The 57,671-nt window shown below is 60.0% G+C and carries 48 protein-coding genes and 2 tRNA genes (2 of these 50 cut by a window edge); 33 read left to right on the plus strand and 17 right to left on the minus strand.

Annotated elements, in window-relative coordinates:
- The 9 genes from mutL to V6Z53_RS05000 form a co-directional block, all read left to right on the plus strand.
- Positions 1-924, plus strand: partial view of a DNA mismatch repair endonuclease MutL gene (gene mutL, locus V6Z53_RS04960; RefSeq protein ID WP_338586450.1) — the end only. 975 nt of this gene lie to the left of the window's left edge; the window shows 924 of its 1,899 coding nt (coding positions 976-1,899); its start codon lies off the left edge, out of view; it ends in the stop codon at positions 922-924.
- Positions 924-1,895 carry a tRNA (adenosine(37)-N6)-dimethylallyltransferase MiaA gene (miaA, locus tag V6Z53_RS04965; RefSeq protein ID WP_338586451.1) on the plus strand — a complete coding sequence of 324 codons (972 nt, stop codon included), beginning with the start codon at positions 924-926 and terminating at the stop codon, positions 1,893-1,895. The genes mutL and miaA overlap by 1 nt, the downstream gene beginning before the upstream one ends.
- A 93-nt stretch (positions 1,896-1,988) precedes the next feature.
- On the plus strand, positions 1,989-2,249 hold the full coding sequence (hfq, locus tag V6Z53_RS04970; RefSeq protein ID WP_007902656.1) for an RNA chaperone Hfq: 261 nt from the start codon (positions 1,989-1,991) through the stop codon (positions 2,247-2,249).
- A 12-nt stretch (positions 2,250-2,261) separates the two neighbouring features.
- The gene (hflX, locus tag V6Z53_RS04975) at positions 2,262-3,563 is read left to right on the plus strand and encodes a ribosome rescue GTPase HflX (RefSeq protein ID WP_338584427.1); all 1,302 of its coding nucleotides are present in this window, start codon (positions 2,262-2,264) and stop codon (positions 3,561-3,563) included.
- Positions 3,564-3,659: 96 nt separating this feature from the next.
- Complete coding sequence (hflK, locus tag V6Z53_RS04980) at positions 3,660-4,832, plus strand: FtsH protease activity modulator HflK (protein ID WP_338584428.1); 1,173 nt, start codon at positions 3,660-3,662, stop codon at positions 4,830-4,832.
- Complete coding sequence (gene hflC, locus V6Z53_RS04985) at positions 4,832-5,701, plus strand: protease modulator HflC (RefSeq protein WP_046039827.1); 870 nt, start codon at positions 4,832-4,834, stop codon at positions 5,699-5,701. Before hflK ends, hflC begins: the two co-directional genes overlap by 1 nt.
- A 310-nt stretch (positions 5,702-6,011) precedes the next feature.
- Positions 6,012-7,199: an ATP phosphoribosyltransferase regulatory subunit gene (locus V6Z53_RS04990; protein ID WP_338584429.1), complete on the plus strand. Its 1,188-nt coding sequence runs from the start codon at positions 6,012-6,014 to the stop codon at positions 7,197-7,199.
- 54 nt (positions 7,200-7,253) lie between these two features.
- Positions 7,254-8,543, plus strand: coding sequence for an adenylosuccinate synthase (locus V6Z53_RS04995; RefSeq protein ID WP_110657998.1), 1,290 nt, complete (start codon positions 7,254-7,256; stop codon positions 8,541-8,543).
- A 150-nt stretch (positions 8,544-8,693) separates the two neighbouring features.
- Positions 8,694-10,628, plus strand: a complete 1,935-nt coding sequence (locus tag V6Z53_RS05000; protein WP_338584430.1) for a methyl-accepting chemotaxis protein — start codon at positions 8,694-8,696, stop codon at positions 10,626-10,628.
- Positions 10,629-10,715: 87 nt separating this feature from the next.
- Here the strand turns inward: V6Z53_RS05000 and V6Z53_RS05005 are convergent, their stop codons facing one another.
- The 4 genes from V6Z53_RS05005 to V6Z53_RS05020 all read right to left on the minus strand — a co-directional run bounded on the left by V6Z53_RS05005 (position 10,716) and on the right by V6Z53_RS05020 (position 13,815).
- Positions 10,716-12,275, minus strand: a complete 1,560-nt coding sequence (locus tag V6Z53_RS05005; RefSeq protein ID WP_338584431.1) for an iron ABC transporter permease — start codon at positions 12,273-12,275, stop codon at positions 10,716-10,718.
- Positions 12,275-13,285: an extracellular solute-binding protein gene (locus V6Z53_RS05010; RefSeq protein ID WP_338584432.1), complete on the minus strand. Its 1,011-nt coding sequence runs from the start codon at positions 13,283-13,285 to the stop codon at positions 12,275-12,277. The genes V6Z53_RS05005 and V6Z53_RS05010 overlap by 1 nt, the downstream gene beginning before the upstream one ends.
- A 189-nt stretch (positions 13,286-13,474) precedes the next feature.
- Positions 13,475-13,561, minus strand: a tRNA-Leu gene (locus V6Z53_RS05015).
- A gap of 167 nt (positions 13,562-13,728) precedes the next feature.
- Positions 13,729-13,815: transfer RNA gene (locus tag V6Z53_RS05020), tRNA-Leu, on the minus strand.
- Between the two features lie 224 nt (positions 13,816-14,039).
- On the opposite strand from V6Z53_RS05020, the gene rnr reads away from it, so the two are divergent.
- The 12 genes from rnr (at position 14,040) to V6Z53_RS05080 (ending at position 32,366) form a co-directional block, all read left to right on the plus strand.
- Positions 14,040-16,676, plus strand: a complete 2,637-nt coding sequence (gene rnr, locus V6Z53_RS05025) for a ribonuclease R (protein ID WP_338584433.1) — start codon at positions 14,040-14,042, stop codon at positions 16,674-16,676.
- Entirely contained in the window at positions 16,673-17,440 is a 768-nt protein-coding gene (gene rlmB / locus V6Z53_RS05030; protein WP_007995003.1) for a 23S rRNA (guanosine(2251)-2'-O)-methyltransferase RlmB, read from the plus strand. Before rnr ends, rlmB begins: the two co-directional genes overlap by 4 nt.
- A gap of 143 nt (positions 17,441-17,583) precedes the next feature.
- A complete protein-coding gene (locus V6Z53_RS05035; protein WP_338586444.1) occupies positions 17,584-18,642 on the plus strand; it encodes an IS110 family transposase in 1,059 nt (352 codons plus the stop codon).
- Positions 18,643-19,163: 521 nt separating this feature from the next.
- Positions 19,164-19,586 (plus strand): 30S ribosomal protein S6, encoded by a 423-nt coding sequence (gene rpsF, locus V6Z53_RS05040; RefSeq protein ID WP_008048087.1) that lies wholly within the window; start codon positions 19,164-19,166, stop codon positions 19,584-19,586.
- A gap of 28 nt (positions 19,587-19,614) precedes the next feature.
- A complete protein-coding gene (rpsR, locus tag V6Z53_RS05045; protein WP_002551829.1) occupies positions 19,615-19,845 on the plus strand; it encodes a 30S ribosomal protein S18 in 231 nt (76 codons plus the stop codon).
- Between the two features lie 36 nt (positions 19,846-19,881).
- Positions 19,882-20,775 carry a hypothetical protein gene (locus tag V6Z53_RS05050; protein WP_338584434.1) on the plus strand — a complete coding sequence of 298 codons (894 nt, stop codon included), beginning with the start codon at positions 19,882-19,884 and terminating at the stop codon, positions 20,773-20,775.
- Between the two features lie 19 nt (positions 20,776-20,794).
- Positions 20,795-21,241 (plus strand): 50S ribosomal protein L9, encoded by a 447-nt coding sequence (rplI, locus tag V6Z53_RS05055; protein WP_007973276.1) that lies wholly within the window; start codon positions 20,795-20,797, stop codon positions 21,239-21,241.
- 120 nt (positions 21,242-21,361) lie between these two features.
- On the plus strand, positions 21,362-22,759 hold the full coding sequence (gene dnaB / locus V6Z53_RS05060) for a replicative DNA helicase (protein WP_338584435.1): 1,398 nt from the start codon (positions 21,362-21,364) through the stop codon (positions 22,757-22,759).
- A gap of 216 nt (positions 22,760-22,975) precedes the next feature.
- On the plus strand, positions 22,976-25,279 hold the full coding sequence (locus tag V6Z53_RS05065) for a YgiQ family radical SAM protein (RefSeq protein ID WP_338584436.1): 2,304 nt from the start codon (positions 22,976-22,978) through the stop codon (positions 25,277-25,279).
- A 346-nt stretch (positions 25,280-25,625) separates the two neighbouring features.
- Positions 25,626-28,901: a transglutaminase family protein gene (locus tag V6Z53_RS05070; RefSeq protein WP_338584437.1), complete on the plus strand. Its 3,276-nt coding sequence runs from the start codon at positions 25,626-25,628 to the stop codon at positions 28,899-28,901.
- 88 nt (positions 28,902-28,989) lie between these two features.
- Positions 28,990-31,476, plus strand: a complete 2,487-nt coding sequence (locus tag V6Z53_RS05075) for a circularly permuted type 2 ATP-grasp protein (RefSeq protein WP_338584438.1) — start codon at positions 28,990-28,992, stop codon at positions 31,474-31,476.
- Positions 31,476-32,366, plus strand: a complete 891-nt coding sequence (locus V6Z53_RS05080) for a transglutaminase family protein (protein ID WP_338584439.1) — start codon at positions 31,476-31,478, stop codon at positions 32,364-32,366. Before V6Z53_RS05075 ends, V6Z53_RS05080 begins: the two co-directional genes overlap by 1 nt.
- Positions 32,367-32,590: 224 nt before the next feature.
- Here the strand turns inward: V6Z53_RS05080 and V6Z53_RS05085 are convergent, their stop codons facing one another.
- Positions 32,591-32,773, minus strand: a complete 183-nt coding sequence (locus V6Z53_RS05085) for a hypothetical protein (protein WP_338584440.1) — start codon at positions 32,771-32,773, stop codon at positions 32,591-32,593.
- 68 nt (positions 32,774-32,841) lie between these two features.
- Positions 32,842-33,429, minus strand: a complete 588-nt coding sequence (locus V6Z53_RS05090; protein ID WP_338584441.1) for a TIGR00730 family Rossman fold protein — start codon at positions 33,427-33,429, stop codon at positions 32,842-32,844.
- A gap of 344 nt (positions 33,430-33,773) precedes the next feature.
- Between V6Z53_RS05090 and azu the strand changes: the two genes are divergently transcribed.
- Positions 33,774-34,220, plus strand: a complete 447-nt coding sequence (azu, locus tag V6Z53_RS05095) for an azurin (protein WP_338584442.1) — start codon at positions 33,774-33,776, stop codon at positions 34,218-34,220.
- A gap of 199 nt (positions 34,221-34,419) precedes the next feature.
- On the opposite strand, the gene nadE is transcribed toward azu, so the two are convergent.
- From nadE to V6Z53_RS05110, 3 genes are read right to left on the minus strand one after another with little or no spacing between them, the layout of a single operon-like run.
- On the minus strand, positions 34,420-35,247 hold the full coding sequence (nadE, locus tag V6Z53_RS05100) for an ammonia-dependent NAD(+) synthetase (RefSeq protein ID WP_338584443.1): 828 nt from the start codon (positions 35,245-35,247) through the stop codon (positions 34,420-34,422).
- 4 nt (positions 35,248-35,251) lie between these two features.
- On the minus strand, positions 35,252-36,478 hold the full coding sequence (gene pncB, locus V6Z53_RS05105; protein ID WP_338584444.1) for a nicotinate phosphoribosyltransferase: 1,227 nt from the start codon (positions 36,476-36,478) through the stop codon (positions 35,252-35,254).
- Between the two features lie 40 nt (positions 36,479-36,518).
- A complete protein-coding gene (locus tag V6Z53_RS05110; protein ID WP_338584445.1) occupies positions 36,519-37,457 on the minus strand; it encodes a LysR substrate-binding domain-containing protein in 939 nt (312 codons plus the stop codon).
- A gap of 175 nt (positions 37,458-37,632) precedes the next feature.
- On the opposite strand from V6Z53_RS05110, the gene V6Z53_RS05115 reads away from it, so the two are divergent.
- From V6Z53_RS05115 to V6Z53_RS05155, 9 genes are all read left to right on the plus strand, one after another.
- Entirely contained in the window at positions 37,633-39,123 is a 1,491-nt protein-coding gene (locus V6Z53_RS05115) for an aldehyde dehydrogenase family protein (RefSeq protein WP_338584446.1), read from the plus strand.
- 125 nt (positions 39,124-39,248) lie between these two features.
- On the plus strand, positions 39,249-40,532 hold the full coding sequence (locus V6Z53_RS05120; protein ID WP_338584447.1) for an FAD-binding oxidoreductase: 1,284 nt from the start codon (positions 39,249-39,251) through the stop codon (positions 40,530-40,532).
- A 364-nt stretch (positions 40,533-40,896) separates the two neighbouring features.
- A complete protein-coding gene (locus tag V6Z53_RS05125; RefSeq protein ID WP_338584448.1) occupies positions 40,897-42,030 on the plus strand; it encodes an ABC transporter substrate-binding protein in 1,134 nt (377 codons plus the stop codon).
- A gap of 240 nt (positions 42,031-42,270) precedes the next feature.
- Positions 42,271-43,185: a branched-chain amino acid ABC transporter permease gene (locus tag V6Z53_RS05130; protein WP_046819754.1), complete on the plus strand. Its 915-nt coding sequence runs from the start codon at positions 42,271-42,273 to the stop codon at positions 43,183-43,185.
- Between the two features lie 3 nt (positions 43,186-43,188).
- A complete protein-coding gene (livM, locus tag V6Z53_RS05135; protein ID WP_338584449.1) occupies positions 43,189-44,472 on the plus strand; it encodes a high-affinity branched-chain amino acid ABC transporter permease LivM in 1,284 nt (427 codons plus the stop codon).
- Positions 44,469-45,341 (plus strand): ATP-binding cassette domain-containing protein, encoded by an 873-nt coding sequence (locus V6Z53_RS05140; RefSeq protein ID WP_338584450.1) that lies wholly within the window; start codon positions 44,469-44,471, stop codon positions 45,339-45,341. The genes livM and V6Z53_RS05140 overlap by 4 nt, the downstream gene beginning before the upstream one ends.
- A complete protein-coding gene (locus tag V6Z53_RS05145; RefSeq protein WP_338584451.1) occupies positions 45,338-46,054 on the plus strand; it encodes an ABC transporter ATP-binding protein in 717 nt (238 codons plus the stop codon). Before V6Z53_RS05140 ends, V6Z53_RS05145 begins: the two co-directional genes overlap by 4 nt.
- A gap of 844 nt (positions 46,055-46,898) precedes the next feature.
- Positions 46,899-47,669, plus strand: coding sequence for an SDR family oxidoreductase (locus tag V6Z53_RS05150; RefSeq protein WP_077185388.1), 771 nt, complete (start codon positions 46,899-46,901; stop codon positions 47,667-47,669).
- A 172-nt stretch (positions 47,670-47,841) separates the two neighbouring features.
- Entirely contained in the window at positions 47,842-48,747 is a 906-nt protein-coding gene (locus V6Z53_RS05155; protein ID WP_338584452.1) for a cation transporter, read from the plus strand.
- Between the two features lie 18 nt (positions 48,748-48,765).
- On the opposite strand, the gene V6Z53_RS05160 is transcribed toward V6Z53_RS05155, so the two are convergent.
- The 7 genes from V6Z53_RS05160 to V6Z53_RS05190 all read right to left on the minus strand — a co-directional run bounded on the left by V6Z53_RS05160 (position 48,766) and on the right by V6Z53_RS05190 (position 53,970).
- The gene (locus V6Z53_RS05160) at positions 48,766-49,899 is read right to left on the minus strand and encodes an AGE family epimerase/isomerase (RefSeq protein ID WP_338584453.1); all 1,134 of its coding nucleotides are present in this window, start codon (positions 49,897-49,899) and stop codon (positions 48,766-48,768) included.
- A gap of 166 nt (positions 49,900-50,065) precedes the next feature.
- Positions 50,066-50,638 (minus strand): HupE/UreJ family protein, encoded by a 573-nt coding sequence (locus V6Z53_RS05165; RefSeq protein ID WP_338584454.1) that lies wholly within the window; start codon positions 50,636-50,638, stop codon positions 50,066-50,068.
- A 29-nt stretch (positions 50,639-50,667) separates the two neighbouring features.
- The gene (gene ureG / locus V6Z53_RS05170; protein WP_274076826.1) at positions 50,668-51,282 is read right to left on the minus strand and encodes an urease accessory protein UreG; all 615 of its coding nucleotides are present in this window, start codon (positions 51,280-51,282) and stop codon (positions 50,668-50,670) included.
- A gap of 23 nt (positions 51,283-51,305) precedes the next feature.
- Entirely contained in the window at positions 51,306-51,980 is a 675-nt protein-coding gene (locus tag V6Z53_RS05175; protein WP_338584455.1) for an urease accessory protein UreF, read from the minus strand.
- Positions 51,977-52,477 (minus strand): urease accessory protein UreE, encoded by a 501-nt coding sequence (gene ureE, locus V6Z53_RS05180; protein WP_150735757.1) that lies wholly within the window; start codon positions 52,475-52,477, stop codon positions 51,977-51,979. Before ureE ends, V6Z53_RS05175 begins: the two co-directional genes overlap by 4 nt.
- A gap of 271 nt (positions 52,478-52,748) precedes the next feature.
- Positions 52,749-53,381 carry a TetR family transcriptional regulator gene (locus V6Z53_RS05185; RefSeq protein ID WP_338584457.1) on the minus strand — a complete coding sequence of 211 codons (633 nt, stop codon included), beginning with the start codon at positions 53,379-53,381 and terminating at the stop codon, positions 52,749-52,751.
- Positions 53,382-53,553: 172 nt separating this feature from the next.
- Positions 53,554-53,970 carry a hypothetical protein gene (locus tag V6Z53_RS05190; RefSeq protein ID WP_338584458.1) on the minus strand — a complete coding sequence of 139 codons (417 nt, stop codon included), beginning with the start codon at positions 53,968-53,970 and terminating at the stop codon, positions 53,554-53,556.
- Between the two features lie 388 nt (positions 53,971-54,358).
- Here V6Z53_RS05190 and V6Z53_RS05195 point away from each other — a divergent pair, with 388 nt between their 5' ends.
- Entirely contained in the window at positions 54,359-56,434 is a 2,076-nt protein-coding gene (locus V6Z53_RS05195) for an AsmA family protein (protein WP_338584459.1), read from the plus strand.
- 28 nt (positions 56,435-56,462) lie between these two features.
- On the opposite strand, the gene V6Z53_RS05200 is transcribed toward V6Z53_RS05195, so the two are convergent.
- Positions 56,463-57,416 (minus strand): LysR substrate-binding domain-containing protein, encoded by a 954-nt coding sequence (locus tag V6Z53_RS05200; protein WP_338584460.1) that lies wholly within the window; start codon positions 57,414-57,416, stop codon positions 56,463-56,465.
- 110 nt (positions 57,417-57,526) lie between these two features.
- Here V6Z53_RS05200 and V6Z53_RS05205 point away from each other — a divergent pair, with 110 nt between their 5' ends.
- Positions 57,527-57,671 carry the start of an NAD(P)H-dependent oxidoreductase gene (locus tag V6Z53_RS05205; protein WP_338584461.1) on the plus strand. The gene runs 494 nt beyond the window's last position, so only the first 145 of its 639 coding nucleotides appear in the window; the start codon lies at positions 57,527-57,529; its stop codon lies off the right edge, out of view.

Below are 57,671 nucleotides of genomic sequence, written 5' to 3' on the forward strand. Positions count from 1 at the left end.
TATGGCACCTTGCACCGCGCCTTGGGCGACGTACGGCCGGACGATCACCTGACGGCACCGGTGGCGACGGCTATCGTTCGCCCTACAGGCCTCGATGCGGGTGAGTTCGGCCCTCAGGGCGAAATGCGTCTGGCGGCCAATGCGCTGCTGGAACAGCCTCAGGCTCAGCCTTCGTTCACTACGTCTGCCGGTTCAGGCGCTGGCGCGGGTTATCAGTTTCAATACACGCCGCGCCCGCAATCGGCCGTCCCTGCAGCCGAGGCGCAGGCCGCCTATCGCGAGTTTTTCGCACCGTTGCCCGAAGCCAATGCGGTCGCTCTCCCGGCCGGCCAGGATGATATTCCGCCGTTGGGTTACGCGTTGGCGCAGCTTAAAGGCATCTACATTCTTTCGGAAAACGCCCAAGGTCTGGTGCTGGTGGACATGCATGCCGCTCACGAGCGGATCATGTACGAGCGCCTGAAAGTTGCGATGGCCAGCGAAGGCCTGAGCGGTCAGCCGCTGCTGGTGCCGGAATCCCTGGCGGTCAGTCAGCGTGAAGCCGATTGCGCCGAAGAGCACGTCGCCTGGTTCCAGCGTCTGGGCTTTGAATTGCAGCGTCTTGGCCCGGAAACCCTGGCCATCCGGCAGATTCCGGCACTGCTCAAGCAGGCCGAAGCCAACCGCTTGGTCGCCGACGTATTGGCCGACCTCATGGAGTACGGCACCAGCGATCGCATTCAGGCGCACGTCAACGAACTGCTCGGGACTATGGCCTGCCACGGCGCCGTCCGTGCGAACCGGCGTCTGGCCATCCCGGAAATGAACGGTCTGCTGCGCGACATGGAAAACACCGAGCGCAGCGGTCAATGCAACCATGGCCGACCGACCTGGACCCAACTGGGTCTGGACGATCTGGACAAACTGTTCTTGCGCGGTCGTTGATGAGCCAGCTCCCACCTGCGATTTTCCTGATGGGGCCGACCGCCGCCGGCAAGACCGACCTGGCCATCGAACTCACCAAGGTCCTGCCTTGCGAACTGATCAGCGTCGATTCGGCGCTGGTCTACCGTGGCATGGACATCGGCACCGCCAAGCCTTCCAAAGAACTTCTGGCGCAATATCCGCACCGGTTGATCGACATTCTTGACCCGGCCGAGAGCTATTCGGCTGCGGATTTTCGTCGTGACGCCCTCGAAGCCATGGCCGATATCACCGCGCGCGGAAAAATTCCGCTGTTGGTAGGCGGCACGATGCTCTACTACAAGGCTTTGCTCGAAGGCCTGGCAGAAATGCCGGCGGCCGATCCCGAAGTCCGTGCGCAAATCGAAGAAGAGGCTGCACGCCTTGGCTGGCAAGCCTTGCACGACCAATTGGCAGTGATCGACCCGGTTTCCGCGGCGCGGATTCATCCGAACGATCCGCAGCGTCTCAGTCGAGCACTGGAAGTTTATCGTGTCAGCGGTCAAAGCATGACTGCCCTGCGCTTGCAACAAACTGCGCAAAGTACTGAAGCAGCCGCTTCGGGACGGCAACAATTGCCCTATACTGTCGCGAACTTGGCCATTGCTCCGGCAAATCGTCAGGTACTGCACGAGCGAATTAAACAAAGATTCACTTTAATGTTGGAACAGGGATTCATTGACGAGGTCGTAGCCCTGCGTAAGAGAAGTGACCTGCATGCCGGGTTGCCGTCTATACGTGCAGTAGGCTACCGCCAAGTCTGGGACTACCTGGATGGCAAGCTGACGTCAGCCGAGATGCAGGAGCGTGGAATCATCGCCACGCGCCAATTGGCAAAGCGGCAGTTCACCTGGCTGCGCAGTTGGGCTGATTTACACTGGCTGGACAGCCTGGATTGCGACAATCTGCCGCGCGCCTTGAAATACCTTGGGACCATCTCCATATTGAGCTGAGTCCTTGCAATTGCCGTCTATCCTTGGGGGTGTGGCGGCCAAAGCCATCTGTTTACCTATTTTTTATATTGAATCCTTAAAGGAGTGCGGCACATGTCAAAAGGGCATTCGCTACAAGACCCTTACTTGAATACTTTACGTAAAGAGAAAGTTGGGGTGTCCATCTACCTGGTCAACGGTATCAAACTGCAAGGTACGATCGAGTCTTTCGACCAGTTCGTTATCCTGCTGAAAAACACCGTCAGCCAAATGGTCTACAAACACGCTATCTCTACAGTAGTGCCGGTTCGTCCAATTCGTCTGCCTAGCGCAACCGAATCCGAAGCAGGTGATGCTGAGCCAGGTAACGCCTGATAGGAGTCTCCTTTGTTCTTTGAGCGCCACGGTGGTGGTGAGCGAGTCATCCTCGTTCACTTGGATGGACAGGACCCTGAGGCGCGCGAAGATCCGCAGGAGTTTCAGGAACTGGCTAATTCGGCAGGTGCCGAGACCGTCGCGTTTTTTAACGTGCCGCGTCATCGGCCAACTGCCAAGACCCTGATTGGCAGTGGCAAGGTCGAGGAACTGCGCGACCTGGTCAAAGCCGAGCAGGCCGATCTGGTGATTTTCAATCACATCCTCACGCCCAGTCAGGAACGTAACCTCGAACGTGTTTTCGAGTGTCGCGTGATCGACCGTACCGGTCTGATTCTCGATATTTTCGCCCAACGCGCCCGCACCCATGAAGGCAAGCTCCAGGTCGAACTGGCCCAGCTTGACCACATGAGTACCCGGCTGGTTCGTGGCTGGACTCACCTTGAGCGCCAAGGTGGCGGTATCGGTATGCGTGGCCCGGGTGAAACCCAGCTGGAAACCGACCGCCGTTTGCTGCGGGTTCGCCTGCGGCAGATCAAGGGACGGCTGGAGAAAGTCCGCAGCCAGCGCGAACAGTCGCGCCGTGGCCGATCGCGTGCGGATATTCCTACCGTTTCCCTGGTGGGGTACACCAACGCCGGTAAATCCACGCTCTTCAACAACGTGACGAAATCCGACGTCTACGCCGCTGACCAATTGTTCGCCACGCTGGACCCGACCCTGCGTCGTCTGGAAATAGACGATCTGGGGCCGATTGTCCTGGCGGACACGGTGGGCTTCATTCGCCACTTGCCCCACAAGCTGGTCGAAGCATTCCGGTCTACCCTCGAAGAGTCGAGCAACTCCGACCTGTTGTTGCACGTGATCGATGCGGCCGAACCGGATCGCATGTTGCAGATCGAGCAGGTCATGGTGGTGCTGGGCGAGATTGGTGCGCAGGACTTGCCGATCCTCGAGGTCTATAACAAACTCGATTTGCTTGAAGGCGTTGAGCCACAAATCCAGCGCGACGAACACGGCAAGCCCCAACGGGTCTGGCTGTCGGCGCGTGATGGCAGTGGTCTGGAATTGCTTGAGCAAGCCATTGCCGAATTACTGGGCAGTGAATTGTTTGTCGGTACCCTGCGCTTGCCGCAACGATTCGCTCGACTGCGTGCGCAGTTCTTCGAACTCGGTGCGGTGCAAAAAGAAGAACACGACGAAGAAGGCATCAGTTTGCTGGCCGTTCGTTTGCCCCGGGTCGAGTTGAATCGACTGGTAAGCCGCGAGGGATTGCAGCCGATGGAATTCATCGAGCAACACACTTTGCAATAAAAGCCTGAGAAAGCGGTTGTGCCGTGGTGACAGGCATTCTGTAGCATTGGTCGGCGCGCCGTGGGTGCGTCTTTGCTTTATCAGATGGAGAGCGCTATGGCTTGGAATGAGCCGGGTGGCAACTCGAATAATCAGGACCCTTGGGGTGGCAAGCGTCGTAACAACGGCGACCGCAAGGGACCACCGGATCTCGACGAGGCCTTCCGAAAGCTGCAGGAAAGCCTGAACGGGTTGTTCGGTGGTGGTAAGAAACGTGGTGATGACGGCGGTGGTTCGGGCAAGAGTGGCGGCTTCGGCGGCCTGCTCGGCATCGGCCTTGTCGTGCTGGCGGCCGTGTGGCTGTACAGCGCGGTCTATGTAGTCGACGAGCAGGAGCAAGCCGTGGTGCTGCGCTTCGGCAAGTACTACGAAACCGTCGGCCCGGGTCTGAACATCTATTTCCCGCCGATCGACAAGAAGTACATGGAAAACGTAACGCGTGAGCGTGCGTACACCAAGCAAGGCCAGATGCTGACTGAAGACGAAAACATCGTCGAAGTGCCGCTGACCGTGCAGTACAAGATCAGCAACCTGCAGGACTTCGTGCTGAGCGTCGATCAGCCGGAAATCAGCCTGCAACACGCGACCGACAGCGCCTTGCGCCATGTGGTGGGTTCCACCGCCATGGACCAGGTACTGACCGAAGGTCGTGAGCTGATGGCCAGCGAAATCAAGGAGCGTCTGCAACGCTTCATGGATACCTATCGCACCGGTATCACCGTCACCCAGGTGAACGTACAGAGCGCAGCGGCACCGCGTGAAGTGCAGGAAGCCTTCGATGACGTGATCCGTGCCCGTGAAGATGAGCAGCGTTCGCGCAACCAGGCTGAAACCTATGCCAACGGCGTCGTGCCGGAAGCCCGTGGTCAGGCCCAGCGTATCCTCGAAGATGCCAATGGTTACCGTGACGAAACCGTCTCGCGTGCCAAGGGTGAAGCCGATCGCTTCACCAAACTGGTCGCCGAGTATCGCAAGGCACCTGAAGTCACCCGCCAGCGTCTGTACCTGGACACCATGCAGGAAGTCTTCAGCAACACCAGCAAGGTTCTCGTGACCGGTAACAAGAATGGCCAGAGCAATCTGCTCTACCTGCCTCTGGACAAGATGGTCGAAAGTGGTCGCAGCACCAGCACTCCGGTGACCGGCGCGGCAGCCAGCAGCAATGAAGCGAATGCGCGTGCGGCAGCTGATCTGCAGCAACAGCAAGCACGTACCAGGGAGAGTCGCTGATGAGCAATAAATCGCTGATCGCCCTTATTGTCGGCGTCGTCGTGGCGATCGCTGCCTGGAACTGCTTCTACATCGTGGCTCAGACCGAGCGTGCGGTGTTGCTGCAGTTCGGTCGCGTGGTTCAGACCGATGTTCAGCCAGGCCTGCATGTGAAAGTGCCTTACGTTAACCAGGTGCGTAAATTCGACGCACGCCTGATGACGCTGGATGCACCGACACAACGCTTCCTGACGCTGGAAAAGAAAGCGGTAATGGTCGATGCCTACGCCAAGTGGCGCGTGAAGGACGCCGAGCGTTTCTACACCGCGACTTCCGGTCTCAAGCAAATCGCCGACGAGCGTCTGTCCCGTCGTCTGGAGTCGGGTCTGCGTGACCAGTTCGGTAAGCGCACCCTGCACGAGGTTGTGTCGGGTGAACGTGATGCGCTGATGGCGGATATCACGGCTTCGCTGAACAAGATGGCCGAAAAAGAGCTGGGCATCGAAGTTGTCGATGTTCGGGTCAAGACCATCGACCTGCCAAAAGAAGTGAACCGCAGCGTGTTCGAACGTATGAGCACCGAGCGTGAGCGTGAAGCTCGCGAGCATCGCGCCAAGGGTAACGAGCTGGCTGAAGGCATCCGTGCTGACGCCGATCGTCAACGCCGCGTGCTGCTGGCTGAAGCCTATCGTGAATCGGAAGAGGTTCGCGGTGACGGTGACGCCCAGGCTGCTGCGATCTACTCCAAGGCCTACGGCCAGGATCAGGAGTTCTACGCGTTCTACCGTAGCCTGCGTGCCTACCGTGAAAGCTTCGCGAACAAATCCGACGTCATGGTCCTCGACCCAAGCAGTGACTTCTTCCACTACCTGGAAAAAGCCAAGCCTTGATACGACGTTGACCTGAATCATCCCGCCGGGCGGCTAAAACCTCTGGCGGGGTGATCCTTTGGGAAAACGTGTGTATGATGCGGCAGCCGGGAAATTCCCGGCTTTTTTGCGTCTGCACGTTTGATTGCTGTTTTTAAGCAGATGCCGGGCTGAAAGGCTCGACAGGATTTTCGAGGAAAGTGGTTGGCGAAGCCGGTAAAAGGCTTTTCGCTCCGTCGCTCATGCGCGTGGTTTGCGCATGAGCCGATCATTTTCTGCTTCACTCAAGGCTCGGCCGAGGGCTGGCCGCCCGGATATAGGGGAAGGCGTAATGGCAACGGTAGACCGCTGGCTGCTGCCAGATGGCATCGAAGAAGTACTGCCACCAGAAGCTGCGCGTATTGAAGTCGCGCGTCGTCAGGTGTTGGATCTGTTCCAGAGCTGGGGTTACGAGTTTGTCGTGACTCCCCATATCGAGTACCTGGAATCCCTGCTGACCGGCGCGGGCTCCGACCTCGATCTGCGTACCTTCAAGGTCATCGACCCGCAGACGGGCCGGCAGATGGGTTTCCGCGCCGACATCACGCCGCAGGTGGCGCGCATCGATGCACATACCCTGCGTCGCGAAGGTCCAAGCCGTCTGTGCTATGCCGGCAGCGTGCTGCATGCTCAGCCACGTGCCTTGTCGTCCTCGCGCAGCCCGATCCAGTTGGGCGCCGAGTTGTACGGCGATGGCAGCCCGAGCAGCGACGTTGAAGTCATCAGCCTGATGCTGGCCATGCTGCAACTGGCCGACGTGCCGGATGTGCACATGGACCTCGGCCATGTAGGCATTTACCGCGGGCTGGCCCGTGCTGCCGGTTTGTCCGGTGAGGTCGAGCAGCAGTTGTTCGATGCGTTGCAACGTAAAGCCATCGACGAGGTCATTACCTTGACCGAAGGCTTGCCTGCCGATCTGTCGGACATGCTGCGCGCGTTGGTCGACCTGTGTGGCGGCCGTGAAGTGCTGGCGGCTGCGCGTGAGCGTCTGGCCAAGGCTCCGGCCCCGGTTCTGGCGGCACTGGATGACTTGCTGGCGATTGCCGAGCGTCTGTCCGTGCGTTTCCCGGAGTTGCCGCTGTACTTCGACCTGGGCGAGTTGCGCGGTTACCACTACCACACCGGTGTGGTGTTCGCGGTGTTCGTGCCGGGCGTTGGCCAGTCCATTGCCCAGGGCGGTCGTTATGACGATATCGGCGCTGACTTCGGTCGCGCTCGTCCGGCAACCGGTTTCTCTACCGATTTGAAAACCCTGGTGACCCTGGGGCGTGCTGAGATCGAGCTACCGTCTGGCGGTATCTGGATGCCTGACAGTACGGATGCGGCACTCTGGCAGCAGGTTTGCCAGTTGCGCAGTGAGGGTCAGCGTGTCGTCCAGGCATTGCCTGGACAACCTTTGGCCGCCGCCCGTGAAGCGGACTGCGACCGGCAATTGATCCAGCAGAACGGGCTTTGGCAAGTATCGCCACTGGCTTCTTGAGTTTTCCTGCCGGCCGCCGCCGGCACCAAGTTTGCGCGAATGAGGACAAGTGTTATGGGTAAGAATGTCGTAGTCCTGGGCACCCAATGGGGTGATGAGGGCAAAGGCAAGATCGTTGATCTGCTGACCGAACATGCTGCCGCCGTAGTGCGCTACCAGGGTGGCCACAACGCTGGCCACACGCTGGTGATCGATGGCGAAAAAACTGTCTTGCACCTGATCCCGTCGGGCGTGTTGCGCGAAGGCGTGCAGTGCCTGATCGGTAACGGCGTGGTGGTTGCACCTGACGCCCTGCTGCGCGAGATCACCAAGCTGGAAGAGAAAGGCGTACCGGTGCGTGAGCGCCTGCGTATCAGCCCGTCCTGCCCGCTGATCCTGTCCTTCCACGTTGCGCTGGACCAGGCCCGTGAAAAGGCCCGTGGCGAGCTGAAGATCGGTACCACCGGTCGCGGCATCGGCCCGGCCTACGAAGACAAGGTTGCACGTCGTGGCCTGCGTGTGGGCGACCTGCTCAACATGCCGCGCTTTGAAGACAAGCTGCGTGAACTGGTGGATTACCACAACTTCATGCTGGTGGGTTACTACAAAGAGCCAGCCATCGAGTTCGACAAGACCCTGGCCGAGTGCAAAGAATACGCTGAGCTGCTCAAGCCGCTGATGCTGGACGTGACTGCCGAGCTGCACGACCTGCGTCGCGCTGGCAAAGACATCATGTTCGAAGGCGCCCAGGGCTCCCTGCTGGACATCGACCACGGTACCTACCCGTACGTGACCAGCTCGAACACTACCGCTGGCGGCGTTGCTACCGGCTCGGGTGTTGGCCCGATGTTCCTGGACTATATCCTCGGCATCACCAAGGCTTACACCACGCGCGTAGGTTCGGGTCCATTCCCGACTGAGCTGTTCGACGAAGTCGGCGCGCACCTGGCCAAACAAGGTCACGAGTTCGGCGCGACGACTGGCCGTGCCCGTCGTTGTGGCTGGTTCGACGCCGTTATCCTGCGTCGCGCTATCGATGTGAACAGCATCTCGGGCATCTGCCTGACCAAGCTGGACGTACTCGACGGTCTGGAAACCATCAATATCTGCGTCGGCTACAAAGATGCGCAAGGTAATGCGGTTGCCCCGACTGATGCAGACAGCTACGTAGGCCTGCAGCCTGTGTACGAAGAAGTGCCGGGCTGGACCGAGTCGACCGTGGGTGCCAAAACCCTGGAAGAGCTGCCAGCTAACGCCCGTGCTTACATCAAACGCGTCGAAGAGCTGATCGGCGCGCCGATTGACATTATTTCGACGGGGCCTGATCGCAACGAAACCATCGTTCTGCGTCATCCGTTCGCTTGATAAGTCATTGAAGTGAAACACAAAGGGTCCTTAATCGGACCCTTTGTCGTTTATGTCTGTCGTGCGGCACGACCTTTGCTGTGAACATTAAAAAAAGCATCGCTTCCGGCGTGCTATCAATTTAATGGCGCCAAAGCAGAGGGATTCCAAGTGTCGGCCGTTCTCTCACTGTTACAAAGCCGTTTACTGCGGCCTGTGTTCGTTACCCTCGGTATCGCCCTTTTGGTGCAGGTGCTGGTGGCTGTTGCTCTGACCCGGAGCACGGTGACCGCGCTGGAAGCCGATTTGGGTGTGCGCCTGGGCGCGGACAGTCAAAGGCTTTCGGGCGAACTCGAGCAGGCGGGGCGTGAAGTCACGTCGAGCCTCGACAGTCTCTCCACCAGCACACGCCAACGCCTCACGGCAGGTTTGTCTTCTCGTTTGAAGGACGAGCAGGCGCAGCTGCGTGCGACGCTGGAAAAAGACCTGAAGGACTCCGCCAATGATATGGCGCAGCTCCTGGCCTCGGTCGCACCCCGCGCCATGTGGGACAGCGACGTTCCAACGCTCTCCGAATTCGCCCGTCGTGCGCAGCGCAATCCGAACGTGCTGTTTGTGGTCTACGACGATGCGACGGGTCAGCACTTGACGCGCTACCTCAACCGGGAAAATCCGATCAACAAGGCCCTGCTGGAAAAAGGCCAGGGCGAGCGGGCACTGGACAAAGTGCTGGATGCGGCGAAGAACGATCCTTCGGTGTTCTACATCGAGGCTTCGATCAATCCCAATGGCGTCGAAATCGGCAAGGTATTGATGGGCGTCTCGACCGCCTCGGTGGAAACCGATCTCGCGGCTCTGGACAAGCGCTTCTCTGCGCTGATCGCCAGCAGCGACCAATTGGTCGGCGATAGCCTCAAGGGCGCGGCGGCCGACAGTGCGACAGCCATGCGTGCGCGTCTGCAGTCGGCGCAGTCGACGGCATCTGAAATGAAAGCCAATACCACCAGCACGGTGCAGGAAGCGGCGTCCACCTTGCGCTGGCGCATCGGCGTGTTTCTGGCGGTGGTGGGCTTCGGTGTTCTGCTGTTGCTGGCCGTGGTGCTCGGGCGTCGGGTGGTCAATCGCCTGAAAATGCTGATCGTTGCCATGGATGACCTGGCGGCGGGCGAGGGTGACCTGACCAAGCGTGTGCAGATCAACAGCAAAGACGAAATCGGCGACATGGCCTCGGCGGTCAATCGCTTCGTGGATAAGTTGCAGCCGATCGTGCGCGAGGCGGGCGATGTGGCCCAGCGCACCGGCGTGGAAATCGGCGCGATGACCCTGCGCAACGCCGGGGCCGATGCGGCGGCGGGCATGCAGCGTGATGAGGTCGCAGAAAGTCTGCGGGCCTTGTCGCAAATGGCGGATGAAGCTCAGTCAGAAAGCCATGCCATGCAGGCGGCATTGAAGCAGGTTGTGGATATTCGTCAGGCCACCGATGAAAACACCCGGACCTCGGCGAAAGTCGGCAGCCTGATCGAGGCGTTGGCCGGGCAGGTTGATACCGGCGCGCAAGTGATCGAGCGACTGGCGCAGCAGAGTGAACAGATTGAAGTGGTACTGACGGTGATTCACGGGATCGCCGAGCAAACCAACCTGCTGGCATTGAACGCGGCCATCGAGGCGGCGCGAGCCGGCGAGACCGGGCGCGGGTTTGCGGTGGTGGCTGACGAAGTGCGGGCGCTGGCGAGCAAGACCCAGAGCTCCACCGGCGATATTCAGGCGCACATCGTGGCGTTGCAGCAGGGTGCGCGCGAAGCGGTGGCGGCGATTGGTCAGGCGGGACGTCAGGCCAGCGAAGGTTTGCTGGTCTTGCGTGACAGCGCGCGGTTGCAGCAGTCGGTCCAGGCATCGGTGGAGCAGGTGCACGCGGCGATCGGCCTGGCGACTCAGGCTGCAGCGCATCAGGCCAAGGGCGCGCAGGCAGTGCGCGGGCGGGTCGAGACCATTCATGCGCAGGCCGAGAAAGCGGCGCAGGCGGTGGTGGAAACCACGGCCAGCGGCAAGGTGCTGGATGGGTTGGCGGCGCAGTTGAAGGCGAGTCTGGGGCAGTTCCGGGCGTAAACGATCAAAAGATCGGAGCCTTCGGCAGCTCCAGGGGAATGTGCGCTTCTCTGTAGGAGCTGCCGAAGGCTGCGATCTTTTGCGTTGTCAGCGGCTCAAATACATTCGGGTCGTCAGCAGATAAACCGGCAACCCCGACACCAGAATCAACAACGCCGCATAAGGCGCCGCCGCCGCAAACTCCACATTCGCGGTATGCGCCCACACTTCAGTTGCCAATGTGTTGAGTCCGGTCGGACTCAGCAGCAGCGTCGCCGTCAGTTCCTTCATCGCATCCAGAAACACCAACGCAAACGCCGCACCCAACGCCGGGAAAATGATCGGCAGGGTTATCCGGCAAAACGCGGTGAACGACGAAGCTCCCAGCGTTCGTGCGGCTTCCTCCAGTTGCGGCGCAGCCTTGTTCAGTGCCGTACGAATCGGTGCCTGAGCCAGTGGCAGAAACAGCAGCGCATAAGCGATCAGCAGCAGTGCCGAGGTCTGGTACAGCGCGGGCACATAATGCAAAGCAAAATAGACGAGTGTCAGGGCAATCACCAGCCCCGGCAGGGCATGCAGCAGATAGGGCAGGCGTTCGGCCCAGATCGCCAGTTGGCCCTTGTAGCGCACCACTAACAATCCGACGGGCACCGCCAGAACAAGGCACAACGCCGCGCCACCCAGTGACAGCGCCAGGGATGAAAGCAGCGCCTCACCGATGGCTGCCACCGGAAATGCCGCAGACGAACCCACGGCCAGCCAATACACCAGCATCCCCAGTGGAATGCCGCTACCGATGATCGCCAGCAGCAGGCAGTAAAACTGCCCAGCGATGGCCCATGGTCCCAGGCGAACCTGCTCCGCCCGTCGCGCCGCGCCTTGGCCTGTACGCACGTGGCGACCTTTGCCGCGAACGCGCAGTTCCAGCCACAGCAGCATCAGGCACAGCGCCAGCAACACTGCCGAGAGCATCGCGGCGTTGGCGTTGCTGAATTCCAGTTCGAACTGTTGATAGATTGCGGTGGTAAAGGTTTGCAGGCCGATGATCGACAGTGCGCCGAATTCCACCAGCATGTGCAGCGCGATCAACAGCGAACCAGCGAGCAGTGACGGCCAGAGCAGGGGCAGGGTGACCTTGAAGAACACCCCCCAGCGATTTTGCCCCAGCGTGCGTGCGGACTCTTCCAAAGATGGATCGAGATTGCGCAAAGTCGCTGCCACCGGCAGGAAAATCAGCGGGTACTTGGAGAGCGTCATCACCAAAATCGCCCCGCCGAGCCCTTCAAAATGAGCGCTCAGCGAAACCCAGGTGAAGCTGCTGACAAACGCCGGTACGGCGAACGGCAGGCACAGGATCACGCCCCACAGGCGCCGCCCCGGCAGATTGCTGCGTTCCAGCAGCCACGCCAGCGTCAGCCCGATCACGCCGCAGGCCAGCGTCACTCCGACCATCAGCGCCAGGGTATTGCGCAGCAAACCGAACACATAAGGCCGCCAGAGCAAATGCAGCGCCTCGGCCCAGCCCGCCTGCCAGGCCTTGAGCCCGACATAGGCCAGTGGCAGCAGACTGAGCACGACCAGTAGCAGAACCGGCAGCAGCAGCCAGATCGACGGCCGCTTGCGCCGAGGCACGTAAGCGCCGGTCGAAACGGGTAGCGAAGCGCTCATCAGTTCAGGCCAACGTCACGTTCCAGATCCAGCGCTTCTTCGGCGTTGCCGAGGTCGGCTGGCGTGACTTTCGGCGCCTCCAGCTCGCTGAATGGCTTGAGGCCGCGATCCGATTCCATGCCTTTATGCAGCGGGTATTCGGCGGTGGTCTGGGTGATCACGCGTTGGCCTTCTTCGCTGGCCATATAGGCGAGCAATTGCTGGGCTTCTTTTGGGTGTTTGCTGGACTTCAGAACGGCTGCGCTGGAAACAGTGATCAGCCCGCCGACGTCGCCACCGGTGAAGTAATGCAGTTTTGAATCGAGCTGGCCCTTTTCACGCAGCAGTGCGAACCAGTAGTAGTTGTTCACCAGCACCGTCGCGACTTCGCCGTTTTCCACGGCTTTGAGCGCGACCATGTTGTTGCTGTAGGTCTTGCCGAAGGCGCGCAGGCCGGTCAGCCACTCTTCGGCCGCGTCCATGCCGTGCACCTTGATGATCGCGACGGCTTGTTCCTGGAAGGCGCCGCTGGTCGGTACGAAACCCACCTTGCCCTGCCATTTCGGGTCGGAGAACTCCATCACCGATTTCGGCAGGTCTTTTTCGTCGATCAACTTGGGGTTGAACGCCACGACGCGCACCCGGGCGGTCACGCCGATCCAGGTGCCATTGCCGGCGACGTATTCCTTGGGCAAAACTGCCAGGGTTTCGTCATCCGCCTTGGTCAGCAGGCCTTGCTCGCCGAGTTTGTTCAGTGGTGGGGATTCTTCGGTGTAGATCACGTCGGCGGGGGAGCGATCGCCTTCTTCGACCACTTGGCTGGCGAGCTGGTTGCTGCTGCCTTTGCGGACGTTGACGTGGATGCCGGTCTTGGCTTCGAAGGCTTTGGCGACAGCGTCGCCGACTTCTTTGTGTTGGCCGTTGTAGAGGGTCAGGGAAACTTGATCCGCAGCCTGGGTGAGGGGAGTGGCGAGTGCCAGGCCGAGCAGGGTGATGGTCAGGCCGCGGCGCAGGGTATTTCGAAACATCATTCGCAGGGTTCCTCACTGTCGCATTGCAAAAACTTGCAACAATGATAAACGATATTGTTTCTCAAATGCGCCTTGTGGCTTTGATCAGGGTTTGGTAGGAACTGCCCTCGGGTTTCCAGGGGCCAGAAACGCAAAAACCCGCTTTCGCGGGTTTCTGTGAAATCCAGGGTCGAAACCTTGAATTTGAATTGGTGCCCAGAAGAAGACTCGAACTTCCACGACCTTGCGGTCACCAGCACCTGAAGCTGGCGTGTCTACCAATTTCACCATCTGGGCAATCATCTTCAGCGTTGCCGCTGTTGATGTGGCGCACTATACGGAGCGCATTTTGATCTGTAAACCCCTGATTTTAAAATTAATAAACCAGTCGTCCAGAATGCAGAAACCCGCTTTCGCGGGTTTTTGTGTGAGCCTTGAAATTGATCTAATCTCAAGCTCGAAATTGGTGCCCAGAAGAAGACTCGAACTTCCACGACCTTGCGGTCACCAGCACCTGAAGCTGGCGTGTCTACCAATTTCACCATCTGGGCAGTATCGGCAACGTCTCCGTCGTCGATGGCGCGCACTATACGGAGCGTCTTTTTAACTGTAAACCCCCGGAATCAAAAAAACCTGGAAAATTTCACCAGCGGTCTTCAAATCAGCTTTACGGTGTCGATACAGGGCTTTAGATGGGTCGTCTTAGCCTGAAATTTCCCGTTTCATTACGCCTATGCCAAACTAACCCGCATATAGACAAGGTGAAAACTCTCTAATGGCCGATTGGCAGTCCCTCGATCCCGAGGCCGCTCGTGAAGCGGAAAAATATGAAAACCCCATTCCTAGCCGCGAACTGATCCTTCAGCATCTTGCTGATCGGGGTTCGCCTGCTAACCGCGAGCAACTGGTTGAAGAGTTTGGTCTGACCACAGAAGACCAGATCGAAGCCCTGCGCCGCCGTCTGCGCGCCATGGAGCGCGATGCTCAACTCATCTATACCCGTCGCGGCACTTATGCGCCGGTGGACAAGCTCGACCTGATCCTGGGCCGCATCAGCGGTCACCGTGACGGTTTCGGTTTCCTGGTGCCGGATGACGGCAGTGACGACCTGTTCATGAGCCCGGCGCAAATGCGTCTGGTGTTCGACGGTGACCGTGCTCTGGCCCGCGTTTCCGGTCTGGACCGTCGCGGTCGCCGCGAAGGCATGATCGTCGAAGTGGTGTCCCGTGCTCACGAAACCATCGTCGGTCGTTACTTCGAAGAAGGCGGTATCGGTTTCGTCGTTGCCGACAACCCGAAGATCCAGCAGGAAGTGCTGGTGACGCCGGGCCGTAATGCCAATGCGCAGATCGGTCAGTTCGTCGAAGTGAAGATCACCCACTGGCCGACGCCGCGCTTCCAGCCGCAAGGCGACGTGGTTGAAGTCGTGGGTAACTACATGGCGCCGGGCATGGAAATCGATGTCGCCCTGCGCACCTACGACATTCCTCACGTCTGGCCTGATGCCGTACTGAAGGAAGCCGGCAAGCTCAAGCCGGAAGTCGAAGAGAAAGACAAAGAGAAGCGCATCGACCTGCGTCATCTGCCGTTCGTCACCATCGATGGTGAAGATGCGCGCGACTTCGATGACGCGGTCTACTGCGAGGCCCGTCCGGGCAAGCTGCGCCTGTTCTCCGGTGGCTGGAAGTTGTACGTGGCGATTGCCGACGTATCCAGCTACGTGAAACTCGGTTCGGCACTGGACGCCGAGGCGCAGGTTCGCGGCAACTCGGTGTATTTCCCCGAGCGCGTGATCCCGATGCTGCCTGAGCAGTTGTCCAACGGCCTGTGCTCGCTGAATCCGCAGGTTGATCGTCTGGCCATGGTTTGCGAGATGACCATCTCCAAATCCGGCGAAATGACCGACTACTGCTTCTACGAAGCGGTGATTCACTCCCATGCCCGCCTGACCTACAACAAGGTCAGCGCGATGCTGGAAACGCCGAAAGCTACTGAAGCGCGCAAACTGCGTGGCGAGTACACCGACGTCGTGCCGCACCTCAAGCAGCTCTATGCGCTGTACAAGGTATTGCTGGCCGCCCGTCACGTGCGTGGCGCGATCGATTTCGAAACGCAGGAAACCCGGATCATCTTCGGTTCCGAGCGCAAGATTGCCGAAATCCGTCCAACCATACGCAATGATGCCCACAAGCTGATCGAGGAATGCATGCTGGCGGCCAACGTGGCCACCGCTGAATTCCTGAAAAAGCACGAAATCCCTGCGCTTTACCGCGTTCACGATGGTCCGCCACCGGAGCGTCTGGAAAAACTGCGCGCGTTCCTCGGCGAGCTCGGCCTGTCCCTGCACAAAGGCAAGGACGGTCCGTCGCCGAAGGATTACCAGGCATTGCTGGCCGGTATCAAGGATCGCCCGGATTTCCACCTGATCCAGACCGTCATGCTGCGTTCGTTGAGTCAGGCGGTGTACAGCGCTGATAACCAGGGCCACTTCGGCCTGAATTACGAGGCGTACACCCACTTCACTTCGCCGATCCGCCGCTACCCGGACTTGCTCACTCACCGGGCGATCCGCAGCGTCATCCATTCGAAGCAGGACACGCCTCACGTCCGTCGTGCCGGTGCGATGACTATTCCGAAAGCGCGCATCTATCCGTACGACGAAGCGGCGCTGGAGCAGCTCGGCGAACAGTGCTCGATGAGCGAGCGCCGTGCCGACGAAGCGACCCGTGACGTGGTGAACTGGCTCAAGTGCGAGTTCATGAAGGATCGCGTGGGCGAGTCGTTCCCGGGCGTGATCACCGCGGTGACTGGTTTTGGTCTGTTCGTCGAACTGACCGACATCTACGTCGAAGGCCTGGTGCACGTCACCGCGCTGCCGGGCGATTACTACCACTTCGATCCTGTGCACCACCGCCTGGCCGGTGAGCGTACCGGTCGCAGCTTCCGCCTTGGCGACACTGTTGAAGTGCGGGTCATGCGCGTCGACCTCGACGAGCGCAAGATCGACTTCGAGATGGCCGAAACAACCATCAGCGCGCCGATCGGTCGCAAGAAACGTGGCACTGAAACCGCAGCACCCGCCGCGTCTTCTAAAAAATCGGAAGCAGAGCCGGCCCCGGCTAAAACCGGTCGTCGTCCTGCCAAGGAAAAGGCTGTCGAGGCCTACCGCCCGAGCGATGCGGCAGCGAAAAACGCTGAAGTGCGCAAAAGTCGTGAAATGAAACAGGCGTTGCTCGCCGGTGCGAAAAGCGGCGGTAAAGCGGCGTCTGCGGGAAAGACGAGCCGGTCGGCGCCTGAAAAGGCTGTCGGCGGCAAACCTGCCAAACCGAGCAAACATCGTAAAGGTCCGCCAAAAGCGGGCTCGGCCCCAGCCAAAAGCGGCGGGGCGCGTAAACCTAAGGCCAAGCCATGAGTCAGTTGGAAAAGATCTATGGCGTACACGCTGTAGAAGCGTTGCTGCGTCACCACCCGAAACGCGTCAAGCAGATCTGGCTGGCCGAAGGCCGCAACGATCCCCGGGTCCAGACGCTGATTGAGCTGGCCAACGAAAACCGGGTCCAGGTCGGCCAGGCCGAGCGCCGTGAAATGGACGCCTGGGTTGAAGGCGTGCACCAGGGTGTGGTCGCGGACGTGAGTCCAAGCCAGGTCTGGGGCGAGGCGATGCTCGACGAGCTGCTGGATCGCACTGAAGGCGCACCGCTATTGCTGGTGCTCGACGGTGTGACTGACCCGCATAACCTCGGTGCCTGCCTGCGTTCCGCCGATGCGGCGGGCGCACTGGCCGTGATCGTGCCAAAGGACAAGTCGGCCACCCTGACGCCGGTTGTACGAAAAATTGCCTGCGGTGCTGCGGAAGTGATTCCGCTGGTGGCCGTGACCAACCTGGCGCGCACCCTGGAGAAACTTCAGCAGCGCGGCTTGTGGGTTGTCGGTACGGCGGGTGAAGCGGAAGTCAGCCTGTACGACCAGGACCTGACCGGCCCGACCATCCTGATCATGGGTGCCGAAGGCAAAGGCATGCGTCGCCTGACCCGCGAGCATTGCGACTATCTGGTGAACCTGCCGATGGCTGGTAGCGTCAGTAGCCTTAACGTGTCTGTGGCGACGGGTGTTTGCCTGTTCGAAGCGCAGCGTCAGCGTAGCGTCAAAGCCAAGGCTGCCGCCAAGAAATCCTGATTCACGCAGGCCCCCGTAATTGGATGGACTCGCCCAAGCCGAGGCGTCAATGCGCCACGGTGGCAGTCTAAACAGCCAACGACAGCGAGGGCGAGTCCATGAAAAATCATAGTTCGTTTGATCAATCCGTGTCTTCTTCCGATTTGTCGGCCTGCACAACCTTGGCGGTCGACCTGGCCAAACAGGTCTTTCAGGTCGCCGGTGAAGATATCCTCGGCCAGGTGTTCTACGAGCAGCGGATCAAGTCGCGCGAGGCGTTTTATGATTTTCTCCGACAGTTGCCGCCGCATGTCGTGGTTTTGATGGAGACCGGTCCGGGTGCCCAGGCTTGGGCCCGGCAGCTGCAAGACCAAGGCAATCCGGTGCGGATTCTTCCAGCCGGTTTGGTGGCCACACATCGCAGCGGGCCTAAAAATGATCGCAACGATGCGCTGGCGATTCTGCGGGCTAATCGCGATGAAAAAATCTGCGCAGTACCGGTCAAAAGCGTTACGGCGCTGGCAATGCAGGCGTTGCATCGCGCCCGCCAGGGCTATGTGCGTCGACGCACGGCCCTCAGTAATCAGATGCGCGGCCTGCTGCTTGAGCACGGCGTAGCCTTGGCGCAGGGCGATGTTGCGATCAGCCAGAAAATTCCGCGGGTGCTGGAAGATGCCACCCAACCGGTGCCGGGCCTGCTGCGTGAACTGATCGACGAACTGTTGGCCGAGTGGCGCCATTTGGGCGAGCGCATCAGCGTACTGACGGGACGCCTGGAAGTGGCCGCCAACACCGACATGACGGCGAAGCGGCTAATGACTGTGCGCGGCATCGGCCCGATCACTGCCACGGCACTGGTGGCCAAGGAAACCAAGCCTGAGCGATTTCCCAATGCCCGCAAGTTTGCCGCGTACTTTGGCATGGTGCCTGACCAGCACAGCAGCGGGGAGACGGTCCGGCTGGGGGGCATGACCAAGCGAGGTGATGCTTATTTACGCAGCCTGATGATCCAGGGAGCCCATGCGGTGCTGCAACAACTACGACCTGATTCCCAGCAACCCGATGACCGCCGCTTGTTGCACTGGATGAGCCGGTTGGGCCGTAAGGAGGCTGCGATCAGGCTAGCCAACCGCAACCTGCGAATCGTCTGGGTGCTTCTACAGAATGACCAGACTTATCGTCGCCACGCGGGTGATGGCCAGCCAGCGACGATGGGCCACTGAGCGACAGAGTTCTGCCACCGAGGTACTAACCGTCTGACCCTCTGCTGAAAAAAATTGACCCCAGGTAAGACCGGCGTGGATTGATGCCTAAGCTCCTACTGGCCTTCGAGGCCTGACTGTAATCGGCATACCACGAGCTTTTCCAATTTTGGCCAGAAGCCGAAGACGGCTTCCACGAATAGGCCTAATACATAGATGCAACGGGGCAGCGGTTTTTCAAAAGCGGGTAGACAGTGGGTGCGAGTCCATACATAGGAGCTGCCGCAGGCTGCGATCTTTTGACTTTGATTTTTCAAGATCAAAAAATCGCAGCCTTCGGCAGCTCCTACAAGTGTTCGGCATATGGTGACTGTTCAAATAATCACCAATTACCTTGCGCCTCTCCCGCCCCTTCTCTACAATTGCGCCCCTTGCTGTGACGGCAGGCATTCATGTGCCTTTTCCCACGCAAGTCCATAAGTGTCATTCACTCCTTGTCTGACCGCTTTTGAGCGGCAGGCTACAACCCGTAAGGAGCATTCATGCGTCATTACGAAATCATCTTTTTGGTCCACCCGGATCAAAGCGAGCAAGTCGGCGGCATGGTTGAGCGTTACACCAAGCTGATCGAAGAAGACGGCGGCAAAATCCACCGTCTGGAAGATTGGGGCCGTCGTCAACTGGCCTACGCAATCAACAATGTTCACAAGGCTCACTACGTGATGCTGAACGTTGAGTGCACTGGCAAGGCCCTGGCCGAGCTGGAAGACAACTTCCGCTACAACGATGCAGTGATCCGTAACCTGGTCATCCGTCGCGACGAAGCCGTTACCGGCCAGTCCGAGATGCTCAAGGCTGAAGAAAACCGCAGTGAGCGCCGTGAGCGTCGCGACCGTCCTGAGCACGAAGGCGCTGAAAGCGCTGATAGTGATGACAGCGACAACAGCGATAACGCTGACGAGTAATCCACGGACCTTTTAAGGAGCCTATCAAATGGCACGTTTCTTCCGTCGTCGTAAATTCTGCCGCTTCACCGCTGAAGACGTGAAAGAGATCGATTACAAAGATCTCAACACTCTGAAAGCCTACGTATCCGAGACCGGCAAAATTGTTCCAAGCCGCATCACCGGTACCAAAGCTCGTTATCAGCGTCAGCTGGCCACCGCTATCAAGCGCGCCCGCTTCCTGGCCCTGCTGGCCTACACCGACAGCCACGGCCGCTGAGACCGGGCAGTCGACACGTAGCAAAGGATTGAATGTATGCGTGCCTTAGCTGAGTTCATCATGCGGGGCCGTATGCAGGCCACTCTGGTAGTGGCTGGATGTGCGGCATTGCCGTTGTTGTATTGGTTGGGTGCTGCCGCCGGATGCCTTGTGCTCCTGCGGCGCGGATTGAAGGACGCCCTGGGCGTTCTTGCTCTGGGACTGCTGCCGGCGTTGATCTGGTGGCTTTACTCCGACGACCCACGGGCACTTCTGGTGCTGCTGGGGTCTGCGAGCCTTGCGTTGGTTTTGCGCGCAAGCGAGTCCTGGAACCGCGTGCTGCTGGTCAGCATAGCGATGGGAGTGGTGTTTTCAGTGGTGCTGGGGACGGCTTTTGGTCCCCAGATCGAGATGCTGGCGCAGGCTTTGATAAAAGTCATGCCGTCGCTACTCGGTGAGGTCTACCAGCAAATGTCGGTAGACGAGCAAGCGCGTTTCGCGTCCCTGATTGCACCAATCCTGACCGGCCTGATTGCGGCCTTGTTGCAGATCGTCAGTGTGCTGAGCCTGATTGTCGGGCGCTACTGGCAGGCGTTGTTGTACAACCCAGGCGGTTTTGGTCGCGAGTTTCGCGCCATCCGAATCCCGCTGGGTCCCGCGTTGCTGCTGCTGGCGGGCATGGTTGTGACACCGAATTTCGGTGCCCAGATGTCCATGCTCGTACCGTTGTGCAGCGTACCGCTGGTTTTCGCCGGGCTGGCCCTGATTCACGGGCTGGTGGCGCAAAAGCGACTGGGCAGATTCTGGCTGGTGGGGTTGTACGTGACGCTGTTGCTGTTCATGCAGCTGATCTATCCGTTGCTGGTGGTCTTGGCCATCGTCGACAGCCTGATTGATTTTCGCGGTCGTCTGGTGCCGAAAGACACCGATAACGCGAACGGTGAAGGTTAAAAGTTAAGAGGATTTTCACATGCAACTGATCCTTCTGGAAAAAGTCACCAACCTGGGCAACCTGGGTGACAAAGTGAACGTTAAGGCTGGTTACGGTCGTAACTACCTGCTGCCTTACGGCAAAGCTACCGCTGCGACCCCAGCCAACCTGGCTGCGTTCGAAGAGCGTCGCGCTGAGCTGGAAAAAGCCGCAGCAGACCGTAAAGCATCGGCTGAAAGCCGTGCCGCCCAACTGGCTGAGCTGGAAGTGACTATCACTGCCACCGCTGGTGACGAAGGCAAGCTGTTCGGTTCGATCGGTACTCACGACATCGCTGACGCACTGACCGCCTCCGGCGTTGAAGTGCAGAAGAGCGAAGTTCGTCTGCCGAACGGCACCATCCGCAACGTAGGCGAATTCGACGTAGCCGTGCACCTGCACGCCGAAGTTGAAGCCACCGTACGCGTTGTCGTGGTAGCAGCTTAAGCAGCACTTGTCGGCTGGCACCCTCGGGTGCTTGCCGGTAACATCGGGCACGATCCTGTTTACAGGTCGTGCCCTTTGTCTTTCTGGCATCCCCGTTTTTACATCTGATTCCAAGTGGCCATGAACGAAATCTCCGCTCCTGAGCAATACGATCTGCAAACCGCCGCGCTGAAAGTACCGCCGCATTCCATCGAAGCCGAACAGGCTGTACTCGGTGGTCTGATGCTGGACAACAACGCCTGGGAACGCGTGCTCGACCAAGTCTCCGACGGCGATTTCTACCGACATGACCACCGTCTGATTTTCCGTGCGATCGCCAAACTGGCCGATCACAACTCCCCGATTGACGTCGTGACCCTTGCCGAGCAACTGGACAAGGAAGGTCAGACGTCGCAGGTGGGTGGCCTCGGTTACCTTGGTGAGTTGGCGAAAAACACACCGTCCGTCGCCAACATCAAGGCTTATGCACAGATCGTCCGCCAGCGCGCGACGTTGCGCCAACTGATCGGCATCAGCACCGAGATCGCCGACAGCGCCTTCAACCCGGAAGGTCGCACTGCCGAGGAGATCCTCGACGAAGCGGAACGCCAGATCTTCGCGATTGCCGAGGCCCGGCCGAAAACCGGTGGCCCGGTGGGTGTGAACGATTTGCTGACCAAGGCCATCGATCGCATCGACACGCTGTTCAACACTGACAACGCCATTACCGGCCTGTCCACTGGCTACACCGACCTTGATGAAAAGACCAGCGGCCTGCAGCCGGCTGACTTGATCATCGTCGCCGGTCGTCCGTCGATGGGTAAAACCACCTTCGCGATGAACCTGGTGGAAAACGCCGTACTGCGCAGCGACAAGGCTGTTCTGGTGTATTCCCTCGAGATGCCAGGCGAATCGCTGATCATGCGTATGCTGTCGTCCCTCGGTCGGATCGACCAGACCAAGGTGCGTTCCGGTCAGTTGGAAGATGACGACTGGCCGCGCCTGACCTCGGCGGTGAACCTGCTCAATGACCGCAAGCTGTTCATCGACGACACCGCCGGTATCAGCCCGTCGGAAATGCGAGCGCGTACCCGGCGTCTGGCGCGTGAGCACGGTGAGATCGGCCTGATCATGATCGACTACCTTCAGTTGATGCAGATTCCAGGTTCCGGCGGCGACAACCGAACCAACGAGATTTCTGAAATCTCGCGCTCCTTGAAAGCCTTGGCCAAGGAGTTCAACTGCCCGGTGGTGGCGCTGTCCCAGCTCAACCGCTCCCTCGAGCAGCGGCCGAACAAACGGCCGATCAACTCCGACCTCCGGGAATCCGGAGCGATCGAGCAGGACGCCGACGTGATCATGTTCGTTTACCGCGACGAGGTGTATCACCCGGAAACCGAGCACAAGGGCATTGCCGAAATCATTATCGGCAAGCAGCGGAACGGGCCGATCGGCTTTATCCGCCTGGCGTTCATCGGCAAGTACACCCGCTTCGAGAACCTGGCGCCGGGTAGCTACAACTTTGATGATGACGAGTAATTTGTAGCGTCTGAAAGGGCCTCATCGCGGGCAAGCCCGCTCCCACAGGGTTCTGTGTGGTACCAAAATAGCAGGTACACCATAAATCACTGTGGGAGCTGGCTTGCCAGCGATAGGGTCGCCACCAATTTCCGACCACAGCCGTCGGAATTGGTCAAAATTTGTGCTATATTCCGCGCCCGCGAAATTCAATGAAAGCCAACACCGGTTATCGACATGCAAGCAGCCAAGCCGTTATTTGACTATCCAAAGTACTGGGCCGAATGTTTCGGGCCAGCGCCATTCCTGCCGATGAGCAGGGAGGAGATGGATCAGCTCGGCTGGGATTCCTGCGACATCATCATCGTCACCGGTGATGCGTACGTCGATCACCCGTCGTTCGGCATGGCGATCATCGGCCGGCTGCTGGAGTCCCAGGGCTTCCGCGTCGGGATCATTGCCCAGCCGAACTGGCAGTCCAAAGACGATTTCATGAAGCTCGGCGAGCCGAACCTGTTCTTCGGTGTCGCGGCCGGCAACATGGACTCGATGATCAACCGCTACACCGCCGACAAGAAAATCCGTTCCGACGACGCCTACACGCCGGGTGGCATGGCCGGTAAGCGTCCGGACCGCGCGAGCCTGGTCTACAGCCAGCGCTGCAAGGAAGCTTACAACCACGTGCCAATCGTGCTGGGTGGCATCGAAGCGTCCCTGCGCCGCATTGCCCACTACGATTACTGGCAGGACCGGGTACGTAACTCGATCCTGATCGACGCCTGCGCCGACATCCTGCTCTACGGCAACGCCGAGCGTGCGATTGTCGAAGTCGCCCAGCGTCTGTCCTACGGCCACAAGATCGAAGACATCACCGACGTGCGCGGCACCGCGTTCATCCGTCGTGATACGCCGAAAGACTGGTACGAAGTCGACTCCACACGCATCGACCGTCCGGGCAAGATCGACAAGATCATCAACCCGTACGTCAACACCCAGGACACCCAGGCCTGCGCCATCGAGCAGGAAAAAGGTCCGGTTGAAGATCCGCAGGAAGCCAAGGTCGTACAGATCCTGGCCAGCCCGAAGATGACCCGCGACAAGACCGTGATTCGTCTGCCGTCGGTTGAGAAAGTCCGTGGCGATGCCGTTCTCTACGCTCACGCCAACCGCGTGCTGCACCTGGAAACCAACCCGGGCAACGCCCGCGCTCTGGTCCAGAAGCACGGCGAAGTCGATGTCTGGTTCAACCCGCCACCGATTCCGATGACCACTGAAGAAATGGACTACGTGTTCGGCATGCCATACGCGCGCATTCCGCACCCGGCGTACGGCAAGGAGAAGATCCCGGCCTACGACATGATCCGTTTCTCGGTGAACATCATGCGTGGCTGCTTTGGCGGCTGCACCTTCTGCTCGATCACCGAGCACGAAGGCCGGATCATCCAGAACCGTTCCCACGAGTCGATCATTCGAGAGATCGAAGAGATTCGTGACAAGGTCCCCGGCTTTACCGGCGTGATCTCCGACCTCGGTGGCCCGACCGCGAACATGTACCGCATCGCGTGCAAGAGTCCGGAAATCGAATCCGCGTGCCGCAAGCCGTCGTGCGTGTTCCCCGGCATCTGCCCGAACCTGAACACCGACCACTCGGCTTTGATCCAGTTGTACCGCAGCGCCCGTGAATTGCCGGGTGTGAAGAAGATCCTTATCGCTTCCGGCCTGCGTTACGACCTCGCGGTCGAATCGCCGGAGTACGTAAAAGAGCTGGTGACCCACCACGTCGGTGGTTACCTGAAGATCGCCCCGGAACACACCGAGGAAGGTCCGCTCAACCAGATGATGAAACCGGGCATCGGCAGCTATGACAAGTTCAAGCGCATGTTCGAGAAGTACTCCAAGGAAGCGGGCAAAGAGCAGTACCTGATTCCGTACTTCATCGCCGCCCACCCGGGCACCACCGATGAAGACATGATGAACCTGGCGCTGTGGCTCAAGGGCAACGGTTTCCGTGCCGACCAGGTTCAGGCGTTCTACCCGTCGCCGATGGCCACTGCCACCGCGATGTACCACTCGGGCAAGAACCCGCTGCGCAAGGTCACTTACAAGTCTGACGCGGTCACCATCGTCAAGAGCGAAGAGCAGCGTCGTCTGCACAAGGCGTTCTTGCGTTATCACGACCCGAAAGGCTGGCCGATGCTGCGTGAAGCGCTGACCCGCATGGGTCGCGCCGATCTGATCGGGCCGGGCAAGAACCAGTTGATTCCGCTGCACCAGCCGTCCACCGACAGCTACCAGAGTGCCCGTCGCAAGAACTCGACGCCGGCCGGCAGCCACAAGGTTGCGGGGGAAAAGACCACCAAGATCCTGACCCAGCACACTGGCCTGCCACCACGCGCCAGCGATGGCGGCAATCCGTGGGACAAGCGTGAACAAGCCAAGGCTGCGGCGTTCGCCCGCAACCAGCAGGCGGCCAAGGAGCGCAAGGACGCGGCCAAGGGCAAGGGGCCGAAGCCGACCCGTAAGCCTGTCGTACCGCGCTAAATTTCGCTTGATCTGAATAGAACGCCAACCTTCGGGTTGGCGTTTTGCATTTCTGGGTAATTGAAATTCATTGTGGCGAGGGAGCTTGCTCCCGCTCGGCGGCGAAGCCGTCGTAAATCTGGCAATCAGGCAGGGGAAGGGGCCGCTTCGCGCCCCAGCGGGAGCAAGCTCCCTCGCCACAGAGCTCGGGCCGCTACAAATACGTGCAACTCTCTCGAACCAATTTCCCGCATCGCCCGATTTTGGTGCTGTACTGCCTCCAGTAACCGGAGAAAGCGCCAGCGCCGCTGGATGGCATAAGTCTTGCGCGCTTTCGAATACGCTTAGGGCTCGCAGGAGGCACGCCGTGTCGATTCATGTCGCATTGCACCACGTCACGCATTACCGCTACGACCGCGCCGTCGAGCTCGGTCCGCAGATCGTTCGCTTGCGCCCGGCCGCCCACAGTCGCACGCGGATACTCTCCTATGCGCTGAAAGTCTCGCCCGAGCAGCATTTCATCAACTGGCAGCAAGACCCGCAGGGCAATTACCTGGCGCGGTTGGTGTTTCCGGAAAAGACCGACGAGCTGCGGATCGAAGTCGACCTGCTGGCCGAAATGGCGGTCTTCAACCCCTTCGATTTCTTCCTCGAACCCTACGCAGAAAAAATCCCGTTCGCTTATGCCGCGGACGAGCGCAAGGAACTGGCGCCGTACCTGGAAACCTTGCCCCTGACGCCAAAATTCAAGGCCTATCTGGACGGCATCGATCGCACGCCACTGCCCGCCGTGGATTTCCTCGTCGCGCTCAACCAGCGCCTGAGCGAAGACATCGATTACCTGATTCGCATGGAACCGGGCGTGCAAACCCCCGAATTCACCCTCGAACAGGCCTCCGGCTCGTGCCGCGACTCCGCGTGGCTGCTGGTGCAACTACTGCGCAACCTCGGGCTGGCGGCGCGTTTCGTTTCCGGTTACCTGATCCAGCTGACCGCCGACGTGAAAAGCCTCGATGGCCCATCCGGCACCGAAGTCGATTTCACCGACCTGCACGCCTGGTGCGAGGTGTACTTGCCCGGTGCTGGCTGGATCGGCCTGGATGCGACTTCCGGGCTATTCGCCGGTGAAGGACACATTCCGTTGGCCTGTAGTCCGGATCCATCCTCGGCGGCCCCGATCACGGGGTTGGTGGAACCCTGCGAGTGCGAATTCAGCCACGAAATGTCGGTTGAGCGGATTTGGGAGGCGCCCCGCGTCACCAAGCCTTACACCGACGATCAATGGCTGGCGATTCAGGCCCTGGGTCGGCAAATCGACGCCGACCTGCTGGAAGGCGATGTGCGCCTGACCATGGGCGGTGAGCCAACCTTCGTGTCCATCGATGACCCGGACGGCGCCGAGTGGAACACGGCGGCGCTGGGGCCGGACAAACGCCGACTGTCCGCCGAACTGTTCCAGCGCATGCGTAAACGCTACGCGCCGCAGGGGCTGGTGCATTTCGGGCAGGGCAAGTGGTACCCCGGTGAGCAACTGCCGCGCTGGTCGCTCAATTGCTACTGGCGCCGCGACGGCGTGCCGATCTGGCAAAACAACGCGCTGATTGCCGACGAGCAGGAAGATTACGGCGCCAATGGCGAACTGGCCGGGCGTTTTCTGGCGAGCGTCGCCGAGCGCCTGAAAATTCCGACACGCTTTGTGTTTCCGGCCTACGAGGACAATTTCTATTACCTCTGGCGCGAAGGCACTTTGCCGCAGAACGTCAGCGCCGAGGATTCCCGTCTTGAAGAGCCGCTGGAGCGTGCGCGCCTGCGCAAAGTCTTCAGCCAGGGTCTGGACAAGGTTATCGGCCAGGTCCTGCCGCTGGCGCGCACCGCCAAGGGCGATCAATGGCAAAGCGGTCGCTGGTACTTGCGCGACGAGCATTGCCGACTGGTGCCAGGTGATTCGCCGCTGGGCTACCGCTTGCCGCTGGGTTCGCAGCCTTGGGTGAAAGCGGCGGAATATCCGTTCATTCATCCGCAAGACCCTAACCAAGAGTTCCCGCCATTACCCGACACTGCGCAACTTCAAAGCCAGGGCGCGGCTGCCGTTGCTGAAGATCGAGCGCCGAAGATCGACGAGTCTGCCGACTGGCTGACCCGCACCGCGTTCTGCGCTGAGGCAAGGGAAGGCCGGTTGTACCTGTTCATGCCGCCACTGGAGCGCGCTGAGGACTATCTGGAACTGGTCGCGGCCATCGAAGCCACCGCCGAAGAATTGCATTGCCCGGTGTTGCTGGAAGGCTATGAGCCGCCGAGCGATCCGCGCCTGAGCAACTTCCGCATCACCCCGGATCCGGGCGTGATCGAAGTCAACGTGCAGCCGTCCACGACGTGGGACGAATTGGTCGAGCGCACCGAATTCCTCTACGAAGAAGCGCGCCAGACCCGACTCACCACCGAGAAATTTCTCATCGATGGCCGGCATACCGGCACCGGTGGCGGTAACCATTTCGTACTGGGTGGCGCGACACCGGCTGACTCACCGTTTCTAAGGCGTCCGGATTTGCTGCGCAGCCTGATCAGTTACTGGCATAACCACCCGTCATTGTCCTACCTGTTTTCCGGACTGTTCATCGGCCCGACGTCTCAGGCGCCGCGCGTCGACGAAGCACGCAACGATGCCTTGTATGAACTGGAAATAGCCTTCGCGCAGATGCCTGAGCCGGGCGAAGAGTGCGCGCCGTGGCTGGTCGACCGGTTGCTGCGCAACCTGCTGATCGATGTCACTGGCAACACTCACCGTGCCGAGTTTTGTATCGACAAACTCTACTCGCCGGACGGCGCAACGGGACGCCTTGGGCTGCTGGAATTGCGCGCCTTTGAAATGCCACCCCATGCGCGCATGAGCCTGGCGCAACAGTTGTTGCTGCGGGCGCTGGTCGCTCGTTTCTGGCGCGAACCCTATGCGCCGCCGAAGCTGGCGCGCTGGGGCACGGAGCTGCACGACCGGTTCCTGTTGCCGCATTTTATCGAACAGGATTTCGCCGATGTCATCGTCGAACTCAACGCCGCCGGTTACCCGGTGCGGGCCGAGTGGTTCGCGGCGCATCTGGAGTTTCGTTTTCCCAAGGTCGGCGATTACGCCGTCAGCGGCATTGCGCTGGAACTGCGTCAAGCGCTGGAGCCGTGGCATGTGTTGGGCGAGGAGGGCGCGGTCGGTGGCACGGTGCGTTACGTGGACTCGTCCCTGGAGCGCTTGCAGGTCAAGCTCGGCGGCATGCCGCCGCAGCGTTATTTGCTGACCTGCAACGGCATCCCGGTGCCATTGCAGCCGACCGGGCGTGTAGGCGAATTCGTCGCTGGCGTGAGATTCCGCGCCTGGCAACCGGCCAACTGCCTGCAACCGACCATTCCGGTTCACGCGCCGTTGGTGTTCGATCTGCTCGATACCTGGATGGGGCGTTCGCTGGGCGGTTGCCAGTATCACGTCGCGCATCCGGGCGGGCGCAACTACGAGACCTTGCCGGTCAATGCCAATGAAGCCGAGAGCCGGCGAATGGCGCGTTTTTTCAGGATCGGACACACGCCAGGGAAACTTCCTATCCCGATTCTGGAAATTAACGACGAGCTGCCGATGACTCTCGATTTACGACGTTTCTAAACCGTACGCGACGCTCGGATTTTTCGTATATCCGGGCGTCATGAGCCTGCGTTAGTCTGACCGTTCCTTGCTGTCTGCCGAGCTTTCCATGCCTGACCTGCTAGACCGCTACCCGCTCACGGCGGGCACCTATCACGAACTGCTCGACGACAGCGGCGCCGTGCGCCCGCACTGGCGCCGACTGTTCGACCAATTGCAGCGCAGCACGCCAGCGCAACTGGTGCAGCGTCAGGCCCTGCTGACCCGGCAGATTCAGGAAAACGGTGTCACCTACAACGTCTACGCCGATCCCAAGGGCGCCGACCGGCCATGGGAGCTGGACCTGCTACCCCACGTGATTGCTGCTGACGAGTGGGAACAGCTGTCGGCCGGTATCGCCCAGCGTGCGCGATTGCTCAATGCCGTGCTGGCTGATCTGTATGGCCCGCAACGCCTGATCGCCGAAGGCCTGCTACCGGCCGAACTGGTGTTCGGCCACAACAACTTCCTCTGGCCCTGTCAGGGCATCAATCCGCCTGACGGGGCTTTCCTGCATCTGTATGCGGTGGATTTGGCGCGTACTCCGGATGGCAGATGGTGGGTCACGGCGGACCGCACTCAAGCGCCGTCCGGTGCCGGTTATGCACTGGAAAACCGCACCATCGTGTCCCGGGCCTTTCCCGAGCTGTACCGCGACCTGAAGGTGCAGCATCTCGCTGGCTTCTTCCGCACGCTTCAAGAAACCCTGGCCCGACAGGCGCCGAGCGATGAAGAAGTGCCGCTGGTGGTGTTGCTGACACCGGGACGTTTCAACGAAAGCTATTTCGAACATCTATACCTGGCGCGCCAGCTCGGTTATCCGCTGGTGGAGGGCGGCGATCTGACGGTGCGCGATGCCACGGTCTACCTGAAGACCCTGAGCGGCCTGCGCCGGGTTCACGCGGTCATGCGCCGGCTCGACGACGACTTCTGCGACCCGCTGGAGCTGCGCACCGATTCGGCGCTTGGCGTGCCGGGCCTGCTGGAGGCCGTGCGGCAGGGGCGGGTGCTGGTGGCCAATGCACTTGGCAGCGGCGTGCTGGAGTCGCCGGGGCTTCTGGGCTTCTTGCCGAAGATCAATCAGTTCCTGTTTGGTGAAGAACTGATCTTGCCGTCCATCGCCACCTGGTGGTGCGGCGAGGCGCCGGTACTGGCGCAGGCCCTGGAAAAGCTGCCTGAACTGCTGATCAAACCGGCGTTTCCGTCCCAGAGTTTTGCGCCGGTATTTGGTCGCGATTTGAGTGAAAAACAGCGCCAGGAGCTTGCCGAGCGCATGCAGGCACGGCCTTACGCCTATGTTGCGCAAGAACTGGCGCAGTTGTCCCAGGCGCCGATCTGGCAAGCCGAGGGCGGAGTGCTGCAACCCCGCGCCATTGGCATGCGCGTGTATGCCGTGGCCAGCCGCGAGGGTTATCGGGTGCTGCCCGGTGGTTTGACCCGTGTGGCCGCCGAGGCCGATGCCGAAGTGGTGTCGATGCAGCGCGGCGGCGCCAGCAAGGACACTTGGGTGTTGGGCGACCGCCCGCCCAGTGGCGAACAATGGAAAGCCCAGCGCAATATCGGCGTACATGATCTGGTGCGGCGCGATCCGTATCTACCGTCGCGGGTGGTGGAAAACCTGTTTTGGTTTGGCCGCTACTGCGAGCGCTGCGATGACAGCGCGCGGTTGCTGCGGATCATGCTGGCGCGGTACGTGGATGGCGATGACCCACAAGCCCTGCAAGCGGCGGTCGAACTTGGCGAACGGCTGATGCTGTTGCCCGAAGAGGGCGAACTGCCGGAACGTTTACTGGCAGCCATCCTCGGCGATGACTGGCCATTCAGCCTGCGGTCCAACCTGCAACGCTTGCAGTGGGCGGCCTCGCAGGTACGCGGCAAGCTCTCGCGGGAAAACTGGCAGGCGCTGGTGGAGTTGCAGCGCGAAGCCATCGAACTGGAAACCGATGAGCCGGATTTCGGCGAGCTGCTGGATTTCCTCAACCGTCTGGTGATGTCCCTCGCGGCGCTGTCCGGTTTTGCCCTGGACGACATGACACGGGACGAAGGCTGGCGATTTTTGATGATCGGGCGGCGGATTGAGCGCCTGCAATTTCTCAGTGGCAGCCTGGCGGCGTTTCTGCGTGGCGCCGGGGCTTTCGATCAGGCCGGATTGGAATGGCTGCTGGAGCTGGGCAACAGCAGCATCACCTACCGCTCGCGGTATCTGGCGGTGGCGCAATTGATTCCGGTACTCGACCTGTTGCTGCTCGACGAACAGAACCCGCACGCGGTGCTGTTCCAGTTGAAATTGGTAACCCGCACCCTTAAACGCTTGAACGATGACTTTGGTGCTCCGCGCGAAGCCGGATTGCCACAATTGGTCGAGCGGCTGGCCCGTTTCGACCTCGGCTGTCTGGAGAATCCGTTGTTCGGTGAAACCAGCGTGCGTGCGGCGATCGATGGGCTGGCGGATTTGCTGCAAGAGATTGCCGAGGCCAGCGGGCAAGTGTCCGATCGCCTGGCCCTGCGCCATTTCGCCCATGTCGATGATGTCAGCCAGCGTACGGTGTCGGTCTGATGAGCGCCCATTACCAGATTTTCCACGACACTCATTATCACTACGACAGCCCGGTGTCCCTGGCGCAGCAGCTGGCCCATTTGTGGCCACGGTCATGTGCGTGGCAGCGCTGCACGGATCAGCAATTGCAGATCAGTCCGGAGCCGACTGCGCGTCGCGATGAGCTGGACGTGTTCGGCAACCCGCTGACCCGGCTGGCGTTCGAGCGTCCTCATGACGAGCTATTGGTCAACGCCAGCCTCACTATCGAAGTGCTGCCCCGGCCCGCGCTGGACTTCAATCTGTCCCCGGCGTGGGAAGACACCCGCAGCGCGCTGACCTACAGCAGCCAGCCGCTGTCGCCCGAACTGCTCGAAGCCTGCCGCTACCGCTTCGAATCACCCTATGTGCATTTGAAGCGCAACTTCGTTGAATTTTCCGAGAGTTGCTTCCCGACCGGGCGACCGCTGCTGCTTGGCGTTCAGGCCCTGATGGAGAAGATATTCAGCGAGTTCACCTTCGACGCCGAAGCGACGCAGGTAGCGACGCCGCTGGTGGAAGTGCTGGAGCGTCGACGTGGGGTCTGTCAGGACTTCGCGCACTTGATGCTCGCTTGCGTGCGCTCCCGTGGCCTGGCGGCGCGCTATATCAGCGGTTATCTGCTGACCCAGCCACCACCCGGCCAGCCACGCTTGATCGGCGCCGATGCATCCCATGCGTGGGTGTCGGTGTATTGCCCGGTGTCGGGATGGGTGGATTTCGATCCGACCAACAATGTGCAGCCGGCGCTGGAACACATCACATTGGCCTGGGGGCGGGACTTTTCCGATGTGTCGCCGTTGCGGGGGGTGATTCTGGGAGGCGGCAATCACGACCCGGAAGTCCGCGTTACGGTGATGCCACTGGAGTAAGAGAGATCAAAATGTGGGAGCGGGCTTGCTCGCGAAAGCAATTTCATATTCAACAAGGATGTTGCCTGGCACTGCGCTTTCGCGAGCAAGCCCGCTCCCACAGGGGATGTGCAGTGATTTCTGGATACGAGTGTTTCAGATTGGCCTGTGAGGGTCGGCAGCGGCGCTGCCAACCCTGGACACAGATCCGGTGGGCCTGATCAGATCATCCGGCCCGGAGGGTCTCAGGCGTCGGGCGCCTGGTCTTTCGGTGCATCAACATCATCTTCTGCTGCCACTTCTTCCCCGTCAGGGTTCAGTGCTGTTTCTTCAGCTGTAGCTTTCTTGCGCTGAAGCTTTTCCTCTTTCTTCTGTTCCTTGGCCAAGTCACGCTGACGTTTGGCGAAGGAGTAGTTGGGTTTAGCCATGGGCGATCCTCTGGGGTCGAAGGTGAGGTTGAGCGGCGCGTATTCTGCCCTGTATCGGTGCCGAGTCGTTAGTCGGGTTTTTGCTCGACCCACTTCGGCGGTACGCTCGGTTGCCAGGCATCGAGGGCTTCGAGCAGCGTCTGTGGCGATTCGCTCACCTGCAGCATGTCACGGTGAGCCCCGCGAACGAAGCCTTCGCCGACGATGTGATCAAGAAAACCGGTGAGTTTGCTGTAGAAACCGTTCACTTCCAGCAAGCCCAGCGGTTTGCCGTGGTAGCCGAGTTGGCCCCAGGTCCAGACTTCGAACAGTTCTTCCAGGGTGCCGAGGCCGCCGGGCAACGCGATGAAAGCATCGCTGAGTTCGGCCATCCGCGCCTTGCGCGCATGCATGCCGTCGACCACTTCCAGGCGAGTCAGGCCGCTGTGGCCGATTTCCTTGTCCTTGAGGCTTTGCGGAATGATGCCGATCACTTCGCCACCGGCCGCCAGCGCGGCGTCGGCCACAATGCCCATCAGGCCCACGGCGCCACCGCCATAGACCAGCGTCAGCTTGCGCTCGGCCAGTGCTTGGCCCAAGGCCACAGCCGCTTCACGATAAGCCGGGTTGGTGCCGGTGCTGGCCCCACAAAATACACATACGGATGCTAAAGACATGCCTTACTCCATGGTCGATCAGGGCCACAGAGTAAAGGCAGGCGCTCGGCGCTCCAAGGGCTAAACTTCCCGCTTGGGAGTTTCATAGGTGCCGCTGGCGCCACAGGCGTAGGCGGCGAGCAAGCTGCACAACAGGCTATTGAGGGACATGACAGACGCTCCGTTGATTGATGACGATCTGATCATAGGGCCGGGCCAGACGCCTGGCTGGTAGATTGTTTCCATCGGTGTCATAGCCTGAAAGTTGTATACAATTTTTGATTCAAGTCATATGAACTTGCGAAGTTTTCAGGCAGTCTTCTGTCCATTCGCATTTTCCCCTAACCCTGCCTTGGAGATTCACCATGTTTGCCAAACTTGTTGCGGTATCCCTGCTGACACTGGCCAGCAGCCAATTGATGGCTGCCGAGTGCAAAGTCACCGTTGACTCCACTGACCAAATGTCCTTCAACACCAAGGCCATTGAGATCGACAAGAGCTGCAAAACCTTCACCGTCGAACTGACCCACTCCGGCAGCTTGCCGAAAAACGTCATGGGCCATAACTGGGTGCTGAGTAAAGAAGCCGACATGCAGCCGATCGCCACCGACGGCCTGAGCGCCGGCATCGACAAGCAGTACCTGAAGGAAGGCGATGCGCGCGTGATCGCCCATACCAAAATCATCGGCGCCAAGGAAACCGACTCGGTGACCTTCGATGTGTCGAAGCTTGATGCCAACGAAAAATACGGCTTCTTCTGCTCGTTCCCGGGCCACATCTCGATGATGAAAGGCACGGTTACCCTGAAGTAATCAGGCACACCGCGGCATCGTTCATCGCTGGCAAGCCAGCTCCCACAAGGTTCTATGTCGGACACAATGTTTGTGAGCACCTGAAACCCTGTGGGAGCGAGCTTGCTCGCGATGGGGCCATCAACATCGACAAAGGTGTTGGCCAAAGAAAAGCCCGCTGAGGATCGATCCTCAGCGGGCTTTTTCATTCACTCACGCCTCAAGGCGCAAACGGCATCACCCGCTTGTGATGCGTCTTGTTGTACGTGCTGACGATGATCTTGAACGCTTCCTCACGTACCGGCTGGCCATGCAGGAAAGCGTCGATCTCGGCGTAGGTCACGCCGTGGGACGCTTCGTCCGGCTTGCCCGGCGACAGGTCTTCAAGGTCGGCGGTCGGGACTTTTTCCACCAGCGATTCCGGTGCGCCAAAGCTGCGCGCAATCGCCCGGACCTGGTTTTTCACCAGGCCGCTGAGCGGTGCCAGGTCGCAGGCGCCGTCACCGAACTTGGTGAAGAAACCCATCACCGCTTCCGCCGCGTGGTCGGTGCCGATCACCAGGCCGTGGGCGGCGCCAGCGATGGTGTACTGGGCGACCATGCGCATCCGCGCCTTGGTGTTGCCGAGCACGAAATCCACCGAGACTGCGTGCTTGCCTTCGAACGCCGCCACTTCATTGGCCAGAGATTTGACTGCCGGACCGATGTTCACGGTGTGGCGCTCGTCCGGGTTGATGAAATCCACCGAAGCCTGGGCATCGTGTTCATCGAACTGGGTCTCGTACGGCAGGCGCACGGCGATGAACTTGTAGCTGCCGTCACCCGTGCGCTGGCGCAGTTCACGCATGGCGCGCTGGGCCAGCAGGCCGGCGGTCAGGGAGTCGACACCGCCGCTGATGCCCAGCACCAGCGTCTTGAGCCCGGAATTGACCAGGCAGTCCTGGATGAAGGTAATGCGTCGGGCGACTTCAGCCTCGAGGGCGGCGTCATCGGCGAACGGCGGTTGAACCTTGAGCTGCTCAGCAATCTCACGCTGTACGGCTTGCATGAATTCACTCCTTGCTTGATGTGCTGGAAAGGGCGGCAGGAACCTGGAAAACGTGTCGCAAATAGGCGACGAAATTCGGGTCTTTACAGTGAGTCTTGCCTGGCTCGTCGGAGATCTTCGCCACCGGCGCGCCGTTGCAGGCGGTCATTTTAAGCACGATGCTCATCGGTTCGACACCCGGAATGTCACAGGTCAGGTTGGTGCCGATGCCGAAGCTGACATTGATCCGACCACGCAGCGCCCGGAATATTTCCAGTGCCTTGGGCAGCGTCAGGCTGTCGGAAAAGGTCAGGGTCTTGCTCATCGGGTCGATGCCGAGCTTGTGGTAGTGGGCGATGGCTTTTTCCGCCCACACCACGGGATCACCGGAATCATGGCGCAAGCCGTCGAAGAGCTTGGCGAAAAACAGGTCGAAATCGCCGAGAAAGGCATCCATGGTGATGCAGTCGGTCAGGGCGATCCCCAGCAAACCGCGATACTCGCGGACCCAGCAATCGAGGGCGGCAATCTGACTGTCGATCAATCGCGGGCCGAGTTGCTGGTGAGCCATGATCCATTCGTGGGCCATGGTGCCCAGCGGTTTCATGTCCAGTTCCCGGGACAAGTGTACGTTGCTGGTGCCGACGAAACGGCCGGGGAAATCGTGCTTGAGCACGTTCACCACTTCTTCCTGCACGCGGTACGAAAAGCGCCGGCGCGTGCCGAAATCGGCTACCTGCAATTCGGACAATTCGTCGCTGCTGGCGTTGGCAGTGAGCCAGTCGAACTTGCGATAGAGCTGCTCGCGGGCCTGCTCGAGGACGATTTCCCGGTAGCGATAGCGGTTACGCACTTCGCTGACGATCGCCAGTATCGGCACTTCGAACAGGATCACATGCAACCACGGCCCGCGCAGGCGGATAAACAGCTCGCCGTTTTCGATGCCGGTGTGGATGTAGCGCAAGTTGAAGCGAAACAGCCCGAGAAAGCGCAGGAAATCCGGTTTCAGGAAGCTGATGCGCTCCAGAAAGCTCAACTGGTCGGCGCTCAGGCTCAACTCGGCCAGGCGCTCGATCTGGAAACGGATCTCCGCCAGGTACGGGCGCAAATCCTCACTGTTACGGCAACGAAACTCCCATTCGACTTCGACGTTAGGGTAGTTGTGCAGCACCGCCTGCATCATCGTCAGTTTGTAGAAGTCGGTGTCGAGCAGGTTCTGCACGATGCGATCGGCAAACACACTCTCGCTCATAACGGGGGTTCTCCACATTCAATAGAGCTAGTGGCGCATATCAGTGGTGAGGATTGCCAGCGATTTTTGCGTTGTCGGTGGTAGCGGGGTGGTCAACCTGCTCCAGCATCCACTTCACAAAATCCCGCACCTTCGGCACTTCCGCCGAATGCTCCGGATACGCCAGGTAATAGGCATCGGTGCTGGGCATTGCATGCTGCCAGGGAATGACCAGTTTGCCTTCGGCCAGTTCCTCTTCCACCAGAAAGCGGGGCAGCAATGCGACGCCGCAGCCGACCTGTGCGGCGCGGATGCACATGTAGAAGGTTTCGAAGCGCGGGCCGTGGTAGCTGTGTTCGGTGTGGTAGCCCTGACTGTCGAACCAGTCATGCCAGCCCTGAGGGCGTGAGGCGTTTTGCAGCAGGACCAGGTCGGTGAGTTGCGTCGGGTCGGTGAATGGCTCGGCCGGCAGGCTACCGGGAGCGCAGACCGGTACCAGTTCTTCGCTGAACAACTTCAGGCATTCGGTGCCGGGCCGTGAGCCCTGGCCAAAATAGAACGCCAGGTCGCTGCGGCCTTGCAGCAGATCGTCGGCTTCCTGTTCGCTGCACAGGTCCAGGTGAATCGACGGATGGCGCAGGCGCCAGCCTTTCAGCCGTGGCACCAGCCAGCGTGCGCCGAATGTCGGGGGCGTCGAGACGCGCAGGACTTCAGTTTCGCCACCGTAGGATCGCAGGTAATGGGTCGACATCTCGACCTGCGTGAGGATTTTTCGTACTTCCACTAGGTACAAATCGCCCGCCGGGGTCATTTGCAGGCGTCGACGCACCCGGCGAAACAGCAAGTGCTGCAGCAGCTCTTCCAGTTGCGCGACCTGCTTGCTGACGGCGCTCTGGGTCAGGTTCAGTTCTTCGGCGGCCCGGGTGAAGCTCAGATGCCGGGTCACGGCTTCGAAACACTGCAGGGCAGCGATCGATGGCAAATAGCGTTTGTTCAGCATGGGCGGTCCTTTGTTCTTGTCTCTTTATTGCCAGCAATGCACAGCATGAATAAACGGAATGATATCTCTCTTAAAGGTCGTTTGTTGAGTAACCTCGGGGGAGCTAAAACTACAGGTCTGATCAGCCGTGATTTTCCGGCTGCACCCGTTCCGTTTTTTGCTTGAGGAGTGACCCATGGTTGCCGCATTGCTTGATCGTCTTGGTGTGAACCCGGCCCTGTACCAGAACGGCAAAGTGCCGGTACATTCGCCCATCGACGGCAGTCGCATCGCCGCTGTGAACTGGGAAGGCGCCGCCGAAGTCGAGCAGCACATCAGTCGCGCAGATCATGCGTTCGAACTGTGGCGCAAGGTTCCGGCGCCGCGTCGTGGCGAACTGGTGCGTCAACTGGGCGACATTCTGCGTGAATATAAAGCCGATCTCGGCGAGCTGGTGTCCTGGGAAGCCGGCAAGATCACTCAGGAAGGCCTGGGTGAAGTTCAGGAAATGATCGACATCTGCGATTTCGCCGTCGGCCTGTCCCGCCAGTTGTATGGTTTGACCATCGCCTCCGAGCGTCCTGGCCACCACATGCGTGAAACCTGGCATCCGCTGGGCGTCGTTGGCGTGATCAGTGCGTTCAACTTCCCGGTCGCGGTCTGGGCCTGGAACGCCACGTTGGCGCTGGTCTGCGGCAACCCGGTGATCTGGAAACCGTCGGAAAAAACCCCGCTGACCGCACTGGCCTGCCAAGCGCTGTTCGATCGCGTGCTGAAGAACTTCAGCGATGCGCCGCCGCACCTGAGCCAAGTCATCATCGGTGGCCGCGATGCCGGCGAAGCGCTGGTCGACGACCCGCGTGTCGCGCTGGTCAGCGCCACCGGCAGCACCCGCATGGGCCGCGAAGTGGCGCCGAAAATCGCCGCACGTTTCGCCCGCAGCATTCTGGAGCTGGGCGGTAACAACGCAATGATCCTCGGTCCAAGCGCCGATCTGGACATGGCCGTTCGCGCGATCCTGTTCAGCGCAGTCGGCACCGCCGGTCAGCGTTGCACCACGCTGCGTCGCCTGATTGCTCACGAATCGGTGAAAGAAGAAATCGTCACCCGCCTGAAAGCCGCCTACTCCAAAGTACGTATCGGCCATCCGCTGGAAGGCAATTTGGTCGGTCCGCTGATCGACAAGCAAAGCTTCGAAAACATGCAGGACGCGCTGGAACAAGCGCTGAGCGAAGGCGGCCGGGTGTTCGGCGGCAAGCGCCAGCTGGAAGACAAATTCCCCAATGCCTACTACGTTTCGCCAGCCATCGTCGAAATGCCGGAGCAGAGCGACGTGGTCTGCCACGAAACCTTTGCGCCGATCCTCTACGTGGTCGGTTACAGCGATTTCAACGAAGCACTGCGCCTGAACAACGCCGTGCCACAAGGCTTGTCCTCGTGCATCTTCACCACCGACGTGCGTGAAGCGGAGCAGTTCATGTCGGCGGTGGGCAGCGACTGCGGCATCGCCAACGTCAACATCGGCCCGAGCGGTGCGGAAATCGGCGGCGCATTTGGTGGCGAGAAAGAAACCGGCGGTGGTCGTGAGTCGGGCTCCGACGCATGGCGCGGCTACATGCGCCGTCAGACCAACACCGTGAACTACTCGCTGGAGTTGCCGTTGGCGCAGGGCATTACGTTCGACTGAAGGGCCTCATCGCGGGCAAGCCTTGCTCCTACGGGATTTGTGTTGTGGCACATACCTGTAGGAGCAAGGCTTGCCCGCGATGCTTTTGATTTTAGTTTGTTAGGTTTCATTTTCGGAGTCTGGCAATGCCGTTACGCGAAGAGTGTCTGTGGGAAAAACTGACGCCGCAAAGGCCTGACAACGCGGCGCTCAAGGGTGAAGTAAAGGTCGATGTCTGCGTCATCGGTGCCGGTTTTACCGGGCTGTCGGCGGCGGTGCATTTGCTGGAGCAGGGCAAGACGGTTTGTGTGCTGGAAGCCCATCGCGCCGGGCATGGCGGATCGGGGCGCAACGTTGGGCTGGTCAACGCCGGGATGTGGATTCCACCGGACGAGATCGAAGCCGGGTTTGGCGAAGCGGTCGGCAGCCAGCTCAACCGCATGCTAGGTGCGGCGCCATCACTGGTGTTCAGCCTGATCGACAAATACAACATCGATTGCCAGTTGCGCCGCGAAGGCACGCTGCACATGGCGCACAACGCCCGTGGCGAAGCGGACTTGCGCAGTCGTGAAGAACAATGGAAACGCCGTGGTGCGCCGGTGGAATTGCTCACCGGGCAGGCTTGCGAACAAGCCACGGGCACCAAGAAAATCGCCGCTGCGCTGCTCGACCGGCGTGCTGGCACACTCAACCCGATGGCCTACACCACGGGGCTGGCCAAAGCGGCCATCGGCCTCGGCGGCCAATTGTTCGATCATTCCCCGGTGACCCGACTCGAACGTCAGGGCCAGCGCTGGTCGGTGCAGACTGCTCAGGGTTCGGTACTGGCCGAGCAAGTGGTGATCGCCTCCAACGCCTACACCGAAGGTGATTGGACCGAGCTGCGGCGCAATTTCTTCCCCGGCTATTACTATCAAGTGGCGTCGGTGCCGTTGACCGAAGACGCTGCGCAGCAAATTCTGCCCGGTGGCCAGGGATCCTGGGATACCCGTCAGGTCCTGAGCAGTATTCGTCGCGATAAGGACGGGCGCCTGCTTCTTGGCAGTCTGGGTAATGGCAACCAGAAGCCGGCCTGGTTCCTCAAGGCTTGGGCCGATCGCGTCCAGCAGCATTATTTCCCCTACCTCAAACCGGTTGAATGGGAGTGCACCTGGACCGGTTGCATCGCCTTCACCCCCGATCATCTGATGCGCCTGTTCGAACCGGCGCCCGGTTTAGTGGCAGTCACCGGCTACAACGGTCGGGGTGTGACCACAGGAACGGTCGTCGGCAAAGCCTTTGCCGATTATTTGTGTAACGGAAATCCTCAGGCGTTACCGATTCCCTTCGCTCCCATGCAGCCACTGGCCGGGGTGGGCTTGCGCAGCTGTTTATATGAGGCAGGGTTTTCGCTGTATCACGCAGGCCAGTGCTTGCGGATCGTGATCTGATTGTTGAAATTTGTTGCGGGGAGCGGCGCTTTTTCGTTCAGCAGCTAGCCTGTAATGGTGCGGGTTGTAGCAGTCCCGCACCAGCAGTGTGCAGTTCGGTGACGTACGTTGTTACAGGCTGGTTGCACGCCGTTTGGTGCCGCGGTTGCAATGATGGCGCAGAGGGGTTGCGCCTCGAAAAAAATACGGTTTCACCTTCCGCGGTTTAGACGGTTGCACGCCCAATGAAAATGGGTCAGAAACAGTCGAAATAACAATAAAGCAGCGACTTTTTTCAGAATAAAAAACCGATGGCACGGCCCTTGCTCTGAGCATTCAGTGAAGTCGCAGTGCCAATTAAAAAAAAACCTTGGAGCACCACCTCATGTCCCAGACGTTTTACAAGAAAGGCTTTCTGGCCCTCGCAGTGGCTACTGCGTTGGGTGTTTCTGCGTTTGCTCAAGCTGATGTGAAAATCGGCGTAGCGGGTCCAATGACGGGCGCCAACGCAGCATTTGGCGAGCAGTACATGAAGGGTGCACAGGCAGCAGCCGATGCGGTGAACGCAGCGGGCGGCGTAAACGGGGAAAAAATCGTACTGGTCAAGGGTGATGACGCCTGCGAACCGAAACAGGCTGTGACGGTCGCCAAGGACCTGACCAACCAGAAAGTTGCCGGCGTGGTCGGTCACTTCTGCTCCTCGTCGACCATCCCGGCCTCCGAGATCTACGACGAAGCGGGCATCATCGCCATCACTCCAGGCTCCACCAACCCACAGGTTACCGAACGCGGCCTGAGCGCCATGTTCCGTATGTGCGGTCGTGACGACCAGCAAGGCATCGTGGCCGGCGACTACATCGTCGACGTGCTCAAGGGCAAGAAGGTTGTCGTGCTGCACGACAAGGACACCTACGGCCAAGGCCTGGCTGACGCCACCAAGGCTCAACTGGTCAAGCGCGGCGTAACGCCAGTGCTGTATGAAGGCCTGACCCGTGGCGAGAAAGACTTCAGCACCATCGTGACCAAAATCCGCGGTGCCGGCGCTGACGTCGTCTACTTCGGCGGCCTGCACCCGGAAGCCGGTCCACTGGTGCGTCAACTGCGTGAACAAGGTCTGAAAGACGTCAAGTTCATGTCCGACGACGGCATCGTGACCGACGAACTGGTGACCACCGCTGGCGGCCCGCAATTCGTTGACGGCGTGCTGATGACCTTCGGTGCCGACCCACGCCTGCTGCCAGACAGCAAGGCCGTGGTAGACGCATTCCGCAAGGCCGGTACCGAGCCTGAAGGCTACACCCTGTACGCTTACGCTTCGGTGCAAACCCTGGCTGCAGCTTTCAACGGCGCCAAGTCCAACAAGGGCGAAGAAGCGGCTGCCTGGCTGAAGAAAAACCCGGTCAAGACCGTCATGGGCGAGAAGACCTGGGACAGCAAGGGCGACCTGAAAGTCTCCGACTACGTGGTTTACCAGTGGGACAAGGACGGCAAATACCACCAGCTGGAAAAACAGAAGTAAGGGCTGACTCGATCAATTGACCCACAGTTCTCCTGTGGGAGCGAGCCTGCTCGCGATGACGGACTGACAGGCAACACATTCGTTGAATGTTAAACCGCTATCGCGAGCAGGCTCGCTCCTACAGGGGGCGGTGGTGTGTCGGCTGATTCTGGCTGACATTGCTCCGACGTAAATCTGTATTTTCCTTAGAAGAACCGCACCCCCACAGGTGTGCAGGCTCTCATTGCGTGAGATTGCGTTATGGATGGTATTTTCCTGCAGCAACTGGTCAATGGCCTGACCCTCGGGTCGGTCTATGGCCTGATCGCCATCGGCTACACAATGGTCTATGGCATCATCGGCATGATCAACTTCGCCCACGGCGAGGTTTACATGATTTCCGCTTACCTCGCGGCGATCAGTCTGGCTCTGCTGGCTTACTTCGGTATCGAATCCTTCCCGCTGCTGATGCTCGGCACCCTGATCTTCACCATCGTCGTCACGGCGGTGTATGGCTGGGTCATCGAGCGTGTCGCCTACAAACCCCTGCGTAACTCTACCCGACTGGCACCGCTGATCAGCGCCATCGGTATTTCGCTGATCCTGCAAAACTACGCACAGATCGCCCAGGGCGCGAAGCAACAAGGCGTTCCTACGTTGCTGACGGGTGCGTGGCGTGTCGAGGTCGGCACAGGTTTCGTGCAACTGACCTACACCAAGGTGTTCATTCTGGTCGCCGCGTTTGTCGGGATGGCCGCACTGACCTACATCATCAAGTACACCAAGCTCGGCCGCATGTGCCGTGCAACCCAGCAAGACCGCAAGATGGCTTCGATTCTGGGGATCAACACCGACCGGGTGATTTCCTACGTGTTCATCATTGGTGCAGCGATGGCGGCCCTGGCCGGCGTACTGATCACCATGAACTACGGCACATTCGACTTCTATGCCGGCTTCATCATCGGGATCAAGGCGTTCACCGCCGCGGTGCTCGGCGGGATTGGCTCGCTGCCTGGCGCCATGCTCGGCGGGATCATTCTCGGGATTTCCGAGTCGCTGTTCTCTGGTCTGGTGAACTCGGACTACAAAGACGTTTTCAGCTTCTCGCTGCTGGTTCTCGTTCTGGTCTTTCGGCCCCAAGGCCTGCTCGGCCGTCCTCTTGTGTCGAAGGTGTAAGCGATGTCTTCAACCACTAAAAAAACCATTGATATCAAAAAAAGTCTGGTTGACGCGATTCTTGCCGGCCTCATCGCCCTGATTGTGTTCGGGCCGATTGTCGGCGTCGTTCTCGATGGCTATGGCTTCAACCTGGAAACCACCCGGGTGGCGTGGATTGTCGCCATCGTCATGGCCGGTCGCTTTGCCCTGAGCATGTTCCTGCAAACCCCCAAGGGCCTGAGAATCCTCGAAGGTTTTGAGTCCACTGGTTCCGGGGTTCATGTACTCGCGCCTGACTACAAGTCCCGTCTGCGCTGGATCATCCCGCTGATGATCGTCCTCGCCGTGGTGTTCCCGTTCTTCTCCAACTCCTACCTGCTGGGCGTGGTCATCCTCGGGCTGATCTACGTACTGCTGGGCCTGGGGCTGAACATCGTGGTCGGCCTGGCCGGCCTGCTCGACCTGGGTTACGTGGCGTTCTACGCCATCGGTGCCTACGGCCTGGCGCTCGGTTATCAGTACCTGGGATTGGGTTTCTGGACGGTGCTGCCGCTGGCGGCGATCACGGCGGGCCTGGCCGGCTGCATCCTCGGCTTCCCGGTGCTGCGCCTGCACGGTGACTACCTGGCGATCGTGACCCTGGGCTTCGGTGAAATCATCCGACTGATCCTCAACAACTGGTTGTCGCTGACCGGCGGTCCGAACGGAATGCCGGCACCACTGCCGACCTTCTTCGGCCTGGAGTTCGGCAAGCGGGCGAAGGACGGCGGCGTACCGTTCCATGAGTTCTTCGGCATCGCCTACAACCCGGACGTGAAGTACTACTTCATTTATGCGGTGTTGTTCCTGGTGGTTCTTGGCGTGCTGTACATCAAGCATCGCCTGACGCGCATGCCTGTGGGCCGTGCCTGGGAAGCGCTGCGCGAAGATGAAATCGCCTGCCGGTCCATGGGCCTGAACCACGTGCTGGTCAAGCTCTCGGCATTCACCATCGGTGCATCGACGGCGGGTCTGGCCGGCGTGTTCTTCGCCACCTATCAAGGTTTCGTCAACCCGACCTCGTTCACCTTCTTCGAGTCCGCCCTGATCCTCGCCATCGTGGTACTGGGTGGCATGGGCTCGACCATCGGCGTGGTGATAGCGGCTTTCGTACTGACCGTCGCCCCGGAGCTGCTGCGTGGCTTCGCCGAATACCGCGTGTTGCTGTTCGGTGTCCTGATGGTGTTGATGATGATCTGGCGACCACGCGGCCTGATTCGGATCAGCCGTACCGGTGTGACCCCGCGTAAAGGAGTAGCGCCATGAGCGAAGTCGTACTCAGTGTCGAAAAGCTGATGATGCACTTCGGCGGCATCAAGGCGTTGAACGATGTCAGCCTGCAGGTCAAGCGCAACTCGATCTTCGCCCTGATCGGCCCCAACGGTGCGGGCAAGACCACGGTGTTCAACTGCCTGACCGGGTTCTACAAGGCCTCCGGCGGCAAGATCGAACTCAACGTGCGTGGCGAGCAGACCAACGTCATCAAGCTGCTGGGCGAATCGTTCAAACCGACCGATTTCGTCTCGCCTAAATCCTTCGCCAGTCGTTTGTTCTACAAGGCGTTCGGCGGCACCCACCTGGTGAACCGCGCCGGACTGGCGCGGACGTTCCAGAACATTCGCCTGTTCAAGGAAATGTCGGTGCTGGAAAACCTGCTGGTGGCCCAGCACATGTGGGTCAACCGCAACCTGCTGGCGGGCATCCTCAACACCAAGGGCTACCGCAAGGCCGAGAGCGATGCGCTGGACCATGCGTTCTACTGGCTGGAAGTGGTGGACCTGGTGGACTGTGCCAACCGCCTGGCCGGTGAGCTGTCCTACGGCCAGCAACGTCGTCTGGAAATCGCCCGCGCCATGTGCACCCGTCCGCAGATCATCTGCCTCGACGAACCGGCCGCCGGCCTCAACCCTCAGGAAACCGAAGCGCTGAGCGCGATGATCCGGCTGCTGCGCGACGAGCACGATCTGACCGTGGTGCTGATCGAACACGACATGGGCATGGTTATGAGTATTTCCGACCACATCGTGGTGCTGGACCACGGCGTCGTCATCGCCGAGGGCGGCCCCGACGACATCCGCAACGACCCGAAAGTGATTGCCGCCTATCTGGGCGCCGATGAAGAGGAAGTGGTATGACCCAACCCATCCTCGAACTCAAGGATCTGAACGTGTTCTACGGCCCGATCCAGGCCCTCAAAGGCGTGTCGCTGCACATCAACGAAGGTGAAACGGTCAGCCTGATCGGCTCCAACGGTGCCGGCAAGTCGACGCTGCTGATGTCGATCTTCGGTCAGCCGCGGGCGTCGGACGGGCAGATCCTCTATCAGGGCGTGGACATCACCCACAAGTCGTCGCACTACATCGCCTCCAACGGCATCGCGCAATCGCCGGAAGGCCGGCGGGTGTTCCCCGACATGACCGTCGAGGAAAACCTGCTGATGGGTACCATTCCAATTGGTGACAAGTACGCCAAGGAAGACATGCAGCGCATGTTCAAGTTGTTCCCGCGACTTGAAGAGCGGCGCACTCAGCGCGCGATGACCATGTCCGGCGGCGAGCAGCAAATGCTCGCCATCGCTCGCGCCTTGATGAGTCGGCCGAAGTTGTTGCTGCTTGATGAGCCGAGCCTGGGCCTGGCGCCGATCGTGGTGAAGCAGATTTTCGCCACCCTGCGCGAACTGGCGAAAACCGGCATGACCATCTTCCTGGTGGAGCAGAACGCCAACCACGCCCTTCGCTTGTCCGACCGTGCTTACGTGATGGTCAACGGCGAAATTCGCATGACGGGTACCGGCAAGGAGTTGCTGGTCAACGAGGATGTGCGTAACGCCTATCTCGGCGGGCACTAGATCGTTAGCGTTCAACAAAACGCCCTGACGTGCTCAACGTCAGGGCGTTTTTTTATGCGCGCTCCGTGGTGGCTGTTGTAGGAGCTGTCGAGTGAAACGAGGCTGCGATCTTTTGATCTTGTTTTCAGATCAAGTCAACAGATCGCAGCCTTCGGCAGCTCCTACAAGAGCGGTGTTGCGACGTAAAGTAAAATTGTGGAAAACAAATTCCCCAAGCTCCCAAACCGCGACATAAAGCCGCTGCAAACAGTTGTTTTGTCACGGTTTTGACTTGTCCCCGTTTGCTGTGGAGCTGGCTGTGAATAACGTGGGAGTAGCTGGCTGAGAGCCTTTCAATCCGTGGCCTCCAGCGATATGGTTGTTTTTTGATCAGGCGTTTTTGCGGGGCTTCAGGGTGGGTTTGTCAACCTTTTTCTGGGTGACGAAAGTGCAGCAAGTTACAGTGAACAAACCTGTGGATAAGTCTGTGATTAAACTCTGGAAAGACTTGGCTGAAGGCCGTGGTTACTGGCTTGCGGCCATCGTCGGTTTGACCGGCTGTTCGGGAAAATTGCCATGGGCTACACAGCAGGTCCGTCAGGGTCAAGCAAAAAAGTTTTAAAACGCCTCGCAAAGCCTTGTGGATAGCGGCTTTCAGCTTTTCCACTTGCCCCCGGAATGTGTGGATGGGGCTGTGGATAACGTGCGCGCACATGGCTGCAAGCCACGGAAGGTAAGGTGTCGCGTGGTTTGGTCGTTTTTTGTACAGGTTGTGCGGTGGTTGCCGCTGTGAGCAAGGCCGGGCATGCTGCCTGCTGATTTTCTATTTCCATGGCTGAGCATCAGCCGAAGCAAGGAGAACACGATGTCCAACACCCTGTTTATTACCGGCGCGACCTCCGGTTTTGGTGAAGCCTGTGCCCGTCGTTTTGCCGAGGCTGGCTGGAAACTGGTGCTGACCGGTCGTCGTGAAGAACGCCTCAATGCGCTGTGTGCCGAACTGTCGAAGCAGACTGAAGTGCATGGCCTGGTGCTTGATGTGCGTGATCGCAAGGCCATGGAAGAAGCCATTGCCAACCTGCCACCGTCCTTCGCCAAATTGCGCGGGCTGATCAACAACGCTGGCCTGGCCCTGGGTGTTGATCCGGCACCGAAGTGCGACCTGGACGATTGGGACACCATGGTCGACACCAACGTCAAAGGCCTGATGTACAGCACGCGTCTGCTGCTGCCACGCCTGATCGCTCATGGCCGTGGCGCCGGCATCGTCAACCTGGGTTCCATCGCCGGCAACTATCCGTACCCGGGCAGCCATGTGTATGGCGCCACCAAGGCATTCGTCAAACAGTTCTCCCTGAACCTGCGCTGCGACCTTCAGGGCACGGGCGTGCGGGTCAGCAACATTGAGCCGGGCCTGTGCGAAAGCGAGTTCTCACTGGTGCGTTTTGCCGGTGATCAGGAGCGCTACAACGCGACCTACGCCGGTGCCGAGCCTATCCAGCCGCAAGACATCGCCGACACCATTTTCTGGGTGCTCAATGCCCCGGCGCACATCAACATCAACAGCCTGGAATTGATGCCGGTCAGCCAGACCTGGGCCGGGTTTGCTATTGATCGCAGTGGCGGCAAGGCTTAATACCGAGTCATAGTTTTTCGCGAGCAAGCCCGCTCCCACATTTGACCGCGATCCAATGTGGGAGCGGGCTTGCTCGCGAAGGGGCCGGCTCAGGTGACACAAAGCTTCAGCTAGACTCCTCCCTCAAGCAAGCCGCCACACCCGGTGGCCTAGAGGTATTAGAGGAGAAAAAGTGAGCAATCGAGGCGAGCAGTCGCTGCTCAAGCAATCGACCTTCCTGATGCTCGCCGTGACAGTCGCCGGGATCATCACCGGTTTTGTCTCGGGTGCCCAATCGATCCTGTTCGATGGCTTCTTTTCGCTGATCGCGGCGTTCATCAAGGTGCTGATGCTGATCACCGCCCGAATGATCGCCAAGGAGAGCAATCAGCGCTTCCAGTTCGGCTCCTGGCATCTGGAGCCCATGGTGTTGGTGATCGAGGGCAGTTTCATTTTCCTGGTCGCCATTTATGCCTTTCTCAACGGTGTGTTCGGCATTATCAGCGGTGGCCGCGAGGTCGAACTGGGGCTGGTGATCTTCTACGCCGCGTTCTTCACGGTCGTTGAGCTGATTTATTATTTCTACGTCCGCCGTCGCAATCGCACACTCAAATCATCGCTGATCCAGTTCGACAACATCAGTTGGCTGGTGGACGCGATGCTGTCGGCGGGACTGCTGGTGAGTTTCCTCATCGCGCTGCTGCTCAAGACTCAGGGTTACGGCAAGTGGGCGGTGTACGTCGACCCGATGATTCTGATTCTGCTGGCCTTGGGCATGCTCCCCCCGGCGTACAAAATCCTCGGCCCGGCATTGCGCGATGTGTTGGGAATTGTCCCGGATCAACTGGACGACAAGGTGCGTCAGGTGATGGACGTGGCCAAGGTGGAGCATGGTTTCGACGATTACATTTCCTACGTGCAGAAACACGGTCGGGCCTGTTTTATCGAAATTCACATCGTGTTGCCGAAGGATTATTGGCTGGATGGCGTGGGCCAACTGGACAGTTTGCGCGAGGAAATTTCCGCGAAGCTCGGCAAACCGGATGCCGCACGATGGTTGACCATCAGTTTTACCGGGGACCGGAAGTGGATTGAGTGACTTCCGATCCTTTCGATATCAGTCGAGGTACTCGGCCAACCCGCGATAGCAAGTCGCCAAGTGATAAGGCGTGGTCGACGGCATATCCCGACGACTGACTTCACCTTGCTCATCACGGCATTCATACCAGCCACCGGCATGCAGCGAGCGTTGCTGCAACGCCTGCAATTGGCGCAGCACCTCAGCTTCGCTGTCCGGCCGCAACGTCAACGCACGCAAATACTCGGCCTGCGCCCAGATACGCTGGGTGGCGTCCCGGGCGCCGCCATCCGGCCCCAGATCAAGCATGGCCCGCACCGCACCGGTTTGTTGATCGACACCCAGTTGTTCGGTGAACGCGAAGGCGCGCTCCAGCGAAGCATGCAGTTTCGAGCCGCGCAGCAGCTCCGATGATTCCAGCAGGAAATACCATTCGAACTGGTGTCCCGGCTCAAACCAGTTATCCACAGCCCCCAACGGTTTTTCCATCAACACGCCGTGTTGCGGATCGATAAAACGCTTCTGCATGGCTGTGCACAACTCGACGAGTGCGCGTTGGACGCCGAGGTCTTCGCGTACCGCCAGCGTGGCGAGGAAGGCTTCGGCCAGGTGCATCAACGGGTTCTGCAACGGTCCGCTGTTCAACGATGACCAGTCACGGTCAAGGCTGGCTTCATACAGGCCATCGCCGGTGGCAAAACGTCGGGCAATCACTTCCAGGGCGGCGTTGAGCACCGACTCCACCAACGGCTCGCGAACTTTGTTCCAGTAATGGGCGCAGGCGAACAGGATGAAGGCGTGGGTGTAGAGGTCTTTGCGCTGATCCAGCGGCGCGCCGTGCGGGTCGATGCTGTAGAACCAGCCGCCGTGCTCGGCATCGTGAAAGTGCCGCTGCAAGGAACGGAACAGCGCTGCCGCACGCTCTTCGGCATCCGGCACCTGGCCGATCAGACTGGCAAACAGATACAACTGCCGCGCACAGGCCATGGCCCGGTAGCGTTGAGGTGGCAGGGGATTGTGCTCGGCGTCCAGCGCCTCATAAGGCAGCGCCATCTCGGCATTCCAGCCGGGACCTTGCCAAAGCGGCACGATCACGTTGTGGAAGTGCTGTTGCACCGAGGCGAACAGGGCGTTCAGTTCAGGCTGGGAAGCGGAGCGGGAAACAGGCGGCATTGGCTGGCGTCGTCACGGCAGGGGCGATTGCGCGACATGTTAACAGGCCTGAGAGGCGTGGTGTCCGTCAGGCCGTCATCGCTGGCAAGCCAGCTCCCACAGGTTAAGCGCAAATCCTTGTGGGAGCTGGCTTGCCAGCGATGAGGCCAGTTCAGGCAATAGAGAATCAGCCCGCCAACAACCAGACCCCGGTCGCCGCCGAAGCCGCACCCGCCAGCCGCACCAACGGCGCCGCAGCCTGCGGCAATACCCGCACCAGCGCATAACCCAACCCATGCAATGCCGCTGTCGCCGCGACAAACCCTGCGGCATACGGCCAAGGGCTCGACATGTCGGGCAGTTCCAGGCCATGGGCGACACCATGGAACAACGCGAACAGCGCCGTGGCGCCGACCGCCATGCTCAACGGCGGACGCACCGCCAAAGCCACCGCCAGGCCCAACGCCAGCACCGACGCGGCGATCCCGCTTTCCAGCGCCGGCAGGTTCAGCCCTTCAAAACCCAGCAACCCGCCCAGCAGCATGGTGCCGACGAAAGTGCACGGCAGCGCCCAGCGCGCCGCGCCTTGTTGCTGCGCCGCCCACAGGCCGACCGCGAGCATCGCCAGCAAGTGGTCGAGGCCGCCGATCGGGTGGCTGATGCCGGCGATCAAACCGTTATCGCCGTGCCCCGGGTGGGCGAAAGCGATGGCCGGGGTCAGCAGCAGGGCCATGGCGCCCAGAATGCGTTTCAGTGTCATGGATTGGCTTCCTTGTGGATAAATCGTAATCAGGCAGCGGTCAGCAAGCCCTGGCGTTCGATGAAGGCGATGATCTCTTCCAGGCCCTGGCCGGTTTTCTGGTTGCTGAAGACGAATGGCTTGCCGTTGCGCATGCGCGTGGTGTCGCTGTCCATCAGGGTCAGCGACGCGCCTACCAGTGGTGCGAGGTCGATCTTGTTGATCACCAGCAGATCCGATTTGCAGATCCCCGGCCCGCCCTTGCGTGGCAACTTGTCGCCGGCGGAAACGTCGATCACGTAGATGGTCAGGTCGGACAGTTCAGGGCTGAAGGTGGCCGAGAGGTTGTCGCCACCGGACTCCACCAGAATCAGGTCCAGGCCCGGAAAGCGGCGGTTGAGTTGATCCACCGCTTCGAGGTTGATCGAGGCGTCTTCACGGATTGCGGTGTGCGGGCAGCCGCCAGTTTCCACGCCGATAATGCGTTCCGGCGCCAATGCTTCGTTGCGTACCAGGAAATCGGCGTCTTCGCGGGTGTAGATGTCGTTGGTGACGACGGCCAGGTTGTAACGCTCGCGCAGGGCCAGGCAAAGGGCCAGGGTCAGGGCGGTTTTACCGGAACCGACCGGGCCGCCGATGCCGACACGCAGAGGTTGTGTGTTCATGTGATTCTCCAAAATATGGGGCCCTAGGAACGGAACAGACGGCTGTACTGGCGCTCGTGGGCCATGCACGCCAGGGACAGGCCAAACGCGGCGCTGCCATAGTGGTCGGGGTTGATGTGGCTGGCGTCCTGCTGGGCTTGTTGCAGCAGCGGCAGCAGTTCGCTGGTCAGGCGTTGGGCGGCTTGCTGGCCCAGCGGCAGGGTTTTCATCAGCACCGCCAATTGGTTTTCCAGCCAGCTCCAGAGCCACGCGGCCAGCGCATCCTGCGGGCTGATTTGCCAGGCGCGGGCGGCCAATGCCCAGCCCAGCGCCAGGTGTGGTTCGCGGCGTTGCTCAAGAAAGGCACGCGCCGCAGCATCCAGTTCCGGCAGGCCGTTGAGCAACTGTTGCAAGGAGTAGCCCATCTGCCGGCTCTCCTGATGCAGTTCGCGGGTTTCCCGGCTGGCGCGGTGCTCTTCGCAGCGTTGCAGCAGTTCGCTCCAGTTTTCCTCTGCCGCCACCACGCAATGGGCGAGCAGCAACGGAGCTTCGAAGCGGGCAAGGTTGAGCAGCAATTGATCGCTGATCCAGCACCGCGCACTGTCGGGATCGTGGACGCGTCCGTTCTCCACGGCCATTTCCAGGCCTTGGGAATAGCTGTAGCCGCCAATCGGCAATTGCGGACTGGCCAGGCGCAGCAATGCCCATGCGGGGTTCACAGGCGCACGCCGAATTGATGCAGTTTCGGTGGATAGTTGAAGTCTTCATCGCCGTGACGCGAATGATGATGGCCGCCGCCGTAGGCACCGTGTTCCGGCTGGAACGGCGCCTCGATGTTTTCGGCATGGGCGCCCAATTGTTCGAGCATGGCCTTGAGCACGTAATCGTCGAGCAGGCGCAACCAGCCATCCCCCACTTGCAGGGCAACATGACGATTGCCCAGGTGATAGGCCGCGCGAGTCAGTTCGAAGGCATTGGCGCAGGTGACGTGCAGCAGTTGTTCCGGGCGGGCGCAGACGCGGACGATGCGTCCGTCTTCGGCTTGTAAACATTCACCGTCGTACAACGGCGATTGGCCGCGCTCCAAAAACAGCCCGACGTCTTCGCCCTCGGCACTGAAACAGCGCAAACGGCTTTTGCTCCGGGCTTCGAAGGTCAGGTGCAACTCGGCGGCCCAGACGGGTTGAGGGTCGATTCTGCGATGAATCACCAGCATCGGAAAGCTTCCAGCAATGGACGATGCTCAGGCTAGAGCAAGGGGCTTGCCAATCGGCGTGATGTGTAGGAAATGGCTGACGGAGGTGTAGGGCGAGGTAGGGCGGGGCGTGGGTTTTGAGTAATGTTGGTGCGCCAATTTTTTCTGTGCACCAACTTGCAGCGAGATTGATGTTTTGTGGGAGCGGGCTTGCTCGCGAATGGGGCGCCGCGGTATTTCAGGTAATCCGCGTTATCGTTCTTCGCGAGCAAGCCCGCTCCCACAAAGGGCATCACTCCGTGCTGCCCAGGCCTTGCCAATGCTTGAGGCCGATAAAGATAAAACGCAGTTGCTGAGTAATTTTTGCCTGGGGCGTCAGGTGTTCCGGCAGCGCCTCGGCCGGTGGGTCGATGATGTCCGGCAAGGTGGCGAACACGCTTTTGACGATCAGATCGGCCATGACACTCAAACCGGCGATGTCCAGGTGTTGCAGCTTGGGCATCAACGACAGATCGGCAGCGAGGTCCGAGCTGATGTCTTCGCGCAGACGACCGATGGCCAAACGCACTGGCAGCGAGCCGCCGTACTGTTCGCGAGCCAGAAACAGGAATTGCGAACGGTTGGCGCTGACGACGTCGAGAAAGATCCGCACCGAGGCATCGATAATGCCGCCCATGACGAACTCGTTGTGCCGCACCAGGCGAATGGTTTCACGGAAGGTCTGGCCGACTTCGCTGACCAGCACCAGGCCCAGTTCATCCATATCGGCAAAATGCCGGTAGAAACCGGTGGGAACGATACCGGCGGTTTTCGCCACTTCGCGCAGGCTCAGGCTGCCGAATCCTCGGCCGCCTTCCATCAGGCGACGGGCAGCGTCCATCAGGGCGTTGCGGGTTTGTTGTTTCTGTTCGGCGCGGGGCAGCATCGCAAGGGCGTTTTCTGAAGAAGGACAGCGGCGCACTCTAGCAAATCGGCTTTGCCGGCGTCGAACGGCGATAGGGGGATCAGGCGAGGAGATGCGGCGTCTATAAAGTGAAAGGCCAGAATGTCAAAAGCCCAATCCGGTGATTGGGCTTTTTTTCAGGGCCGCCATGGGCTCAGCTCGTAGCGCTGTTGCGTTCGATTACACGGTCACCACCGCCTTCGGCAAGGGTTTGACCTGGAGTGCGATCGGAACCGTCAGCGGCAAGGGTTTGACCTGGGGTGCGATCGGAACCGTCAGCGGCAAGGGTCTGGCCCGGAGTGCGATCGGAACCGTCAGCAGCAACAGTCTGGCCTTGTTTGGTTTGGTCGTAGCCATCTTCAGTGATCAGGTTTTTTTCTTTCAGGCGATCGTTACCGCCTTCGGCCAGGGTTTGGCCCGGGGTGCGATCGGAACCATCGGCAGCGACGGTTTGGCTGAACACCGAGTGGTTATCTTTGACTTGCGGAGTGGCTTGGTCAGCGGCCGGCAGTGCGAAAGCAGTGCTGGTCAGCATTGAAAGTGTAAGGCTAAGCAGAAGTTGGCGTTTCATGATTGGGTGCTCCGTAGGAGGGCGATAAATTGGGTACGAGGGCAATGCTACTCTCGATAAGTCGATATAAAAGTTCATAAACGCAATGTTAATAATCAACGGAATTGATTGTTCTCTGCAGGCCTTGTAAACCGGGGCTTTCAATCCCGCGCGTTTGCACCGAGGTGGGTATTTTCGACTCACTCGCGCCACGTAAAAGTGCGGGGCCGGTAACGCCGAAGGCGACTGATTAGTCATGAATAGACTTGTCGATTGCTGGAAAATCGGTCATCGGATTAAACCTGCGGGCCGTTTTTCAGTCGTAGATTCCATAGCGGGCCGGTTCTGGCCCAGCGTTTTTCATGTGCGTCGCGGTCGGGGCGCTCAGCCGTATCAGGAGCTTTGTGCAATGACGCGCACCCGTAAAATTCTCGCCTGGACCCTCGGCAGCCTGGTTGTTCTGCTGACCGTGCTGGTGCTGATCATCGTGTTTTTCGATTGGAACCGGATCAAACCACCCCTCAATGCCAAAGTTTCCGAAGAGCTGCACCGTCCGTTCGCCATCAATGGCAACCTGGCGGTGGTGTGGCGGCGCGAGCCCGACGAGGGCGGCTGGCGTGCCTGGGTGCCGTGGCCGCATGTGGTGGCCGAAGACCTGAGCCTGGGTAACCCGGACTGGTCGAAGACGCCGCAGATGGCCAGCCTCAAGCGCGTTGAACTGCGCATTTCGCCGCTGGCCTTGCTGGCGCAGCGTGTCGTCATCCCGCGCATCGACCTCACTGAACCCAATGCCGAACTGCAACGCCTGGCCGACGGTCGCGCCAACTGGACCTTCAAGTTCGACCCGAAAGACCCGAACGCCGAACCTTCGCCGTGGGTGCTGGACATCGGCGCGATCGGTTTCGACAAGGGCCACGTCACCCTCGACGACCAGAACCTGAAGACTCAGCTCGACGTGCTGATCGACCCGTTGGGCAAGCCGATTCCGTTCAGCGAGATCGTCGGTGACAAAGCGGCGAAAACCGCGCAGGAGCAGGGCGCCGCGCCACAGGACTACGCGTTCGGCCTCAAAGTCAAAGGCGAGTATCACGGTCAGAAACTGGCGGGCCAGGGCAAGATTGGTGGCTTGCTGGCCTTGCAGGACGCGGCCCGACCGTTCCCACTGCAGGCGCAAGTGAAGATCGCCGACACTAGCGTCGAACTGGCCGGTACGCTGACGGATCCGATGAATCTCGGTGCCCTCGACCTGCGCCTGAAACTGGCCGGCACCAGCCTGGGCAATCTTTACCCGCTGACCGGCGTGACCCTGCCGGATACCCCGCCGTACGCCACTGACGGTCACCTGATCGCCAAGCTGCATGAGCCGACGGGCGCAGTGTTTCGCTATGAAGAATTCAACGGCAAGATCGGCGAGAGTGATATCCACGGCAGCCTGACCTACGTCGCCGGCCAGCCACGGCCCAAACTCAGCGGGTCGCTGTTGTCCAATCAACTGCTGTTTGCCGACCTGGCCCCGCTGATCGGTGCCGATTCCAATGCGAAGCAAAAGGCCCGAGGCGGCGAGAGCAAGCAGCCGGCGGACAAGGTGCTGCCGGTCGAAGAGTTCAAGACCGATCGCTGGCGCGATATGGACGCCGACGTCGAATTCACCGGCAAACGCATCGTCCACAGCGAAAAACTGCCGTTCAACGATCTTTACACGCACCTGGTGCTGACCGATGGCGTGCTCAGCCTTGAACCGCTGCGCTTTGGCGTGGCGGGCGGCAAGCTCGATGCGCAGATTCGCCTGAACGGTCGCACCGAGCCCTTGGAAGGTCGGGCAAAACTCACCGCGCGGGGCTTCAAGCTCAAGCAGCTGTTTCCGACCTTCGAACCGATGAAAACCAGTTTCGGTGAGCTCAATGGCGATGCCGACATCACCGGTCGCGGCAATTCGGTGGCCAAATTGCTGGGCACCGCCAACGGCAACCTGAAAATGCTGATCAACGACGGCGCCATCAGTCGCGAGTTAATGGAGCTGGCCGGGCTGAACGTCGGCAACTATGTGGTCGGCAAAATCTTTGGCGACAAGGAAGTGAAGATCAACTGCGCAGCGTCCGACTTCGAAATCAAGAACGGCCTGGCGACCACACGATTGTTCGTGTTCGATACCGAGAACGCGATCATCTATATCGATGGCACGGCGAACATGGCCACCGAACAACTGGACCTGACCATCACCCCGGAATCCAAGGGCTGGCGCTTGATCTCGCTGCGTTCACCGCTGTACGTGCGGGGCAAGTTCATCAAGCCCGATGCCGGGGTTAAGGCCGTACCGTTGATATTGCGCGGGGCCGGGATGGTTGCCCTTGGGGTGATTGCCGCACCGGCGGCGGGGCTGCTGGCATTGGTGGCACCGAGCGGCGGCGAGCCGAATCAGTGCGCGCCGCTGCTGGAGCAGATGAAATCGGGCAAGGCGCCGGTGACGGTCAAGCCAACCCGGTAGATCAAAGGATCGCAGCCTGCGGCAGTTCCTACAGAGGAATCCGTTCTCTTGGAGTTGCCGCAGGCTGCGATCTTGGCGTTAGTCCGGACAACGACGCCTCCTCGGTGAGCCACGCAAAAAACGCCCGCACCGGCGGATGCCGCTCGCGACCCGGCACGCACAGCGCGCTGTAACCGGCGCCATCCACCTGCACATCCCCCCGATAAGGCACCAGCAACCCACTGGCCACACTTTCCGACACCAGGATATTGCTTGCCAATACCAAGCCCTGACCGGCAATCGCCGCTTGCAGGGCGTAATGCTCTTCGTCGTATTCGCGCACGGCGGGTTGGCCGCTCAGCCATGTCTCGCCGGACTGAGCGCACCACGCCTCCCAGCCGTGGGCGTAGAGCTTGGAGTTGTGCCAGCGCACGCTGATCAGCGTCGGCATGCGCTGGGTCGCCAGTGCCACTTGTTCCGGTGAGCCATAAACGCCGAAGGATTCATCGAACAGGCACAACCCATACAGGTTCGGATAATCACCAAGGCTGTAGCGCAGCACCAGATCGACGCTGGCGTCCTGATGCAGGTCGATGACTTCGCAGTGGGTATCCAGGCGCACATTGATGTTCGGGTGCCGGGCGTAGAAACGTCCCAGCCGTGGCACCAGCCACAGGGCGGCGAAGGCGGCGGTGGTGGAGATCGTCAGGTTTGTGCCGCTGCGCTGCGGCCGCAGGGTGTCGACGCTTTGCGCTATTTCCAGAAAAGCGCCGTGCAGACTGTGGAACAGCCGTTCGCCGCATTCAGTCAGGCGTACCTGGCGGGGCAGGCGCTCGAACAGCGGCACGCCGAGCCAGGTTTCCAGCGAGCGAATCTGGTGCGATACAGCCGTCGGGGTAACGGCCAGTTCTTCGGCGGCGTCCTTGAAGCTCAGCAGGCGTGAGGCGGATTCAAAGGCGCGCAGGGCGGTCAGCGGCAACGAGGCAAACATTGAATGCTCCACGGATGAAATAGATTCATCCCGAGTGATTTTTGCTCATTTGAAGAGGAAAGGCTGCGAGCTTCAAGCTGCAAGCCACAAGCAGTTTGAGTTTAGTCCTTGAGGAGATTCAGATGAGTAAAATTCTTGCTATCCACGCCAGTCCCCGTGGTGAGCGTTCGCATTCGCGGCGTCTGGCCGAGGTGTTTCTCTCGGCGTTGCAGACGCGTCATCCGCATGTGCAACTGACCCGTCGTGAGGTAGGGCGGGCGTTGATTC

This window comes from Pseudomonas sp. MAG733B, assembly GCF_036884845.1.
Lineage (GTDB): Bacteria > Pseudomonadota > Gammaproteobacteria > Pseudomonadales > Pseudomonadaceae > Aquipseudomonas.

Excerpts from the sequence above, each read along its gene's own strand:
- miaA (WP_338586451.1), top strand. The coding sequence starts at position 924 with ATGAGCCAGCTCCCACCTGCGATTTTCCTGATGGGGCCGACCGCCGCC.
- hfq (WP_007902656.1), top strand. The coding sequence starts at position 1,989 with ATGTCAAAAGGGCATTCGCTACAAGACCCTTACTTGAATACTTTACGT.
- hflK (WP_338584428.1), top strand. The coding sequence starts at position 3,660 with ATGGCTTGGAATGAGCCGGGTGGCAACTCGAATAATCAGGACCCTTGG.
- hflC (WP_046039827.1), top strand. The coding sequence starts at position 4,832 with ATGAGCAATAAATCGCTGATCGCCCTTATTGTCGGCGTCGTCGTGGCG.
- V6Z53_RS04990 (WP_338584429.1), top strand. The coding sequence starts at position 6,012 with ATGGCAACGGTAGACCGCTGGCTGCTGCCAGATGGCATCGAAGAAGTA.
- V6Z53_RS04995 (WP_110657998.1), top strand. The coding sequence starts at position 7,254 with ATGGGTAAGAATGTCGTAGTCCTGGGCACCCAATGGGGTGATGAGGGC.
- V6Z53_RS05005 (WP_338584431.1), bottom strand. The coding sequence starts at position 12,275 with ATGAGCGCTTCGCTACCCGTTTCGACCGGCGCTTACGTGCCTCGGCGC.
- V6Z53_RS05010 (WP_338584432.1), bottom strand. The coding sequence starts at position 13,285 with ATGATGTTTCGAAATACCCTGCGCCGCGGCCTGACCATCACCCTGCTC.
- rnr (WP_338584433.1), top strand. The coding sequence starts at position 14,040 with ATGGCCGATTGGCAGTCCCTCGATCCCGAGGCCGCTCGTGAAGCGGAA.
- rlmB (WP_007995003.1), top strand. The coding sequence starts at position 16,673 with ATGAGTCAGTTGGAAAAGATCTATGGCGTACACGCTGTAGAAGCGTTG.
- rpsF (WP_008048087.1), top strand. The coding sequence starts at position 19,164 with ATGCGTCATTACGAAATCATCTTTTTGGTCCACCCGGATCAAAGCGAG.
- rpsR (WP_002551829.1), top strand. The coding sequence starts at position 19,615 with ATGGCACGTTTCTTCCGTCGTCGTAAATTCTGCCGCTTCACCGCTGAA.
- V6Z53_RS05050 (WP_338584434.1), top strand. The coding sequence starts at position 19,882 with ATGCGTGCCTTAGCTGAGTTCATCATGCGGGGCCGTATGCAGGCCACT.
- rplI (WP_007973276.1), top strand. The coding sequence starts at position 20,795 with ATGCAACTGATCCTTCTGGAAAAAGTCACCAACCTGGGCAACCTGGGT.
- dnaB (WP_338584435.1), top strand. The coding sequence starts at position 21,362 with ATGAACGAAATCTCCGCTCCTGAGCAATACGATCTGCAAACCGCCGCG.
- V6Z53_RS05065 (WP_338584436.1), top strand. The coding sequence starts at position 22,976 with ATGCAAGCAGCCAAGCCGTTATTTGACTATCCAAAGTACTGGGCCGAA.
- V6Z53_RS05075 (WP_338584438.1), top strand. The coding sequence starts at position 28,990 with ATGCCTGACCTGCTAGACCGCTACCCGCTCACGGCGGGCACCTATCAC.
- V6Z53_RS05080 (WP_338584439.1), top strand. The coding sequence starts at position 31,476 with ATGAGCGCCCATTACCAGATTTTCCACGACACTCATTATCACTACGAC.
- V6Z53_RS05085 (WP_338584440.1), bottom strand. The coding sequence starts at position 32,773 with ATGGCTAAACCCAACTACTCCTTCGCCAAACGTCAGCGTGACTTGGCC.
- V6Z53_RS05090 (WP_338584441.1), bottom strand. The coding sequence starts at position 33,429 with ATGTCTTTAGCATCCGTATGTGTATTTTGTGGGGCCAGCACCGGCACC.
- azu (WP_338584442.1), top strand. The coding sequence starts at position 33,774 with ATGTTTGCCAAACTTGTTGCGGTATCCCTGCTGACACTGGCCAGCAGC.
- nadE (WP_338584443.1), bottom strand. The coding sequence starts at position 35,247 with ATGCAAGCCGTACAGCGTGAGATTGCTGAGCAGCTCAAGGTTCAACCG.
- pncB (WP_338584444.1), bottom strand. The coding sequence starts at position 36,478 with ATGAGCGAGAGTGTGTTTGCCGATCGCATCGTGCAGAACCTGCTCGAC.
- V6Z53_RS05110 (WP_338584445.1), bottom strand. The coding sequence starts at position 37,457 with ATGCTGAACAAACGCTATTTGCCATCGATCGCTGCCCTGCAGTGTTTC.
- V6Z53_RS05115 (WP_338584446.1), top strand. The coding sequence starts at position 37,633 with ATGGTTGCCGCATTGCTTGATCGTCTTGGTGTGAACCCGGCCCTGTAC.
- V6Z53_RS05120 (WP_338584447.1), top strand. The coding sequence starts at position 39,249 with ATGCCGTTACGCGAAGAGTGTCTGTGGGAAAAACTGACGCCGCAAAGG.
- V6Z53_RS05125 (WP_338584448.1), top strand. The coding sequence starts at position 40,897 with ATGTCCCAGACGTTTTACAAGAAAGGCTTTCTGGCCCTCGCAGTGGCT.
- V6Z53_RS05130 (WP_046819754.1), top strand. The coding sequence starts at position 42,271 with ATGGATGGTATTTTCCTGCAGCAACTGGTCAATGGCCTGACCCTCGGG.
- livM (WP_338584449.1), top strand. The coding sequence starts at position 43,189 with ATGTCTTCAACCACTAAAAAAACCATTGATATCAAAAAAAGTCTGGTT.
- V6Z53_RS05140 (WP_338584450.1), top strand. The coding sequence starts at position 44,469 with ATGAGCGAAGTCGTACTCAGTGTCGAAAAGCTGATGATGCACTTCGGC.
- V6Z53_RS05145 (WP_338584451.1), top strand. The coding sequence starts at position 45,338 with ATGACCCAACCCATCCTCGAACTCAAGGATCTGAACGTGTTCTACGGC.
- V6Z53_RS05150 (WP_077185388.1), top strand. The coding sequence starts at position 46,899 with ATGTCCAACACCCTGTTTATTACCGGCGCGACCTCCGGTTTTGGTGAA.
- V6Z53_RS05160 (WP_338584453.1), bottom strand. The coding sequence starts at position 49,899 with ATGCCGCCTGTTTCCCGCTCCGCTTCCCAGCCTGAACTGAACGCCCTG.
- V6Z53_RS05165 (WP_338584454.1), bottom strand. The coding sequence starts at position 50,638 with ATGACACTGAAACGCATTCTGGGCGCCATGGCCCTGCTGCTGACCCCG.
- ureG (WP_274076826.1), bottom strand. The coding sequence starts at position 51,282 with ATGAACACACAACCTCTGCGTGTCGGCATCGGCGGCCCGGTCGGTTCC.
- ureE (WP_150735757.1), bottom strand. The coding sequence starts at position 52,477 with ATGCTGGTGATTCATCGCAGAATCGACCCTCAACCCGTCTGGGCCGCC.
- V6Z53_RS05185 (WP_338584457.1), bottom strand. The coding sequence starts at position 53,381 with ATGCTGCCCCGCGCCGAACAGAAACAACAAACCCGCAACGCCCTGATG.
- V6Z53_RS05190 (WP_338584458.1), bottom strand. The coding sequence starts at position 53,970 with ATGAAACGCCAACTTCTGCTTAGCCTTACACTTTCAATGCTGACCAGC.
- V6Z53_RS05195 (WP_338584459.1), top strand. The coding sequence starts at position 54,359 with ATGACGCGCACCCGTAAAATTCTCGCCTGGACCCTCGGCAGCCTGGTT.